The sequence below is a fragment of the Methylobacterium sp. D53M genome, from assembly GCF_053345625.1.
Map to the genome: position 1 here is coordinate 55,358 of NZ_JBKFAL010000003.1, position 55,373 is coordinate 110,730.

General features: G+C 69.5%; 51 protein-coding genes, 1 tRNA gene and 1 pseudogene (1 of these 53 cut by a window edge). 19 read left to right on the top strand and 34 right to left on the bottom strand.

Annotated elements, in window-relative coordinates:
- Positions 1-213 precede the first annotated feature (213 nt).
- The 4 genes from ACLBYG_RS07640 (at position 214) to ACLBYG_RS07655 (ending at position 4,769) form a co-directional block, all read left to right on the top strand.
- On the top strand, positions 214-1,206 hold the full coding sequence (locus ACLBYG_RS07640) for a hypothetical protein (protein WP_447681062.1): 993 nt from the start codon (positions 214-216) through the stop codon (positions 1,204-1,206).
- Positions 1,207-1,437: 231 nt separating this feature from the next.
- The gene (locus ACLBYG_RS07645; RefSeq protein ID WP_447681063.1) at positions 1,438-2,811 is read left to right on the top strand and encodes a dicarboxylate/amino acid:cation symporter; all 1,374 of its coding nucleotides are present in this window, start codon (positions 1,438-1,440) and stop codon (positions 2,809-2,811) included.
- Positions 2,811-3,749: an ROK family protein gene (locus ACLBYG_RS07650; RefSeq protein ID WP_447681064.1), complete on the top strand. Its 939-nt coding sequence runs from the start codon at positions 2,811-2,813 to the stop codon at positions 3,747-3,749. Before ACLBYG_RS07645 ends, ACLBYG_RS07650 begins: the two co-directional genes overlap by 1 nt.
- Positions 3,750-3,872: 123 nt before the next feature.
- Positions 3,873-4,769 carry a bestrophin family protein gene (locus ACLBYG_RS07655; protein WP_091680375.1) on the top strand — a complete coding sequence of 299 codons (897 nt, stop codon included), beginning with the start codon at positions 3,873-3,875 and terminating at the stop codon, positions 4,767-4,769.
- A 3-nt stretch (positions 4,770-4,772) separates the two neighbouring features.
- Here the strand turns inward: ACLBYG_RS07655 and ACLBYG_RS07660 are convergent, their stop codons facing one another.
- Positions 4,773-5,354: a histidine phosphatase family protein gene (locus tag ACLBYG_RS07660; RefSeq protein WP_447681065.1), complete on the bottom strand. Its 582-nt coding sequence runs from the start codon at positions 5,352-5,354 to the stop codon at positions 4,773-4,775.
- Between the two features lie 186 nt (positions 5,355-5,540).
- Between ACLBYG_RS07660 and ACLBYG_RS07665 the strand changes: the two genes are divergently transcribed.
- The 3 genes from ACLBYG_RS07665 (at position 5,541) to metH (ending at position 11,589) form a co-directional block, all read left to right on the top strand.
- Positions 5,541-6,566, top strand: a complete 1,026-nt coding sequence (locus tag ACLBYG_RS07665; RefSeq protein WP_020095369.1) for an ArsR/SmtB family transcription factor — start codon at positions 5,541-5,543, stop codon at positions 6,564-6,566.
- A gap of 56 nt (positions 6,567-6,622) precedes the next feature.
- The gene (gene metF, locus ACLBYG_RS07670) at positions 6,623-7,543 is read left to right on the top strand and encodes a methylenetetrahydrofolate reductase [NAD(P)H] (protein ID WP_447681066.1); all 921 of its coding nucleotides are present in this window, start codon (positions 6,623-6,625) and stop codon (positions 7,541-7,543) included.
- A 293-nt stretch (positions 7,544-7,836) separates the two neighbouring features.
- Positions 7,837-11,589 (top strand): methionine synthase, encoded by a 3,753-nt coding sequence (gene metH, locus ACLBYG_RS07675; protein WP_447681067.1) that lies wholly within the window; start codon positions 7,837-7,839, stop codon positions 11,587-11,589.
- Positions 11,590-11,722: 133 nt separating this feature from the next.
- On the opposite strand, the gene ACLBYG_RS07680 is transcribed toward metH, so the two are convergent.
- The 4 genes from ACLBYG_RS07680 to ACLBYG_RS07695 form a co-directional block, all read right to left on the bottom strand.
- A complete protein-coding gene (locus ACLBYG_RS07680) occupies positions 11,723-12,727 on the bottom strand; it encodes an SMP-30/gluconolactonase/LRE family protein (protein ID WP_447681068.1) in 1,005 nt (334 codons plus the stop codon).
- Positions 12,728-12,778: 51 nt separating this feature from the next.
- On the bottom strand, positions 12,779-14,509 hold the full coding sequence (gene araD / locus ACLBYG_RS07685; protein ID WP_447681069.1) for an L-arabinonate dehydratase: 1,731 nt from the start codon (positions 14,507-14,509) through the stop codon (positions 12,779-12,781).
- Positions 14,510-14,525: 16 nt separating this feature from the next.
- A complete protein-coding gene (locus ACLBYG_RS07690) occupies positions 14,526-15,833 on the bottom strand; it encodes an MFS transporter (protein WP_447681070.1) in 1,308 nt (435 codons plus the stop codon).
- An 81-nt stretch (positions 15,834-15,914) separates the two neighbouring features.
- Entirely contained in the window at positions 15,915-16,634 is a 720-nt protein-coding gene (locus ACLBYG_RS07695; RefSeq protein ID WP_012319094.1) for a ribonuclease activity regulator RraA, read from the bottom strand.
- 192 nt (positions 16,635-16,826) lie between these two features.
- Between ACLBYG_RS07695 and ACLBYG_RS07700 the strand changes: the two genes are divergently transcribed.
- From ACLBYG_RS07700 to ACLBYG_RS07725, 6 genes are all read left to right on the top strand, one after another.
- Complete coding sequence (locus tag ACLBYG_RS07700; protein WP_244540811.1) at positions 16,827-17,525, top strand: GntR family transcriptional regulator; 699 nt, start codon at positions 16,827-16,829, stop codon at positions 17,523-17,525.
- A 129-nt stretch (positions 17,526-17,654) separates the two neighbouring features.
- On the top strand, positions 17,655-19,325 hold the full coding sequence (locus tag ACLBYG_RS07705; protein ID WP_447681071.1) for a thiamine pyrophosphate-binding protein: 1,671 nt from the start codon (positions 17,655-17,657) through the stop codon (positions 19,323-19,325).
- 59 nt (positions 19,326-19,384) lie between these two features.
- Positions 19,385-20,962, top strand: coding sequence for an aldehyde dehydrogenase (NADP(+)) (locus ACLBYG_RS07710; RefSeq protein WP_447681072.1), 1,578 nt, complete (start codon positions 19,385-19,387; stop codon positions 20,960-20,962).
- Positions 20,963-21,044: 82 nt separating this feature from the next.
- Positions 21,045-21,119, top strand: a tRNA-Gln gene (locus ACLBYG_RS07715).
- Between the two features lie 98 nt (positions 21,120-21,217).
- The gene (locus tag ACLBYG_RS07720) at positions 21,218-21,478 is read left to right on the top strand and encodes a hypothetical protein (RefSeq protein WP_447681073.1); all 261 of its coding nucleotides are present in this window, start codon (positions 21,218-21,220) and stop codon (positions 21,476-21,478) included.
- Positions 21,475-21,675, top strand: coding sequence for a hypothetical protein (locus tag ACLBYG_RS07725; RefSeq protein ID WP_447681074.1), 201 nt, complete (start codon positions 21,475-21,477; stop codon positions 21,673-21,675). Before ACLBYG_RS07720 ends, ACLBYG_RS07725 begins: the two co-directional genes overlap by 4 nt.
- 246 nt (positions 21,676-21,921) lie before the next feature.
- Here the strand turns inward: ACLBYG_RS07725 and ACLBYG_RS07730 are convergent, their stop codons facing one another.
- Positions 21,922-23,250: a Y-family DNA polymerase gene (locus ACLBYG_RS07730; protein ID WP_447681075.1), complete on the bottom strand. Its 1,329-nt coding sequence runs from the start codon at positions 23,248-23,250 to the stop codon at positions 21,922-21,924.
- Positions 23,247-23,699, bottom strand: a complete 453-nt coding sequence (locus ACLBYG_RS07735) for a LexA family protein (protein ID WP_447681076.1) — start codon at positions 23,697-23,699, stop codon at positions 23,247-23,249. Before ACLBYG_RS07735 ends, ACLBYG_RS07730 begins: the two co-directional genes overlap by 4 nt.
- 197 nt (positions 23,700-23,896) lie before the next feature.
- On the opposite strand from ACLBYG_RS07735, the gene ACLBYG_RS07740 reads away from it, so the two are divergent.
- Complete coding sequence (locus tag ACLBYG_RS07740) at positions 23,897-24,151, top strand: hypothetical protein (RefSeq protein WP_447681077.1); 255 nt, start codon at positions 23,897-23,899, stop codon at positions 24,149-24,151.
- Between the two features lie 70 nt (positions 24,152-24,221).
- Positions 24,222-24,470, top strand: a complete 249-nt coding sequence (locus ACLBYG_RS07745) for a hypothetical protein (RefSeq protein WP_447681078.1) — start codon at positions 24,222-24,224, stop codon at positions 24,468-24,470.
- 2 nt (positions 24,471-24,472) lie between these two features.
- Here ACLBYG_RS07745 and ACLBYG_RS07750 read toward each other — a convergent pair whose 3' ends face one another.
- Entirely contained in the window at positions 24,473-24,853 is a 381-nt protein-coding gene (locus tag ACLBYG_RS07750; RefSeq protein WP_447681079.1) for a hypothetical protein, read from the bottom strand.
- 141 nt (positions 24,854-24,994) lie between these two features.
- Here ACLBYG_RS07750 and ACLBYG_RS07755 point away from each other — a divergent pair, with 141 nt between their 5' ends.
- Complete coding sequence (locus ACLBYG_RS07755) at positions 24,995-26,029, top strand: beta family protein (protein ID WP_447681080.1); 1,035 nt, start codon at positions 24,995-24,997, stop codon at positions 26,027-26,029.
- A gap of 21 nt (positions 26,030-26,050) precedes the next feature.
- Here the strand turns inward: ACLBYG_RS07755 and ACLBYG_RS07760 are convergent.
- A pseudogene (locus tag ACLBYG_RS07760) lies at positions 26,051-26,587 on the bottom strand (sce7726 family protein); the annotation flags it as partial.
- Positions 26,588-27,023: 436 nt separating this feature from the next.
- Here ACLBYG_RS07760 and ACLBYG_RS07765 point away from each other — a divergent pair.
- Positions 27,024-27,164 carry a hypothetical protein gene (locus ACLBYG_RS07765; RefSeq protein ID WP_447681081.1) on the top strand — a complete coding sequence of 47 codons (141 nt, stop codon included), beginning with the start codon at positions 27,024-27,026 and terminating at the stop codon, positions 27,162-27,164.
- Between the two features lies 1 nt (position 27,165).
- Here ACLBYG_RS07765 and ACLBYG_RS07770 read toward each other — a convergent pair whose 3' ends face one another.
- The 10 genes from ACLBYG_RS07770 to ACLBYG_RS07815 all read right to left on the bottom strand — a co-directional run bounded on the left by ACLBYG_RS07770 (position 27,166) and on the right by ACLBYG_RS07815 (position 36,185).
- On the bottom strand, positions 27,166-28,188 hold the full coding sequence (locus tag ACLBYG_RS07770; protein ID WP_447681082.1) for a P63C domain-containing protein: 1,023 nt from the start codon (positions 28,186-28,188) through the stop codon (positions 27,166-27,168).
- A gap of 187 nt (positions 28,189-28,375) precedes the next feature.
- Positions 28,376-28,732, bottom strand: coding sequence for a hypothetical protein (locus ACLBYG_RS07775; RefSeq protein ID WP_447681083.1), 357 nt, complete (start codon positions 28,730-28,732; stop codon positions 28,376-28,378).
- Between the two features lie 46 nt (positions 28,733-28,778).
- On the bottom strand, positions 28,779-29,192 hold the full coding sequence (locus ACLBYG_RS07780; RefSeq protein WP_447681084.1) for a hypothetical protein: 414 nt from the start codon (positions 29,190-29,192) through the stop codon (positions 28,779-28,781).
- A complete protein-coding gene (locus ACLBYG_RS07785) occupies positions 29,192-29,467 on the bottom strand; it encodes a hypothetical protein (RefSeq protein ID WP_331313642.1) in 276 nt (91 codons plus the stop codon). The genes ACLBYG_RS07780 and ACLBYG_RS07785 overlap by 1 nt, the downstream gene beginning before the upstream one ends.
- Positions 29,467-30,084, bottom strand: a complete 618-nt coding sequence (locus ACLBYG_RS07790; RefSeq protein WP_447681085.1) for a lysozyme — start codon at positions 30,082-30,084, stop codon at positions 29,467-29,469. The genes ACLBYG_RS07785 and ACLBYG_RS07790 overlap by 1 nt, the downstream gene beginning before the upstream one ends.
- A gap of 13 nt (positions 30,085-30,097) precedes the next feature.
- Positions 30,098-30,445 carry a septal ring lytic transglycosylase RlpA family protein gene (locus ACLBYG_RS07795; RefSeq protein WP_447681086.1) on the bottom strand — a complete coding sequence of 116 codons (348 nt, stop codon included), beginning with the start codon at positions 30,443-30,445 and terminating at the stop codon, positions 30,098-30,100.
- A 65-nt stretch (positions 30,446-30,510) separates the two neighbouring features.
- Positions 30,511-33,708, bottom strand: a complete 3,198-nt coding sequence (locus ACLBYG_RS07800; RefSeq protein WP_447681087.1) for a tail fiber domain-containing protein — start codon at positions 33,706-33,708, stop codon at positions 30,511-30,513.
- Positions 33,709-33,726: 18 nt separating this feature from the next.
- Positions 33,727-34,971, bottom strand: coding sequence for a phage tail protein (locus ACLBYG_RS07805; RefSeq protein ID WP_447681088.1), 1,245 nt, complete (start codon positions 34,969-34,971; stop codon positions 33,727-33,729).
- Between the two features lie 15 nt (positions 34,972-34,986).
- Positions 34,987-35,754 carry a hypothetical protein gene (locus ACLBYG_RS07810; RefSeq protein ID WP_447681089.1) on the bottom strand — a complete coding sequence of 256 codons (768 nt, stop codon included), beginning with the start codon at positions 35,752-35,754 and terminating at the stop codon, positions 34,987-34,989.
- Positions 35,755-35,975: 221 nt separating this feature from the next.
- Complete coding sequence (locus ACLBYG_RS07815; RefSeq protein WP_447681090.1) at positions 35,976-36,185, bottom strand: hypothetical protein; 210 nt, start codon at positions 36,183-36,185, stop codon at positions 35,976-35,978.
- Between the two features lie 149 nt (positions 36,186-36,334).
- On the opposite strand from ACLBYG_RS07815, the gene ACLBYG_RS07820 reads away from it, so the two are divergent.
- On the top strand, positions 36,335-36,583 hold the full coding sequence (locus ACLBYG_RS07820) for a hypothetical protein (protein WP_447681091.1): 249 nt from the start codon (positions 36,335-36,337) through the stop codon (positions 36,581-36,583).
- On the opposite strand, the gene ACLBYG_RS07825 is transcribed toward ACLBYG_RS07820, so the two are convergent.
- From ACLBYG_RS07825 to ACLBYG_RS07870, 10 genes are all read right to left on the bottom strand, one after another.
- Complete coding sequence (locus tag ACLBYG_RS07825) at positions 36,566-39,814, bottom strand: hypothetical protein (RefSeq protein WP_447681092.1); 3,249 nt, start codon at positions 39,812-39,814, stop codon at positions 36,566-36,568. The genes ACLBYG_RS07820 and ACLBYG_RS07825 overlap by 18 nt on opposite strands.
- A gap of 3 nt (positions 39,815-39,817) precedes the next feature.
- Positions 39,818-41,563: a hypothetical protein gene (locus tag ACLBYG_RS07830; RefSeq protein ID WP_447681093.1), complete on the bottom strand. Its 1,746-nt coding sequence runs from the start codon at positions 41,561-41,563 to the stop codon at positions 39,818-39,820.
- A gap of 9 nt (positions 41,564-41,572) precedes the next feature.
- Positions 41,573-42,859, bottom strand: a complete 1,287-nt coding sequence (locus ACLBYG_RS07835; RefSeq protein WP_447681094.1) for a hypothetical protein — start codon at positions 42,857-42,859, stop codon at positions 41,573-41,575.
- A 1-nt stretch (position 42,860) separates the two neighbouring features.
- Positions 42,861-43,283: a hypothetical protein gene (locus ACLBYG_RS07840; protein WP_447681095.1), complete on the bottom strand. Its 423-nt coding sequence runs from the start codon at positions 43,281-43,283 to the stop codon at positions 42,861-42,863.
- Entirely contained in the window at positions 43,283-43,588 is a 306-nt protein-coding gene (locus ACLBYG_RS07845; RefSeq protein WP_447681096.1) for a hypothetical protein, read from the bottom strand. Before ACLBYG_RS07845 ends, ACLBYG_RS07840 begins: the two co-directional genes overlap by 1 nt.
- Positions 43,585-45,081: a hypothetical protein gene (locus ACLBYG_RS07850; protein WP_447681097.1), complete on the bottom strand. Its 1,497-nt coding sequence runs from the start codon at positions 45,079-45,081 to the stop codon at positions 43,585-43,587. The genes ACLBYG_RS07845 and ACLBYG_RS07850 overlap by 4 nt, the downstream gene beginning before the upstream one ends.
- Position 45,082: 1 nt before the next feature.
- Positions 45,083-45,736, bottom strand: coding sequence for a phage adaptor protein (locus ACLBYG_RS07855; protein ID WP_447681098.1), 654 nt, complete (start codon positions 45,734-45,736; stop codon positions 45,083-45,085).
- A 7-nt stretch (positions 45,737-45,743) separates the two neighbouring features.
- Entirely contained in the window at positions 45,744-46,382 is a 639-nt protein-coding gene (locus tag ACLBYG_RS07860) for a phage adaptor protein (RefSeq protein WP_447681099.1), read from the bottom strand.
- A gap of 93 nt (positions 46,383-46,475) precedes the next feature.
- Entirely contained in the window at positions 46,476-46,868 is a 393-nt protein-coding gene (locus ACLBYG_RS07865; protein ID WP_447681100.1) for a hypothetical protein, read from the bottom strand.
- 94 nt (positions 46,869-46,962) lie between these two features.
- Positions 46,963-48,060, bottom strand: coding sequence for a N4-gp56 family major capsid protein (locus tag ACLBYG_RS07870; RefSeq protein WP_447681101.1), 1,098 nt, complete (start codon positions 48,058-48,060; stop codon positions 46,963-46,965).
- Positions 48,061-48,901: 841 nt separating this feature from the next.
- On the opposite strand from ACLBYG_RS07870, the gene ACLBYG_RS07875 reads away from it, so the two are divergent.
- Positions 48,902-50,581, top strand: coding sequence for a DUF262 domain-containing protein (locus ACLBYG_RS07875; protein WP_447681102.1), 1,680 nt, complete (start codon positions 48,902-48,904; stop codon positions 50,579-50,581).
- A 12-nt stretch (positions 50,582-50,593) separates the two neighbouring features.
- Here the strand turns inward: ACLBYG_RS07875 and ACLBYG_RS07880 are convergent, their stop codons facing one another.
- The 5 genes in view from ACLBYG_RS07880 to ACLBYG_RS07900 are tightly spaced (at most 60 nt apart) and all read right to left on the bottom strand, a layout consistent with a single transcriptional unit that may run on beyond the window.
- Positions 50,594-51,622 (bottom strand): hypothetical protein, encoded by a 1,029-nt coding sequence (locus ACLBYG_RS07880; RefSeq protein ID WP_447681103.1) that lies wholly within the window; start codon positions 51,620-51,622, stop codon positions 50,594-50,596.
- A gap of 60 nt (positions 51,623-51,682) precedes the next feature.
- Entirely contained in the window at positions 51,683-53,641 is a 1,959-nt protein-coding gene (locus ACLBYG_RS07885; RefSeq protein WP_447681104.1) for a portal protein, read from the bottom strand.
- Positions 53,638-54,960, bottom strand: a complete 1,323-nt coding sequence (locus tag ACLBYG_RS07890; protein WP_447681105.1) for a PBSX family phage terminase large subunit — start codon at positions 54,958-54,960, stop codon at positions 53,638-53,640. Before ACLBYG_RS07890 ends, ACLBYG_RS07885 begins: the two co-directional genes overlap by 4 nt.
- Entirely contained in the window at positions 54,950-55,240 is a 291-nt protein-coding gene (locus ACLBYG_RS07895) for a DUF5681 domain-containing protein (RefSeq protein ID WP_056525076.1), read from the bottom strand. Before ACLBYG_RS07895 ends, ACLBYG_RS07890 begins: the two co-directional genes overlap by 11 nt.
- A protein-coding gene (locus tag ACLBYG_RS07900) for a hypothetical protein (protein ID WP_441009419.1) crosses the window boundary here: on the bottom strand, positions 55,237-55,373 show its 3' portion. Its footprint extends 10 nt past the window's final position; the window shows 137 of its 147 coding nt (coding positions 11-147); its start codon lies beyond the right edge, outside the window; the stop codon is at positions 55,237-55,239. The genes ACLBYG_RS07895 and ACLBYG_RS07900 overlap by 4 nt, the downstream gene beginning before the upstream one ends.

A 55,373-nucleotide genomic window follows, 5' to 3' on the forward strand; every position in this document is an offset into this window, starting at 1 on the left:
CGTCGCGTTTTTGCTTAGCGCTCTATAGTCTCAGGATGTCGCTGTCCGGTGATTGGCGACGGAAGCGGTCAGGCTCTGGCGAATACGGCGTGGCAGTCAGCTTATACGCCGTGCGGGCCGGCTCCACGTGCCCCCTTCCGTGCGGCCCGGCGGCGCTGAGGGCTGTCCGCCGGATCGGCGCGCCGCCGACCAAGCGGGAGGGGTTTTGAGTTCATGAGCACCGTTCGCCGATTTCTGGTCGCACCATCCCTGGTCCGCCTGATCCGCAAGGAGCGGGGTGGCGCCCGCATCACCGAGGGTCACTTCGCGCCCCAGGGCGGCCGGGCCTCCTACGTGCGCGTCGACGGCCAGGTCTGCCAGCTGGTCCTGGTGAACAAGGGGCCGGACGGCGTCCCTGTCGAGGAGCGCACCGACGTCCCGCGCGCCCACGGCGACGCCCTGCTGGACGTGTGCCCCGGCAAGGCCGCCTACGACCGCACCACGCTGAATGCCGGCGGGCGCGAGATCGCCATCGACCGCTACGTCACCCCCGGCAGCCTGGACCTGATCAGCGTCACCTTCGACGATGACGGCGAGGCCGCCGGCTTCCACGCCCCGAGCTGGTTCGGCCGCGAGGTCAGCAGCGAGCCGGCCTTCGAGCGGGCGGCCCTGGCCATCCAGGGCGTGCCGGCGGCCGAGGAGGTGGCGCTGAGCAACGCCGCGCTGGACGCGGTGCTGGACCTGATCGAGCCGCGCTTCGGCTTCGGCCGTTACGGTAGCAGCAGCAGCAGCCGGAGCACCGAGTCCGACGAGGGCGCGATGGGTGCTATGCGCCGGGCCGCTGCTCCGGCGGCGCTGGCCGCCGCCGCGCCGGTCGTCGCCGCACCGCCGCCGGCTCCCGAGCCAGCCGCTGCCGCCGCGCGCCCGCCCGAGCCGGCCCCGGAGCATCACCCCGAGCCCGAGCCGCAGCCGGAGCCCGCGCCGGAAGCGGCCGCGCACGCCGCGCCGGCCGCCGAGACGCCCGCCCCGCAATCCGGCAGCGGCGACGCCCTGCACGGGGATGCCCGCATCGACGACGTCATCGAGAGCCTGTCGCAGGCCCTCGGCGCGGCGATCCACCAGCAGCCCGATCCCGCCGCCGAGAACAAGGACGGGAAGAGCGAGGATCCCGCCTCGATGTTCGAGCGCTGGACCGTCCGCCCCCGCCGGACCCAGCAGCAGACCTGACCCGCGTCGCAACGACGCGAGGCACGGCCGGGCCGCAGCGCAGATCGCGCTGCGGCCCGTCTGTTTTCGCGGTTCCGCGGCTCTCGGGTACGAGAGATCTTCGTCCGGGAATGACAGGTTTTTGTCACGGATGGTTCCGGGCGGATAAGCGTGCAGCCGTTGAGGCGCCGGGTGATAGTCGCTAGCGTGCCGGCAAATCGGGAGGGTGCGCGGTCGTCGCACGGGATGGACATGGCACAGGCAATCCAGGCGACGGCTCCCGCCGCAGCGCCCCGCGAGCCCTGGTACAAGGTGCTCTACATCCAGGTGCTGATCGCCATCGCGCTCGGCGTGCTGCTCGGCTGGTACGACCCGGCCACCGGCAAGTCGATGAAGTGGCTCGGCGACGCCTTCATCGGCCTGATCAAGATGATGATCGCGCCGATCATCTTCTGCACGATCGTCCACGGCATCGCGTCGATCGGCGACCTCAAGAAGGTCGGCCGCGTCGGCCTGAAGGCGCTGGTCTACTTCGAGGTGGTGTCCACCATCGCGCTGCTGATCGGCGTCATCGTCGGCGAGGTGATCCGGCCCGGCGCCGGCTTCAACGCCGACCCGTCGAAGCTCGACGCCAGCAAGGTCGCGACCTACGCCAGCAAGGCGGCCGCCGATTCCACCGTCGCCCACATCCTGGCGATCATCCCGAAGAGCTTCCTCGACCCCTTCGCCACCGGCGACCTGCTGCAGGTGCTGCTGATCTCGATCCTCACCGGCGTCGTGGTGACGAATCTCGGCGAGCGCGCGGCCTCGGTGAACCACGCGATCGACACCGCCGGCCAGATCTTCTTCCGGATCATCGGCATCGTCGTGAAGCTCGCCCCCGTCGGCGCCTTCGGCGCCATGGCGTTCACGATCGGCGAGTACGGCATCCAGAAGGTCTACGACCTCGCGTGGCTGGTCGGTACCTTCTACATCACGGCGATCCTGTTCGTGCTTCTGGTGCTCGGGTCGATCGCCCGGGTGGCGGGCTTCTCGATCCTGCGCTTCCTCGCCTACATCAAGGACGAGCTGCTGATCGTGGTCGGCACGTCGTCCTCCGAGACGGTGCTGCCGCAGCTCATGACCAAGATGCGCCGCCTCGGCGCCTCGGACTCGGTCGTCGGCCTCGTGGTGCCGACCGGCTACTCGTTCAACCTCGACGGCACCAACATCTACATGACGCTGGCGACGCTGTTCCTCGCGCAGGCCGTGGGCGTGGACCTGTCGATCAGCCAGTACGCGACCATCATCCTGGTGGCGATGCTGACCTCGAAGGGCGCCTCGGGCGTCACGGGTGCCGGCTTCATCACCCTGGCGGCGACGCTCTCGGCGATCCCCAACAGCCCGGTGCCGGTCGCCGCCATGACCCTGGTCCTCGGCATCGACAAGTTCATGTCCGAGTGCCGCGCGCTCACCAACCTCGTGGGCAACGGCGTCGCCTGCGTGGTGGTCAGCCGCTGGGAAGGCGAGCTCGACGTCGCCAAGCTCAACGAGGTGATGGCCCACCCGGTCGCCATCGGCACCCACATCGCCGACGAGTCGCCGCAGCCGATGGGCACCGACAGCAAGGTCGCCGCCGCCGAGTGATGGGATCGCCGACGGCGGAGAACGCGGGTCGCCCGCGTCTCGGGATCGATCTCGGCGGCACCAAGATCGCCGGGATCGTGCTCGGCCGGGACGGGTCGAACCTGGCCGAGGCGCGGATGCCCGCCCCGCGGGGCGCCTACCGGGCCACCGTCGAGGCCGTGGCCGACCTCGTCCTGCGTCTCGAGGCCGAGGCCGGCGCGCCCTGCAGCGTCGGCATCGGCATGCCCGGGAGCCTGTCCCCGGCGACGGGCCTCGTGCGCAACGCCAACTCGCACTGGCTCAACGGACACCCGTTCGCGGCCGATCTCGGTGCGCGCCTTGAGCGCCCGCTCCGGATCGAGAACGACGCCAACTGCCTGGCGGTGTCGGAGGCGATCGACGGCGCCGGCGCCGGGGCCCGCGTGGTCTGGGCGGTGATCCTGGGCACCGGTGTCGGGTCCGGCATCGCCCTTGACGGTCGGGTGCTCACGGGCCGCAATGGCATCGCGGGCGAGTGGGGCCACGGCCCCCTGCCGGCGCCCCGCGACGACGAGCGGCCGGGCGCCGCCTGCTATTGCGGCCGCCAGGGCTGCGTCGAGACCTGGCTGTCCGGTCCCGGGCTGGCCGCCGACCACGCGCGGCGGCACGGCGGCGACCTCAGCGCCGAGGCGGTCGTCGCCGAGGCCCGGGCCGGGAGTTCGGCGGCGCGGGAGACGCTCGCCGTCCACCTCGAGCGCCTCGGGCGCGCGGCCGCCCAGGTGGTGAACCTCCTCGACCCGGACGTGATCGTGATCGGCGGCGGCCTGTCCCGCATCCCGGAGCTGATCGCGGGCCTGCCGGCGGCGATCGCCCCCCACGTCTTCTCCGACGCCTTCGACACGCCCGTGCGGGCGAGCCTGCACGGCGACGCGTCGGGCGTGCGCGGCGCGGCGTGGCTGTGGGAGGCGGAGACCGTCTGAGATCCGTCCGCGACCCGTCCGCGGCCCGGCCTTGGTCGATCGAACTGCCGAGCTCACAGAGACGTCGGTTGCGGGGCCGGAGGGCGCAGGGCAGGACGGCAGCACCGCATCGCCGAAGCCCCGATGATCGTCCGCACCCGGCCCAACCTGCTGACCCTGCTGTTCACCCTGCGCGGCTCGATCGTGCCGCGGGTGGCGCCCAAGCTCGCGGGGATCGTCGCGGTCTCGTGCGCGGTGGTGTGGGCGGAATCGCGGTGGCCCGCGCTGTTCCCGGTCAGCGCGGGGGTGACGCCGTTCACCGTGGTCGGCCTCGCCCTCTCGATCTTCCTGAGCTTTCGCAACAACGCCTGCTACGAGCGCTGGTGGGAGGCCCGGAAGCACTGGGGCAACCTGATCGGCGAGGTGCGCAACCTCGCCCGCGCCCTCCCGGCCCTGCTGCCCGAGCGGGAGGCCGCGCTCCAGCTCCGGCGCCTGTCGGCCTTCGCGCACGGCCTCCACGCCCGCCTGCGCGACCTGGACGAGGCCGCCGCCGTCGACCGGACGAGCCCCGGATCGGACCTGTCCGGCCCGAACCCCACCGACTCGGTCCTGGCCGCCATCACCCGCGATCTCGCCGCGCTGACGCGCGCGGGCCGGCTCAGCGACATCCAGTTCGGCCTCCTCGAGGCCCGGATCGAGGCGCTGTCGGGGGTGCACACCGCCTGCGAGCGCCTCGCCAACACGCCGCTGCCCTTCGCCTACACCCTTCTCGTATACCGGACCGCCTGGCTCTACTGCCTGCTCCTGCCGGTGGGCCTCACCGGCGCCCTGGGCTGGGCGACTCCGATCGTGGTGGCGCTCGTGGCCTACACGTTCTTCGGGCTCGACGCCCTCGGGGACGAGCTCGAGGAGCCGTTCGGCACCGAGCCCAACGACCTGCCCCTCGACGCCATGGTCCGCGCCGTGGACCGCATCGTCCACCACGCGCTCGGCGAGCCGATGCCCCAGGCGCTGGCGCCCGACGGGTACTGGCTGCGCTAGCGCCTACCCGTTCCAGGCACGCAGCACGGGCTCGGTGCGGTCGTGCTCGTAGCCGAGCACCGAGACACTCGCGGTGCCGAGGACGAGGAGCGCGCCGCACCGCGGCTCCAGGCCGATCCAGCGCGCGGCCAGCACCCGCAGAAAATGTGCGCTGGAGAAGACGATGAGGTCGGCGTCGCGGGCGCGGGCCCGGGCGATGACCCGATCCGCGCGGGCACCGACATCCGCCGCCGTCTCGCCGCTTGGGCAGCCGTCGCGGAACAGCCGCCAGTCCGGCCGCTCGGCCAGGATCGCCTTCGTGGTCCGGCCCTCGTAGGCGCCGTAATCCCACTCGGCGAGATCCGGGTCGATCGCGCGGCGGTCGCCGAAGCCCGCCAGCGCGCAGGTCGTGGCCGCCCGGCCCGACGGGCTCGACCACACCTCCGCGTAGGCGCGGCGCGCCAGGCGCGGTGCGAGGGCGCGCGCCGCGTCCTCACCCTCCGGCGTCAGGGGGATGTCGCTGCGCCCGGTATGCTGACCGGACCGGCTCCAGGCGGTCTCGCCGTGGCGGACCAGCGTGATCTGCGGGAACGGGCTCTCGGCCATGCGTGCCTCCCCGGGCACGCGGTCCGCGGCCCTGTCATCGATCCAGTCATCGACCCTGCCATCAACGCCGCCGCCGCGCTTCGGTCTCATCGGTTCGGCAATGCCGTCGGGAGCCGTCACGCGCCGTCTTGGACCCGATCAAGATCGTGCTTGCGCCCGCGTGAAAACGGACATAAACATATCTTTATGTCTATCGAACGCAGGCAAGAAGCGGGGTCGATCCCCTTTCCGGAAGCCCTGGGCGTCCTGCGTGCCGCCGCGGAGGAGACGCGCCTGCGCATCCTGGCGCTGCTCGTCGAGGGGGAACTGTCGGTGTCCGACCTCACCGACATCCTGGGTCAATCGCAGCCGCGGATCTCCCGCCACCTGAAGCTCTTGGTGGAGGCCGGGCTGGTCGAGCGGCACCGCGAGGGGGCCTGGGCGTTCTTTCGGCTGTCCGACGCCCGCGCCGGCCTGGCGGACCCGCTCCTGTCCGGTCTCGACCGGACCGCGCCGCCCCTGTCGGAGGACCGCGCGCGCCTCGACGCCGTCCGGGCGCAGCGGGCGGATGCCGCCACGACCTTCTTCGCCCGGCTGGCTCCCAAATGGGACGAGCTGCGCTCCCTGCACGTGCCCGAGGCGATCGTGGAGGCCGCGGTGCTCGACGCCCTGGGCGACCGCCCGATCGGCAGCCTGATCGATCTCGGCACCGGCACCGGCCGGATGCTCGGCCTGCTGGCGCCCCGGGCCGGCCGCGCCACGGGGCTCGATTCGAGCCACGCCATGCTGTCCGTCGCCCGGGCCAACCTGGAGCGCCAGGGCCTCGCGCGGGTGGACCTGCGGCAGGGCGACATCCACGCGCCGCCCTTCGCGCGGGCGAGCTTCGACCTCGTCGTGGTCCATCAGGTGCTGCACTATCTCGACGACCCGGCCCGGGCGCTGCGCGGGGCCGCGCGGCTCGTGGCGCCGGGCGGCCGCCTGCTGGTGGTGGACTTCGCGCCGCACGAGCTGGAATTCCTCCGCACCGGGCAGGCCCATCGGCGCCTCGGCTTCTCCGCCGAGCAGGTCTCCGGCTGGCTCGCCGAGGCCGGGCTCGCGACGGTCGCCACCCGCGATCTGACGCCGCGCGAGTCGGGCCAGCTCACCGTCACCCTCTGGCTGGCCCAGGACGGGCTGGCTCAGGACGGACTGGCCGACACCGACACAGAACAGCCTCAGCGCGCCGTCGCCTGAGACACTGACCTCCGCAGACTTCGTCTGAACCGACCGACATAGAGGACGAGACCCCGATGCGCCGCTCCACCCACCGCGCCAGCCGCGACGGCTACCACCCGATCCGCGTCTCGATCGAGTTCTTCCCCCCGAAGACCGACGAGATGGAGAAGATCCTCTGGAACTCCATCGAGCGCCTCGCGCCACTGCAGCCGAGCTTCGTCTCGGTGACCTACGGCGCCGGCGGCTCCACCCGCGAGCGCACCCACAACACGGTCGCCCGCATGGTCCGCGAGACCGGCCTCAAGCCCGCCGCCCACCTCACCTGCGTGGACGCCTCCCGCGAGGAGATCGACGCGGTGGTCCAGTCCTACTGGGACGCGGGCGTGCGCCACATCGTGGCTTTGCGCGGCGACCCGGCCGAGGGTGTCGGCCACGCCTACCGGCCGCACCCGGAGGGCTACGCCTCGACCGCAGAGCTGGTGAAGGGGATCAAGCGGATCGGCGACTTCAAGGTCTCGGTTTCGGCCTATCCCGAGAAGCACCCCGAGGCGGCCTCCCTCGACGCCGACATCGACGCCCTGAAGGCCAAGGTCGATGCCGGGGCCGACCAGGCGATCACCCAGTTCTTCTTCGAGAACGAGATCTACCTGCGCTACCTGGACAAGGTCCGGGCCGCCGGGATCACGATCCCGATCATCCCGGGCATCCTGCCGGTGCAGAACTTCAAGCAGGCGGCGAACTTCGCCCGCCGCACCGGCGCCTCGGTGCCCTACTGGCTGGCCGCCCGGTTCGAGGGGCTGGAGGACGACGTCGAGACCCGCCGGCTCGTGGCCGGCGCGGTGGCGGCCGAGCAGGTGCTCGACCTCGTGGACGAGGGCGTCAACGACTTCCACTTCTACTCGATGAACCGCTCCGACTTGGTCTACGCGATCTGCCACCTGCTCGGCCTGCGCGCCCAGGCGCCGAAGCTGGCGGCCGCGAAGGCCGCGGCTTAAATTCTCGGGGCCGCGGTCCGTCATCGCGAGCGCAGCGAAGCGACCCAGGGCAGCGCGACCTCCGCGAGCGTGGCGCTGCTGGATTGCTTCGCTTCGCTCGCAAAGACGGCTTGTGTCCGAGACAGCAGCCAGGGCACGCACGAGAGACCGAAGACACCCCCTCCACCTCGTCCTTAGGTGCCGCGCGAGTGGCCCCGAAGGAGGGCTCCAGGGAACACCGAGATATCTGGAGGCCTCCAAGGCCTCCGCTTCGCTCCGGCACCTCAGGACGAGGTGATCTGACAGGACGCACGATGACCGATTTTGCCCCCGTCGACGGCACCGAGATCGCGAAGGCCTTGCGCCACCGCGCCGCGGAGAAGATCCTCGTCCTCGACGGGGCGATGGGCACCGTCATCCAGCGCCTGAAGTTCTCGGAAGAGGACTTTCGCGGCGACCGGTTCAGGGATCACGGGCACGATCAGAAGGGCAACAACGACCTGCTGATCCTGACCCAGCCCGACGCGATCCGGCAGATCCACCTCGACTACTTCCTGGCCGGCGCCGACGTCTGCGAGACCAACACCTTCTCGGGCACCACCATCGCCCAGGCCGATTACGGAATGGAGTCGATCATCCACGAGCTGAATGCTCAAGGAGCGCGGCTCGCCCGCGAGGCGGCCAAGCTCGCCGAGGAGAAGGACGGCCGCCGCCGCTTCGTGGCCGGCGCCATCGGCCCGACGAACCGCACCCTGTCGATCTCGCCCGACGTGAACAACCCGGGCTTCCGGGCGGTCACCTTCGACCAAGTCAAGCAGGCCTACGTGGAGCAGGTCCGCGGCCTGATCGACGGCGGCGCCGAGCTGATCCTGATCGAGACGATCTTCGACACGCTGAACGCCAAGGCGGCGGTCGCGGCGGCGTGGCAGGTCTTCGACGAGACCGGCATCCGGCTGCCGATCCAGATCTCCGGCACGATCACGGATCTCTCGGGCCGCACCCTGTCGGGCCAGACCCCGGCGGCCTTCTGGCACTCCCTGCGCCATTCCGAGCCGCTGACCTTCGGCCTCAACTGCGCCCTCGGCGCGCGCGAGATGCGCGGCCACATCGCCGAGCTGTCGCGGATCTGCGACACGCTGGTCTGCGCCTACCCGAATGCCGGCCTGCCGAACGAGTTCGGCCTCTACGACGAGAGCCCGGAGGCGATGGGCAAGCTGGTCGGCGAGTTCGCCGAATCCGGCCTCGTCAACATGGTCGGCGGCTGCTGCGGCACTACGCCGGACCACATCCGCGCCATCGCGGAGGCCGTCGCCGGCAAGGCACCGCGGCCGATCCCCGAGGTGCCGCGCCTGATGCGTCTGTCGGGCCTCGAGCCCTTCGTGCTCACGCCGGAAATCCCGTTCGTGAACGTGGGCGAGCGCACGAACGTCACCGGCTCGGCCAAGTTCCGCAAGCTCATCACCAACGGCGACTACGCGGCGGCGCTGGACGTCGCGCGCGATCAGGTGGCGGCCGGCGCCCAGGTGATCGACGTCAACATGGACGAGGGCCTGCTCGACTCGCAGAAGGCGATGGTCGAGTTCCTCAATCTCGTCGCCGCCGAACCCGACATCGCCCGGGTGCCCGTGATGGTCGATTCCTCGAAATTCGAGGTGATCGAGGCCGGCCTCAAGTGCATTCAGGGCAAGCCGATCGTGAACTCGATCTCCATGAAGGAGGGCGAGGAGAAGTTCATCGAAGCCGCCAGGGTCTGCCGCTCCTACGGGGCCGCCGTGGTGGTGATGGCCTTCGACGAGCAGGGGCAGGCGGATTCCTACGAACGCAAGGTCGAGATCTGCACCAAGGCCTACCGGATCCTGACCGAGCAGGTCGGCTTCCCGCCCGAGGACATCATCTTCGATCCGAACATCTTCGCGGTCGCCACGGGCATCGAGGAGCACAACCCGTACGGCGTGGCCTTCATCGAGGCGACCCGCACGATCCGCGAGACCCTGCCGCACGCCCATATCTCGGGCGGCGTCTCGAACCTCAGCTTCGCCTTCCGCGGCAACGAGCCGGTGCGCGAGGCCATGCACGCGGTGTTCCTGTTCCACTGCATCAAGGCCGGCATGGACATGGGCATCGTCAATGCCGGCCAGCTCGCCGTCTACGACGAGATCCCGGCGGAGCTGCGCGAGCTGTGCGAGGACGTCGTCCTCAACCGCCGCGAGGATTCCACCGAGCGCCTGCTGGAGGCCGCCGAGCGCTTCAAGACCGGCGCATCGGCCCAGGCCAAGACCGCCGACCTGACTTGGCGCGAGGCTCCGGTCGAGAAGCGGATCGAGCACGCGCTGGTCAACGGCATCACCGAGTACATCGTGGCCGACACCGAGGAGGCGCGGGCCTCAGCCGAGCGCCCGCTCCACGTCATCGAGGGCCCGCTGATGGCCGGCATGAACGTGGTCGGCGACCTGTTCGGCTCCGGCAAGATGTTCCTGCCGCAGGTGGTGAAGTCAGCCCGCGTGATGAAGCAGGCGGTCGCCTATCTCGAGCCGTTCATGGAGGAGGAGAAGCGCGCCAACGGCGGCGACGGCAAGCGCCAGGCCGCCGGCAAGGTGCTGATGGCGACCGTGAAGGGCGACGTCCACGATATCGGCAAGAACATCGTCGGCGTCGTGCTGGCCTGCAACAACTACGAGATCATCGATCTCGGCGTGATGGTGCCGGCCGCCAAGATCCTGGAGACCGCCAAGACCGAGAAAGTCGACATCGTCGGCCTGTCGGGCCTGATCACCCCGTCGCTCGACGAGATGGTCCACGTGGCCGGCGAGATGGAGCGCGAGGGGCTCGACGTGCCGCTGCTGATCGGCGGTGCCACCACGAGCCGCGTCCACACGGCGGTGAAGATCCACCCGGCCTACGCCAAGGGTCAGGCGGTCTACGTCACGGACGCGAGCCGCGCGGTCGGCGTGGTGTCGAGCCTGATCTCGAAGGAGACTCGTGGGCCGACGATCGAGAAGGTCCGGGCCGAGTACGCCAAGGTGGCGGACGCCCACAGGCGCTCGGAGGCCGACAAGCAGCGGCTGCCGCTCGCGAAGGCGCGGACCAACGCCTTCAAGATCGACTGGTCGGGCTACAAGCCGGCCAAGCCGACCTTCACCGGCACGAGGGTCTACGGCTCCTACGAGGTCGCCGACCTCGTGCCCTACATCGACTGGACGCCGTTCCTGCAGACCTACGAGTTCAAGGGCCGCTTCCCGGCGATCCTGGACGATCCCGAGCAGGGCCCGGCCGCCCGCGCCCTCTACGAGGACGCGCAGGCGATGCTGAAGCAGATCGTTGAGGAGCGCTGGTTCAATCCGAAGGCGGTGATCGGCTTCTGGCCGGCCAACAGCGTCGGCGACGACATCGCGCTCTACACAGGCGAGAGCCGGTCGGAGCGGCTCGCCACCTTCCACGGCCTGCGCCAGCAGCTCTCGAAGCGCGACGGGCGGTCGAACACCTGCCTGTCGGACTTCGTGGCCCCGGCCGAGACCGGCATCGCCGATTATGTCGGCGGCTTCGTGGTCACGGCCGGCCTGGAGGAGGTGCGGATCGCCGAGCGGTTCGAGCGGGCCAACGACGATTACCGGGCGATCCTCGTGAAGGCGCTCGCCGACCGCATCGCCGAGGCCTTCGCCGAGCGGATGCACGAGCGGGTGCGCAAGGAGTTCTGGGGCTACGCGTCCGACGAGGCCTACGGGCCCGAGGAGCTGGTGCTGGAGAAGTACGACGGCATCCGCCCGGCCCCGGGCTATCCGGCCCAGCCCGACCACACCGAGAAGACCACCCTGTTCGACCTCCTGAAGGCCGAGAGCCGGATCGGCGTGAAGCTCACCGAGTCCTACGCGATGTGGCCGGGTTCGTCGGTATCGGGGATCTACATCGCCCACCCGGACGCGCACTATTTCGGCGTCGCCAAGGTGGAGCGGGATCAGGTCGAGGATTACGCCGCCCGCAAGGGGATGGATGTCCGCGACGTCGAGCGCTGGCTCGGCCCGATCCTGAACTACGATCCGGCGCGGTACATGCCGCAGGCGGCGGAGTAGGGGCGGGGCACCACCGTCATCGCGAGCGCAGCGAAGCGAGCCAGGGCAGCGCGACATCGGTCGGCGTGCCGCTACCCTGGATTGCTTCGCTCCGCTCGCAAGGACGGCGGGGGTCAGACCTGCCCGTCCAACCTCAGCAGGTCCTGGCGCCCCGCGTATTCACGTACAGTGAATAGACCGAGTGCGACGCCGTCATCAGCAGGAGGTTGCGGTTGATGCCGCCGAAGCACAGGTTGGCGCAGCGCTCCGGCAGGCGGATCCGGCCGATCGGCTTGGCCTGCGGCGAGAGCACCAGCACTCCGTCCTCGGCCTCGCTCATCCCCCAGCCGCACCAGAGGTTGCCGTCGACGTCGACCCTAAACCCGTCCGGCGTGCCGGTGCCGGCATCGTAGAAGACGCGGCCGTTGGCGGTCCTGGTGCCGTTCTCGACCACGTCGTAGACGCGGATCAGGCGGTTCGGCTTCGCCCGCGCCTCGATGAGGTAGAGCTTGGACTCGTCCGGCGAGAAGCAGAGCCCGTTCGGCCCCGCCACGCCCTCGACCGCGACGCTGGCCTGTCCCGTCTTCGGATCGATCCGGTAGACGTTGCCGGGAAGCTCCGGCGCGGCCATCGACTCGTGCGGATTCGGCCCGAAGGCCGGGTCGGTGAACCAGACCGCACCGTCGGAATGGCAGACCACGTCGTTCGGCGAGTTCAGCGGCTTGCCGTCGAACCGGTCCATCAGCGTGGTCAGGCTGCCGTCGTGCTCGGTGCGGGTGACGCTGCGGGTCCTGTGCTGGCAGGTGACCAGCCGGCCCTGCCGGTCGCGGGTGTTGCCGTTGGCGTAGTTCGACGGCTTGCGGAACACCGAGAGCGTGCCGGACGCCTCCTCCCACTTCATGATCCGGTCGTTGACCACATCGCTGAACAGCAGCGATCCCATATCGCCGAACCAGACCGGCCCCTCGGCCCAGCGGAAGCCCGTGGCGACCCGCTCGACCGTCGCCGAGGCGAGCCGGTACTTGGCGAAGGCCGGATCGAGGATCTCGACGGCCGGATCGGGCACCCGCTGCGACGGCTCCCAGCCGGCCCCGGCCGCCCGCGCGGCGCCGAGCAGGGCCGCTCCGGCGAGCAGGCCCCTGCGTGCGATCATCACCATGTTACCTCCCTGTGATGGGGCCCGCCGCCTGTTGCCGGCGGCTCGGGCCGGTCAGTGAATCTCGGGTTCCGGGATCCCCCCGGCGCCCTCCAGAAAGTCGAAGTCGCAGCCCTCGTTGGCCTGCCGCACGTGCTGGGCGAACAGCCGGTTGTAGCCCCGCGGATAGGCCCGGTCCGGCGGCCGGAACGCCTTCACCCGCGCCGCGATCTCGGCGTCGTCGAGGTGCAGGTGGATCTGCCGCCCGGGCACATCCACGGTGATGAGGTCGCCGTCGCGCACGGCCGCGAGCGGACCGCCCGCGGCCGATTCCGGCGCCACGTGCAGGATGCAGGCACCGTAGCTGGTCCCGCTCATCCGCGCGTCCGAGATGCGGACCATGTCGCGCACGCCCTGCCGGAGCAGCACCTTGGGGATCGGCAGCATGCCCCATTCCGGCATGCCGGGGCCGCCGATCGGGCCGGCATTGCGCAGGATCATCACGTGGTCGGGCGTGACGTCGAGGTCGAGGTCGTTCACCGCCGCGCTCATCGCGTCGTAGCTGTCGAAGACCAGCGCGGGACCGGTGTGCTGCAGCAGCCGCGGGTCGGCGGCCGGCGGCTTGATCACGCAGCCGTCCGGGGCGAGGTTGCCGTACAGGATCGCGGTCCCGCCCATGGCCACGATCGGCCGGTCGAGCGGGCGGATCACGTCGTCGTTGAACACCCGCATGCCGGCGAGCCCGTCGCCGATCGTTCCGCCGGTGACCGAGCGGGCGTCGAGGTGGAGGAGGGGGGACAGGCGCGCCATCAGGGCGCGGATGCCGCCCGCGATGTGGAAATCCTCCATGAGCCACTGACCCGAGGGCCGGAGGTTGGCGATGACCGGCACCTTCTGGGCGAACTCGTCGAACTCGGTGAGCTTGACCGGGATACCGGCCCGACCGGCCATGGCCACGAGGTGGATCATCGCGTTGGTGGAGCCGGCGAGCGCGTTGTGGACCACCAGCGCGTTGTCGACCGAGCGGCGGTCGAGGATGTCGGACGGCTTCAGGTCCTCCCAGATCATCTCGACGATCCGCCGGCCGCAGGCGCCGGCCATGCGCGGATGGTCGGCGTCGGCCGCCGGGATCGAGGCCGAACCGGGCAGCGATAAACCCAGGGCCTCGGTGATCGCCGTCATGGTCGAGGCCGTGCCCATGGTCATGCAGGTTCCGGCGGAGCGGGCGATGCCCGCCTCCATGTCGTTCCATTCCTGCGCGGTGATGTTCCCGGCCTCCTTCTCGGCCCAGTACTTCCAGACATCCGAGCCCGAGCCCAGGATCGTCCCGCCGAAATGGCCGCGCATCATCGGTCCCGCCGGCAGGAACACCATTGGCAGGTTCATGGAGATCCCGCCCATCACCGTGCCGGGTGTGGTCTTGTCGCAGCCGCCCATCAGCACCGCGCCGTCCACGGGGTGCTGGCGCAGCAGTTCTTCCACCTCCATGGCCAGGAGGTTGCGGTAGAGCATCGTGGTCGGCTTGACGAAGTTCTCCGACAGCGACAGCGCCGGCAACTCGATCGGGAAGCCGCCCGCCTGCCAGACGCCGCGCTTCACGTGCTCGACGCGCTCGCGGAAATGCTGGTGGCAGGGGTTGATGTCGCTCCAGGTGTTGATGATGCCGACGATCGGCTTGCCGGTGAAATCCGCCCGCTCGTAGCCCATCTGCAGCATGCGCGAGCGGTGGCCGAAGCTGCGCAGGTCGGTGGCGCCGAACCAGCGCTGGCTGCGCAGATCCTCCAGGGTCTTCTTGCGCGCGGTCATCGCTCTGTCTCCGGTCTCACGCGTTCGACCCGGCCGGGCGGCCCGCGACGAGCGTGATCGCCGCGGCGGCGAGCGCGCAAGCCGCCAGGAAATAGAGGCCGGCCTCGTAGGTCCCGGTATAATCCTTCAGCCAGCCCAGGACGTAGGGGCCGACGAAGCCGCCGAGATTGCCGATCGCGTTGATCAGCGCGATCCCCCCGGCGGCCGCGGGCCCGGCCAGGAACTCCCCCGGCATCGCCCAGAAGGCGGGCTTGCTCCCGTAGAGCCCGATCGTGGCCACCGACATCGCCGCGAGCGCCCAGAGGCTGCCGAGCATGGGGCCGGAGACGACGAGGCCGAGGGCGGCGACCAGCGCGGCGATCGCGAAGTGCCAGCGGCGCTCGTCGCGCCGGTCCGACGACCAGCTCCAGGCGATCATGCCCAGGGTCCCGACGCCGTAGGGCACCGCCGTCGCGACCCCCGTCTCCCAGTCGGTGAGGTGCAGGCTCTTCAGGATCGGCGGCAGGAAGAAGGTGATGCCGTAGGTGGCGGTACCGATGCTGAAGTACATCGCGCCCAGCGCGAGCACGCGCCGGTCGGTCAGGACCTGCCCCAGGGTGAAGGGCCCGTGGGCCCGGACCGTGCCGTCCCGCTCCGCCGCGATCGCGGTCCCGAGCCACAATCGCTCCTCGGACGTGAGCCACGCGGCCTGTTCGGGCCGGTCGGTCATCAGCGCCAGGACCGCGAAGGCCAGCAAGATCGAGGGCGCCGCCTCGAGGAGGAACAGCCACTGCCAGCCGTGCAGGCCGAGCGCCCCGTCGAGCTGGAGCAGCGCCCCCGAGATCACCGCCGTGAGGGCGTTCGAGCCCGGGACCGCGAGGAACAGCGCGGCGACCACGCGCGCCCGGTACCGCTTCGGGAACCAGTAAGTGAAGTAGAGGATCACGCCGGGGAAGAAGCCGGCCTCGGCCACGCCCAGCAGGAAGCGCAGGGCGAGGAAGCTCGCCGGGCCGGTGATGAGCGCCATGCTGCCCGCCACCAGCCCCCAGGTGACCATGATCCGGGCGATCCAGAGCCGCGCACCGGCGCGCTCCAGGAGGACGTTGCTCGGCACTTCGAAGATGACGTAGCCGAGGAAGAAGATGCCGGCCGCCCAGCCGTAGACCGTGGCGGAGAACCCGAACTCCCGGCTCAGCCCGAACGCCGCGAAGCCCACGTTGGTCCGGTCCATGTAGGCGAAGAAGTAGATCAGGACGATCAGCGGCAGCAGACGCCGCGACACCTTGGCGACCGTCCGCCGCTCGATCTCCGGCGCCGCATCGCCCCCGCGCAACCCCGCCGCCATGGCGTCCCCCCGAGCCGAATCCGACGCGTCCCGGCCCTTTGCCGATCGCGGGCCGGGCCGGAGCGGGCCGGTGCGGCACGCTCAGCGGCCGGTCCGCGTCCGCCAGGCGGCGAAATCGGCGAGGCTCTGCTCGTCGGTGGCAGGGTAGAGGCCGAGGATTGTGCGGCCCTTGCGTACCTCCTCGGTGACGAAATCCTCGTAGGCGGTCATCTCCACGGCCTCGTCGGCGACCGCGTCAGCGAGGTGGGCCGGGATCACCGCCACCCCGTCGCCGTCGCCGACGATCACGTCGCCGGGAAAGACGGGCGCGTCTCCGCAGCCGATCGGCACGTTGATGTCGATCGCCTGGTGGACCGTGAGGTTCGTCGGTGCCGACGGGCGCGCGTGGTAGCTCGGCATCTCGAGCCGGGCGATCTCGTCGGCATCGCGGAAGCCCCCGTCGGTGACGAGCCCGGCGCAGCCGCGCACCATCAGCCGGGTCGCCAGGATCGAGCCCGCGGAGGCGGCCCGGGCGTCCTTCCGGCTGTCGATCACCATCACGGCGCCGGGCGGGCACTCCTCCACGGCCTTGCGCTGCGGGTGCGCGCGGTCGCGGAACACCGTGATCGGGTTCAGGTCCTCCCGGGCCGGGATGTAGCGCAGGGTGTAGGCCTCGCCGACCATCGTCGGGCCGCCGGCCTTCAGGGGCAGCACGCCCTGGATCATCTGGTTGCGGAAGCCGCGCTTGTAGAGGGCGGTCATCAGCGTGGCCGTGCTGACGGTCTTCAGCTTGGCGCGCGTCTCAGGGGACAACCCGGACATCCGCTTCTCCTCCCCGGGCCTCGGTCTCGGCACCCGCGGACGGTGACAATCACGCGTCGCTTGCGCCGGCCTTGGCTCCCGTCCGCGCTGGGCGCAGACTGATATCCCAGCTCTTGAGTAACACGGGGCGCCGCGCCATTGTCAACCGGCGCGGGTCGCGACCGACCCGAGCGGAGATCGACGGGGAAGCCCTTGGCCGAATTGGACTTTGCGGGCGGCAGCGCCTCGGCGGCGGAGGCGCGCAGGCCGCGCTCGCTCGCCGAGACCGCCTACGACGCCATCGAGCAGATGATCATCAGCCGCCGCCTCGCGCCGGGCGCGATGGTCTCCGAGGGCGAACTCGGCGCGGAGCTGGGCCTCGGCCGGACCCCGGTCCGCGAGGCCCTGGCACGGCTGAAGACGATCGGGTTCGTGGAGGTCCACCCGCGCCGCGGCGTCCTCGTCACCCAGGTCGACATCATCAGGCACCTCGAGCTGCTGGAGGTGCGGCGGCCCCTCGACGAGACCGTGGCCCGCTGCGCCATCGCGCGGGGCACCGAGGACGACATGGCGCGGCTGCTGGATCGCGTCGGCGGGCTGCGCCGCACCGCCGAGGCCCGCGACCGGGAAGCGTATTTCCGGCACAAGCGCGCCCTGCACGAGGGGCTGGTCGGCGCCGCCTACAACCCGACGCTCGCCGGCACCATGGCGGCGCTGCACGCGCAGTCGCGACGGTTCTGGTACACCTACGAGCCGACCGCGAGCTTCCCGGACTGCGCGGCGATCCACGCGGCGATCGTGTCGGGCATCGCGGCGCGCGACGCGGGGGCGGCCCTTGCCGGGATCGGGACGCTGTTCGACTTTCTCGACCGGATGACCCGCCGGGCCCTCGACCGGCGCCCCCTGGTCTGACAGGTTGACCGCCCCGAACCCGCCCCTATCCTGAGACTGGGATATCAGACGCATCTCAGCGGCGGGCGGATCCACGGCCGATCCCGGCGCCATGCCCCGGACGCGGCCCGAGCGCCAGGGAGGAACGGCTTGAGCGGATTGCCCCCACGCACCGGCGCGCAGGTGCTCGTCGACCAGCTCCGCGCGCAGGGCGTCGCGCGCGTGACCTGCGTCCCCGGCGAGAGCTATCTCGCGGTGCTCGACGCCCTGCGCGACAGCGGCATCGACGTGCTGGTCTGCCGGCAGGAGGGCGGCGCGGCGATCATGGCCGAGGCCGCCGGCAAGCTCACGGGCCGCCCTGGCATCTGCTTCGTGACCCGGGGCCCCGGCGCCACCAACGCTTCCGCCGGCGTGCACATCGCCCGCCAGGATTCGACGCCGATGATCCTGTTCGTCGGCCAGATCGCCCGGCGCATGCGCGACCGCGAGGCCTTCCAGGAGGTCGACTACCGCCAGATGTTCGGCGGCGTCGCCAAGTGGGCGGTGGAGATCGACGACGCCGCGCGCATCCCGGAGATCCTCGCCCGGGCCTTCCGGGTCGCGCTGCAGGGCCGCCCGGGCCCCGTCGTGGTCGCCCTGCCGGAGGACATGCTCGACGACGTCGCGGCCGTGCCGGACGCGCCGCGCGTCGTCCCGGCCGCGCCGGCCCCGTCGGGGGACGACGTCGCGCGCCTGCGGGCCATGCTGGCGGAGGCGCGGCGGCCGGTGGTGGTGCTCGGCGGCTCCCGCTGGACGGAAGGCGCCGTCGCCGCCCTGGCCGCCTGGGCCGAGCGCCACGACCTGCCGGTGGCGGTCTCGTTCCGGCGAGCGCAGCTCTTCCCCGCCGACCACCCGAACTTCGCGGGCGAGCTCGGGATCGGGCCGAACCCGGCGCTGCTCGCCCGGATCCGGGAGGCCGACCTGCTGCTGATGGTGGGCGGGCGCCTCTCCGAGATGCCGGCGCAGTCCTACGGCCTGCTCGGCATCCCCGATCCCGGCCTGCCGCTGGTCCACGTCCACGCCGACGCGGCGGAGCTCGGCCGGGTCTACCAGCCGGCGCTGGCGATCGAGGCGGCACCCGAGACCTTCTGCACGGTCCTGCCGGAGTTCGAGGCCACCGGCACCGGCCGCGCCGCCGAGGCCCATGCCGCCTACCGCGCGTGGTCCGAGACGCCGGAGCCGAAGCCCGGCGCGTTCCAGTACGGCGCGGCGATCGCGTGGCTGCGCGAGCGGCTGCCGCCGGACGCGGTGATCTGCAACGGCGCCGGCAACTTCGCCACCTGGGTCCACCGCTATTACCGGTTCCGCGCCTTCGGCACGCAGCTCGCGCCGACCTCCGGCTCCATGGGCTACGGCCTGCCCGCCGCCGTGATGGCGAAGCGCAGCCGCCCGGAGCGGATCGTCGTGGCGCTCGCCGGCGACGGCGACGTGATGATGACCGTGCAGGAATTCGCGACCGCGGTTCAGTACGGGATCGCCGTCGTGGTGGTGGTGCTCGACAACGGCATGTACGGCACGATCCGGATGCACCAGGAGCGCGAGTATCCCGGCCGCGTCTCGGCGACCGAGCTGCGCAACCCCGACTTCGCGGCGCTGGCCCGCGCCTTCGGCGGCCACGGCGAACGGGTGGAGCGCACCGAGGAGTTCGCCCCCGCCTTCGAGCGCGGCATCGCCTCCGGGCTGCCGGCCATGATCCACTGCCTCGTCGATCCCGAGGCGCTCACCCCGACCATGACCCTCGCGGCCATCCGCGAGAAGGCCCTGGCGGCGCAGCGGGGCTGACCGCCCGCGCGCGCCGTCCCGGTGCGGCCCGCCCGCACCCCCACCGAGAGGAGCAGCTCATGACCCTGCGCGGCGAGAACCTGATCGGCGCCGAGGCGCGGCGCGGCACCGAGGCGGCCTTCCGGGCCGTCGAGGCGGCCACCGGACAGGCCCTGGAGCCGGATTTCCCGGGCGCGAGCCGGAGCGACCTCGACCGGGCCTGCGCGCTCGCCGAGGCCGCCTTCGACACCTTCCGCGAGACCGACCCGGAGGCGCGGGCCGGCTTCCTGGAAGCGATCGCCGCGAACATCCTGGAGATCGGGGACGACCTCGTCACTCGCTGCATGGCCGAGACGGGGCTGCCCCGGCCGCGGATCGAGGGCGAGCGCGCCCGGACGGTCGGCCAGCTGCGCCTGTTCGCCGGCGTCGTCCGCGAGGGCAGCTACGTCGAGGCGCGGATCGACCCGGCCCTTCCGGACCGCAAGCCGCTGCCCCGTCCGGACCTGCGCCTGCGCCGGATCGCCGTCGGCCCGGTGGCGGTGTTCGGCGCCTCGAACTTCCCGCTGGCCTTCTCGGTGGCGGGCGGCGACACCGCCTCGGCCCTGGCGGCGGGCTGCCCGGTGGTGGTCAAGGCGCATCCCGCCCATCCCGGCACCTCGGAGCTCGTCGGCCGCGCCGTCCAGAAGGCGGTTGCGTCCTGCGGCCTGCCGGAGGGGACCTTCTCGCTGCTGTTCGATGCCGGCCAGTCGATCGGGCAGGGGCTGGTGGCCGATCCCCGGATCGCGGCCGTCGGCTTCACGGGCTCGCGCCGGGGCGGCACCGCCCTGATGGCGATCGCGGCCGGGCGCCCGTCGCCGATCCCGGTCTACGCCGAGATGAGCAGCATCAACCCGGTGCTGCTGTTCCCCGGCGCGCTCGCCGCGCGGGGCGCCGCGATCGGCAAGGCCTTCGCGGCCTCGCTGACGCTCGGCGCCGGGCAGTTCTGCACCAATCCCGGCCTGATCCTGGCGCTGCCGGGTCCGGGTCTCGACGCCTTCCTCGAGGCGGCCGGCGCGGCCCTGCGCGAGAGCCCGGCCGCGACCATGCTGACGCCCGGCATCCAGCGCGCGTACCGCGAGGCCGTGGCGCGGGTGGCCGGCCACGCCGCCGTCACCCGCATCGCCGAGGGCGCGGAGGGCGGGGCGACCCAGGGCCGGGCGACCCTGTTCGCCGCGGACTCGGACGTGTTCCTGGCGGATCCCGAGCTGCAGGAGGAGATGTTCGGCGCCTCGGGGCTCGTGGTGCGCTGCGCGGACTTCGCCGCGATGCGGGCGGTTCTGGAGCGTCTGGAAGGCCAGCTCACGGCCTCGCTGCACCTCGCGCCGGAGGATCACGCCGCCGTCCGGGACCTGCTGCCGCTCTTGGAGCGCCGCGTCGGCCGGATCCTGGTGGACGGGTTCGGGACCGGCGTCGAGGTGGCGCATGCCATGGTGCATGGCGGGCCCTACCCGGCGACCTCGGACGGGCGCACGACCTCGGTGGGCAGCCTCGCGATCGACCGGTTCCTGCGGCCGGTGAGCTACCAGGACGTCCCCGACGCCCTGCTGCCGGCGGCGCTCCAGGCCGCCAACCCGCTGGGCCTGCCCCGCCGGATCGACGGCACACCCGAGCGCCGCTGAGCCGCTTCGGGCAGGGGCCGGACGGCCGCGATCCGCCGCTTGCCAGGGGCGGGCGCGGCGTCTAGACAGCCTCCGCTCACCTTGGGGCGTCGCCAAGTGGTAAGGCAGCGGTTTTTGGTACCGCCATTCCCAGGTTCGAATCCTGGCGCCCCAGCCAAATTTCCCAACCAAAACAGCACCTTCGGCACCGGGACATAACGGACACACCGGAACAGAAGGTGTATTTCCGCTGCACAAAAGCCGGCACAGTCCCGAATGGCTAAGGAACTCCCGACCGTCTCGGAACTGCGGAAGGCCGCTGAGGTCACCGATCAGGAGATAGACGCAGCGGTCGACGCGGTGCTCGCAGATCTGGCGACCGAAGCCTACCCGCTCGCGAAGGGCTGGACCCTCGACCTTATCGAGACGATCCGCACTAACACTCGAGCGAACGAGGCGCTGACCACCGACAAGGCGGCCTGGAAGCGCAACATGGTCCGGACCGCGATCCTGCTGGCCCACCCGGTGAAGGGATGAACGACAACACCAATCCGGACAGGGAAGCGATCGCAGAACGCCTCTTTGAGCATTTGAGCGGATTCACGCGGGGAATCGGGATGAGCGGCGAAGACGCGCGTGAGATCATCGTCTGGGTCATTGCGTCGGATCCATCGGCCGGGGACGCTGACCTGCTGGCGAAGGCGCGCGCCTGGATGCTGATCGCGCTCGCGTAGCGAGATGCCGAAAGCCCCATCGCCTCGAGGCGCCCGGCCTCGTCACGACATTCGCCGTCGCGTCTTGGCGGCGCTGACGTCCGAGCCATCGACCGCCACCGAACTCGCCGAGCGCGCCGGAATCCCCGGCCGGGAGCGCGCCATGCGCGCCGCCGGCGCACTGGTGCGCCTGGAGGCTGACGGCCTTGCGGTCAGCGAGTTGCGCCGGAACGTCACCCGGTGGCGGACAGCCGGCGATATATCCCCTCAGGCGTAGGCGACCGGCAGCTCACTCACCTGTGTCGTGTAGCGCGGCGTGCGCATCTCGAACTTCGTGTTCCAATCGCGCCGGCTCACAGGCCCCGCCCGCGCCGGCACCACGGCGCCGCGGCCCCAGCGCGCGTTGCACGCATCCATCGCCGCCATCAACGGGCCGGATCGCTCGCGGTCCAGCGCGCCGATCAGCGCCCGCGGGCTGTGCGACAGCGGCACGAGGTCGTTCGTGACGATCCCGGCCTTGCTGTACCGCCACGGCCGCCCGCCCGGCTCGCGCCATGTCCGCGCCACCCCGTGCCGTGCCGCCTTGATCAGCGCCAGCGTGTCCGAGCTGTGCTCCGGCAGCTGCACGGTGGTCGAGACCGAGCGCATCGGCTCGCCCCGGTCATGCTCGCTCGTGTGGTAGAAGATCGTGACGTGGTTGGTGCCCAGCCCCTCGCGCCGCAGCTTCTCCCCAAGCCGCGTCGCGTGCGCGGCGACCGCTTCCTCCAGCACAGCCCGCTCGGTGATCCGGCTCGAGAACGAGCGCGTGACCGCGCAGCCCTTCCGCCGCGCCGGCACCATCTCCAGCGGCAGGCAGGCCGCGCCGCGCAGCTCGTAGATGATCCGCTCGCCGACCACGGTCAGGCCCTTGCGCACCGGCCGCGGGTCGAGGTCGCGCAGGTCCGCCACGCTCTCCACGCCCATCGCCTGGAGCTTGGCGAGCGAGGCCCGGCCGATGCCCCAGACCTCGGCGACATCGATCCGGCACAGCCAGTGCGCGTAGGCCGCCGGGTCCGTCAGGTCGCACACGCCGTCCAGCGCCGGCACGGTCTTGGCGATGTGGTTGGCGAGTTTGGCCAGCGTCTTGGTCGGGCCGATACCGACGCAAGTCGGAATCCCGGTCCAGGCTCGCACCGTCGCGCGCAGGTCCCGCGCGAGCTCGACCCGCAAGGCCGGCGCCACGTCCGACAGGTTCAGGAAGCTTTCGTCGATGGAGTAAATCTCCACCTGCGGGCTGAACTGCCGGTAGACCGCGTTGGTGCGGCCGCTCATGTCGCCGTAGAGGGTGTAGTTCGACGAGAACACCCGCACCCCCTGGACCCGACACATCTCGCGGATCTTGAAGTACGGGTCGCCCATCTTGATGCCGAGCGCCTTGGCTTCGCTGGTGCGGGCGATGGCGCAGCCGTCGTTGTTCGAGAGCACGATTACCGGCACGGCGGCGAGTTTCGGGTCGAACACGCGCTCGCAGGAGCAGTAGAAGCTGTTGCCGTCGATCAGCGCCACGGCGCGGCCGCCGCCGATCCGGTCGCGCAGCCGGGCCTCCGGCGTGCTCACGACAGCTGCCCGCGGGCGACGTGCCAGCGGATCGAGAAGCGCACCACGCCCCAGATCGCCCCCTCGCCGAACTCGTCGACCGCAAACGCCGGAAGGTCCGGGTTGCAGAAGGCGAGGCGGGCGACGTTGCCGTCGATCACGAGGCGCTTGCAGCTCATCTGGCCGTCGATCGCCGCGACGACGATACTGCCGTGGCCCGCCTTGAGGCTGCGATCGACGCAGGCGAGGTCGCGGTCGTAGATGCCGGCCCCCTCCATGGACGAGCCACTGATCCGCCACAGGAAGGTGGCGGGTGGGTTCGGCACGAGCCAGCGGGGCAACTCGAGCGCGCCCTCGAGGAAGTCGTCGGCCGGTGACGGGAAGCCGGCGCACAGGGCTTGCCCAATCAGTGGGACGCGGACGGCTTCAGGGCTGTGGATCAGCAGTTCGTCGATCCGGTTGAGGTGCACCCGGGGCTCCGCCGTGTTAGAACGAATACGGAACAAAGCTGATGCGCGGGCCGGGTTCAATCTGCGCGCGGAATGTTTCTTTCCGGCCGGTGGACGAATGTGAACTCGGGTCGAAAAGGTCAGTCGTGGCGGAATGTTAAGCGCCTCGCGCGGTCGGCGGTGAGCGTTTGGCGGGTCGGAGCGGGCGGGAGACGACGATGGCGATGAAGACGGCGTTCGTGGTGCAGCCCTTCGAGCTGCACCGGAAGCGGCTGCGGCCCGCCCGGCAGGAGCCTGCGCAGACCGAGAGCGGCGCGCTCAAGAAGGCAGAGAACCTCGCGAAGCGGATGCCGGGCGAGGCGGCACTGAAGGTGGTGGCCGACGACGAGACCGGCGAGCTGGAGGGCGTCACGATCCTCGGCCAGTGGGGCGAGATCCCCGACGACTTCGCGGATAGTCTGCAGGGCGGGTAGAACGAGCGATTGGCTCCGATCCCGAGCTCAGGAGAGAGGAACCGTCAGCCTGCATCCAGCTTGGCTCGGCATGCCTGGAAAAACGCCCGCCAAGAAGAAATCGGTCAAGGCGAAGGTCGCCGAGAAGGCGCCCCGCAGGGTCGGCCTACCAACGCAGCTCGCGGCGATCCAGACGCGGTATCGCGGCGCGCTGCTCGACGCAGCCGAGCTGCCATACGCAGAGCAGGGCGATCGCATCCGGTCCGCATTAGCGACGCTGCTCGCGGAGAAGGCTGCGCTGGGTGTGAAGGACGGCGAGGAACTCGCCGAAGTAGAATAGCCCTACCGCCCCACTCCCCGCGCCGCGAACTCCCAGACCGGCGGCCCCCAGGTCTGCCCGGGCTTCGTCCGGTAACCGGAGAAGCGGTCGAACACGATCCGGTCGGACTCGACGCCCACGACCTTGCTGTCGTTGACCATCAGCGCGCCGGCATACTCGACGCGCAGGAATCCGTGCTCCGGGTGGACGCCGAACAGCTGCTCCGCGGTCCAGCCGAGCCGGTGCGCTTCGGCGCCGTGCTGGTCGAGGAAAGCCAGCGCGTTCGCGCGCATCGCCGCCCATCGCGTCGGGGTCAGGTATCGGCACGGCGAGGCGTGCTCGGATAGGCGCTCGATCTGGTCGCGCCAGGAGGCGACGGTGGGCGGGAGGTCGATGATGCTCATCACGGAGGCGATAGGATGCCACCGTTCAGTATGCCTTAACTGGTATAGCGCCGCGACGACGCTGCATACGGGCTACCACGAATCTCGTGTGTCACCCTAAGGTTGCGCTATCCTGCATTTCGAATCAGGAGGAAGCGTTCTGTGGGCGTCACGACTCATCTCGGCCAAACGGGTAGAAACTATCAGTACGTCCCAAGCCTTAGGGCTAAATCGGGAGAGGTCGAAGCTCTCAGGAATTTGGATCCGGGTGTAAAGCCCAGGATCTTCCCCCTATTCCAGATCATGTCGAGCACGTCGGCGACGTTCGCAACCGACTTAGCCGCGGCGTGGCCGGGGCTGCCTGTTGCCTTGGACGGGGCTGCCCGATCCGCGGCGGATGGATCGTCCCAAGCCTTCGCCACGCTCCTACAATCCATCGGGCTCGCGGGCGTGCCTGTCCTGCCCGTGCTCGACGTTGGGGCCACCGGTCCGTACCACACCGGCGTCGGAGCCGTGCTGAATCGGTACGCGCCCGGCCTCGTGCTGAGGAGCAGTCTCGCGAACCTGCCGAACGCGGCTGCGTGGCTCACGCAGCAAGGCGGTTCGATCGCGGACACCGACCTTTTGATCGACGCGAACCATGTGTCGGATTTCGATCCGCCGCTCATTGCTCAGGTCGCGATCACGGCCCTTCAACCACTTATCGCGCAACCGGCCGGATGGCGTTCGATGACCCTGGTGTCTTCATCCGCGCCACAGGATGTCGGCGGCCTTGTACCGGGGCCGAACCTCGTCCCACGTCGATGCTGGCAGCTCTGGCAAGCGGTCGCGCCGGTAATCCCGAACCTTCACTTCGGCGACCACGGCATCTCGCACCGTAGTTTGTTCGAGCCGCCGCCTGCCGCGATGGCGCGCGCTACGGTCTCTCCACGTTACGCGCTACCAGCCGAATGGATCATCCGAAGGGGCGTCGCAACCAATGGGCCGAACGGACAGCCCATGACCGCCCAGTATCACGGGCACGCCCAGGGCTTCGCTGGACACCCGGGGTTCGGACAGGTCCCAGGGTGTTGGGCCGACGCTCGCATCCAGCAGATCGCCGCAATGGCCGGTGTCGGCAGGTCGGGCAACCGCGAGACCTGGGTGGGGCTGGGCTTCAATCGGCACGCATCGGTCACCTGCCACCACCTGCCCTAGCCAACCCGGGCGGGCCTTGAGACTGGCCCGCACTTCGTCGCGCAGTACGCATAGGGGGAGCTCGCGGGCCAGCCGATGGGCCAGCGTGTCGACCGGCTTGCTACGGAAGCCCTTGATGAGGGCGTGACGTTCCAGCACCTCGACAGCCTCGGCCCGCCACAGCAACCGAGCGATCTGCACCGGATCTGGCGTCGGGTTGCGAAGGGCGTCGCGAGACGGGGCTAGATCAACCGGCGCGCCAGCGCGTCCGCAGGCCAACGACACCCCCCACCAATCGGGGATGATGCCGGACGCCTTGGCGGCATGCTTCTCGGCGACCACCAGCGTCACGCGGTCGAACACCTGATTGTAGAGGGCGGCCTGCGCCGGAAGACGCTCCAGCGTATCGCGCTCGCTCTTCAGCTCGAAGCCGTGCAGCTCGCCGTTGATGACCGCGATGTCGACGCGCACGGATCCGGACCAGATGCCCATCTCTTGAACGACGCGCGTATCCGCGTCGCCGGCATGCAGCCGGTCCAGATAGGCCATGACGGCGCATCTTACGTCGCGATCATGCACGACTGCCGGTCCCCTCCCAAGATGGCGACGCTCTGCGGCTGTCGACCACAGAGCCGATGTGGCAGGGTATGCCTCTCGGCTTCAAGCATTTCCAGGGGGTCGACTGCCGCATAGGGCTGCATTCATTGCAGCGCCGAACCCGGACCACGCTTCCGGCTAAGATCGTGCGAGTTTGCGGTCCGCTGGGTTTCGCCGGTCGGCCCGCAGAATGGCATCTGGTTCTGGAGTTGCACCGGCTGTCAGCGCGGGTACGAGGGCGAAGGCGTGAGACCGCTGAACGGCATGGCCGACACCAAAGACGAGGCCATCGAGGCACTCGCCGCTGCGTGGGCCAGGGCGAAGGCGTGGAGCGCCCGAACCGGGCTGCCATTGGTGCAGGGCAGATCATGACCGACGAGCACAAGAGCTGCCTGCACCCGCTGTCCGACCTACGCTCATGGCACCTCTGGCAGACTGGCAGGCGATCGGCGACGTGCACGCTATGCAGGCCCACGAGGATGCCATCGCCTACCTCGACCTGCTGATCACGACGAAGAAGCAGCATGCAGTCGAGGATGAGGCGAGGCGTTCCCCTTAAATCAAAGCCCCCCTTCGTCGGCCTCCTCGAAATCTAGTTGACCACTTTGATCGTAGCGAGGATGCCTTCGATCCAGTTTCTTTTTAAAATCGTCATAGTTGTCGCTTAGCGACATGATGGTAGTCACGGACGCCAAGTGCTCACGGAGTTTTGGGTGGCCAAATTCTGGAGTTAGCTTTTGAGTCAAAGTCCCTTTTCTCCTGCCTGATGGCAACTTGGGGGTCGATTTTTTCAACTCTTCCAAGACACCGGGCGCAAGACGCTTGTAGATCACATCGTTCGTTAAATGTCCGAAATACTGCGGACGCTTTACTGTTGCGTGCGGATATTGCAGCCCACGGAGCCGGAACAATTCTTCGTAAAACTCGTCAGGAAATGTCTTAATCCAGGGTTGAAGCTCTTTCGCTATGAATGCCTCCAAAATACGAGCAAGAGCATCGCTTGCCCGCTCTCGCTGATAGCCGGTCGCCTCATCAACAAGAGCTACAATGCCGAGCCGCGCGAATGAGCGGATAAGCATGTCAGCGAATTGCGCATATCTGATTTCTTGCTCTGTCTGCAGCGCCTTCGCATCTCTAGCGCGGAGCAAAACTTCGCAAAGTTCTTGAAGCACCGTCGCCTCAAAGCCAGAACTCGGGGCGTTGCCACGAGGTGAAGCGCCAGTAAACAATATCGGATTCGATAACGCTTCAGACAGTTCTTTCGAAAGGAACGGTTTAATTATCCTATGTTCGCCGATCCGCTGAGCGCCTTGGCCACGCCCCTTCATGCCGATCGCCGCGGTCATCCCACGACCCGAGATAACCCTACGTCCATCATCTAGAATGAAGCAAGCAAGTTCTACATCTCCAATATTGATAACGCCCCTATGCGTCGCCGCCGGATACGTCTCACCATCATCAGGTTTTGCTCCCCATCTAGCATCCGCCGCCTTTTTAGCGGACGCCTTGCGCTCCTCCGGGGAGAGCATCTGAGCGCGCGCTTTGCCGCCGCGAGCCCGCCCCTCAACCTCATTCCGCTCCATGCACGCATCTCCTTGCTCAATGCGTGCATGATGCGCCTTTTAGCGAGCAATGCAAGCATATTAAACTGGCATGCGTGCTGAATCGATTCATGGCGCTCTGAAAAGGCACCCGGCTGCCGAAACGACAATGGGCGCCCCCGCCGAAGCCAGGGCGCCCAACGCGTTGACGGATGTTAACGGCTTCCGGTCAGTCGGGCGGCCGCCGCATGAAGGCCTTCAGCATCTCGTCGCGGGTCTCCTTCATCTCGCCCCGCACCGAGCTGACCATGTCGTCGATGCGCCGCTCCAGGCGGGTGATGACGTCGCCGGTCACGTAGGTCCGCGCCACCTCGATCTTGAAGGCGTTCAGCTTATCCTCGAGCGACCGGATCTCGATCTTGGCCGCTGCCATGTCGATGGTGAGCGGCGAGACCGCCTCCTTCGTGCCGGTGCGCAGCTTCCCGACGACCCAGTCGACGCCCTTGCCGACCGAGAACAGGAACAGCGCGAGCGCGATGAGCTGCGCCCAGGTGATCGGCCCGGGCGACAGGAAGGACGTGTCCATGGCGGCGGTCTTTCGCGGCCCTGCCCCTCTCCGGGGCGGGAGAGGGTTACCGGGTGAAGGTCTTCTTGACGCCGAGCAGACCGATCAGGCCGACGCCGGCCCAGATGATCGTCTTCTGGATCTCCAGGTACTCCCCCGGCATCGCGGCGATCTTCCAGGAGCCGACCGTGTGACCGTCCCAGGGGAAGCAATCGAAGGTGACGGCACCGAAGTGGATGATCGCGATCGCGAACGCGACGGGCATCATCCAGGCAGTCAGCAGGGAAGCCCGATCGGCGTTGCGCGCGGCCGCAACCTGCTGCTGGGCCACGATCCAGGCCTGGAACATCTGCGCGTTGGTCGAGACGTCGGCGCCGACATCGACCTGGTGCTTGGCGAGATCCGTGTCGGCCCGCTTGTTGGCGAAGTCGAGGATCTTGCCGAGCAGGCCCGGTACGAGGGTGAGGAGGGCGGCGAGCATCAGCGCGGCCCTCCCGGCGCGTCCCGGTCCGGGGCGCGCATGGGCGGCGTGGTCGTGTAGGCCCGCATCACAAGGCCCATCAGGAAGCACCCGGCCACGATCGCCTTCGCGGTCCCCTCCGGCGCGCCCATGTCGATGAGCAGCTGCCGGAAGTCGACGGCGTGCAGCGCGTCGAGCAGCGCCAGCAGGAATGCGGGCGTGAAGAAGATGAAGGTGCGCCAGCCGCTGAGGCGGCGCCATAGCATGCGGGCGCGGTGGAAGCGGGAGCGGGGCATCAGACGGTCTTTCGTCCGAGGAAGAGGTCGACGAGGCGGTTGAAGAGGGTGGGGCGCGCGGCCGTCGGCTTCGCTCCCGTCATCGGCGCGAGCGGATCGGGCGCGGTCGCCGGCGCCGGCAGGGTGCCGGCCATCGCCTTCACGGGCGCGCGGTCGCCGCGGCGGGCGTAGACCTTGGCACCGTCGTACGAGGCGAGGGCGGCCTGGTCGTGCTCGCCCTGCCGGCGCGAGATGATTGCCGCGGGCTTGTTCCACATCAGGAACGCCTCGACGGCCCCGGCCAGGTCGCCGGCATTGGCGCGGCGGACCACGGTGGAGTGCGCGAAGCCGACCGGCCCGATGTTGTAGGCGAGGCTCACGCAGGCATCGAAGAACGGCTGCGGGACCGGCTTCGCGAGGGCGGCGCGGACCGGGGCCGCGTACTTCTCCAGCGCGGCGGCGAAGAGCGCGTCGGACTGGAGCGGCGTGATCGTGAGGCCAGGCACGACCTTGATCAGCCCGGAGGCGGTCGTGATACCGGTGCCGATCGTCCAGACGCCGACGGAATCCTTGTAGGCAGTCAGGCGTGTGCCTTCGCGCCTCTCGAGGGCGGCGCGTCCGATGGGCGAGACGTCCATGATGGTCTCCGGGTCAGCCGAGGATGGCGAGGTGGACGCGGCCGACGCCCGACAGGCCGATGGCCCGGGCCGCGCCGCGCGAGAGGTCGATCGCCCGGCCGGCGACGAACGGGCCGCGGTCCGTGATCCGGACGACGACCGAGCGGCCGGTCGCGGCGCAGGTCACCCGCACCCGGGTCCCGAACCGCAGCGTCTTGTGCGCGGCGGTGAGCGCGTCTTGGTCGAACCGGGAGCCATCGGCGGCGAGCCGGCCGTGGAAGCCCGGACCGTACCAAGAGGCGACTTCGGCCTGGGCGCGCGGGACCGATCCTGCGAGCGCTAGGCACGCGAGGGCGGCCCGCGCCGTGTGACGCAGGGGCATGATGGCTCCGGGCATGAAAAAGCCGCCCGGAGGCGGCGCGGACGGACAGGTCGGGCAGGGTGGCGTCAGGCGGCGAGGCGCGCAGCCAGGACGAGGTTCTGCCACTCGTCGTACCGGACCGAGAGCGTGCTGGTCTGCCGGCCGTCGGCGTCGAGCACGGGGCGCTCCTCGATCTCGACGCGCCGGCCGCCATCGGCCTCCGGATCGTCGACCCCCACCGGCACCATGACGGTGTCGGGGGTCCGGCACAGCACCGACCAGGCGAAGGCGTCCTCGCCCTCGGCCTCGAACGCCGCGGCGATGTCCTGGGCGATCACCCCGACGTGCCAGCGCGCCTTGTCGGCGCCCTTCTCCTCGATCGACTGCTTCAGCTTGTACCGGCGCATCGGCACGGCGCGGACCGCGCGCAGTACGCTGTCCGGGATGGGCTCGATCTCGTCCTTCAGCTTCGCGTCCGAGTTCACCGTGACGGCGTTCTGAAGGTAGAGGTTGCGCCACTGGAGCGACGCGCTCTTGCCGAGGTCGCGGGCGTTGGTGACGCCCGGCGCGATGCCGGTGGCGTCGACCGCGACCTGCTGGGCGCCAGCCGTCGTCAGGTAAAGGGTCGTCACGGCCTGGAGTTGCAGGAAGGCCCCGCTCGAGGCGGCGATCGTGCGCGAGCCGCCGTCGAGGCTGACGTCGCCCGACAGGCTGCTGGCGCCCACCACCGTCAGCCCGGAGTTGAGCGTCGCCGTTCCGGTCACGGCCAGGCCGCCGTTGAACGTGCCCTTGCCGGTGCTGGTCAGGGTGCCGCCGACCGTCATCAGGCCGGACAGGGCGAGGTCGTTGTTCAGCGTCGCCTTGCCGGTCACGGTCAGGGTCGAGCCGAAGCTCGCCGCGCCGGTAGCACTGAGGGTGCCGCCGACCGTGCCGTTGCCGGTGACGCTGAGCGACCCGAGCGAGCCCGCGCCGGCAGTGGTCACCGCGCCGAACGTGCCCGTGCCGGTCACCGCGAGGTCGTTCCCGAAGGTGCCCTTGCCGGTGACGTTGAGCGTGGCCCCGAACGAGCCGCCAGCCGCGACCGTGAGCCCGGTGGCGTCCACCGTCACCCGCTGGACGCCGCCCGTGGTCAGGTACACCGTGGTCGGCGCCTGGATCTGCAGGAAGACGCCGGCCGTCGCCGAGATGGTCCGCGACCCGCCGCCGAGGTTGAGATCCCCGCCCGCGGTCAGGCCGCCGCCGAAGGTGCCGGCCGCGGCCACGGACAGGCCGGTGCTGTCGACCGTGACGCGCTGCGTGCCGCCGGTCGACAGGTAGACGGTGTTCGGGCCCTGGAGCTGGAGGAAGCTGCCGGACGTCGCCATGATCGTCCGGGAGCCGCCCGCGAGGGCGACGTCGCCGGCGATCGCCGCCCCGTAGCCGGCGACCGGCGCCATGCCGAGACCGACGCGGCCCGCGGTGTCCGCCTGCACGCCGAGCACGCCGCCGGCGGTGAGGCCGACCGCGCCGCCGCTGCCGGGGACGAGGAACAGGCCGGAGTTCTGCGCGGACCCGAAGGTGTAGCTCGGGGCAGCGACCGAGCCGCTGTCGTCGGCGTACATCCGGCGGATGCCGCCGAACAGGCCGGTGTGCGTGTCCCAGACGAAGGAGGCCGGGGGCAGCGTCTCACCGTCCGAGGTCGAGTAGGCCGGGGCGCGGTTGCCGCCGGTCCCCCAGTTGCCGATCCAGCCGCCGAGGATGTGCCCGGCGAAGAACGTGTTCTCGCACGGGAAGAAGCCGTCCTGGCTCGCGATGCCGCGCACGCCGCCCGAGCCCGCATCGGCGCCGTTGCCGCCGGCATAGGTGAACATCATCGGCAGGAGGTTGTTGTCGATCCGGTCGATGACGACCGCGGCGCAGCCGGCCGCGCCGGGGATCTCCGACTTGATGCGCAGGTTGTTGCGGCTGAAGCCCTGGTAGAAGTAGCCGGGCGCGTTCTTGGCGACGACCGCCTCGTAGGCGCGCAGCACCACGCCCTCGGCCGTGCGGGTCGCCGGCAGGGTCGTGGTGATCCGGCCCGTGCACTCCATGAAGCCCTGGGTCAGGCCGTTGAAAGTCGGGCCGTTGATCGTGCGCAGGACCGCGCCGTTGACGGTGTAGCGCTGGACCTCGAACTCGAGGTTCGACCGGAACGCGTGGACCACGTCGACGCCGGTCGCGGCGATGCCGTTGCAGTTCACCGACAGGCGCACGTCCACGCCGGTGATCGGGCCGTTGAGCTTGAACACCTGTCCGGTGCCCCAGGAGCCGACCGCGACGAACTCGGTGCCGCCCGGGCCGCCGACCTCGCCGCCGCCGGGCGTCGAGCAGCCGCCGGCCGGCAGGACCGAGAAGCCCGCCACGGTCGAGACGCTGGTGTCCGTGCCGTTGCCCAGCTCCCAGGCCGGGGCGTTCACGTTGGCCGGATCGGGCGCGAGCGCGATCTTGCCTGTGGGCAGGTACAGGGTCCGGCCGGTGGTGAGGAACGCCTTCGCGACGTTGAGGCCGACGCGGTTCGCCGTGGCCTGCATGACGGTGAGCACGTTCGGCACGACGCCGAACCAGCCCGCCTGCATGGCCGGCTTGCCGAGGTCGAGCTGGAACCACGTGCCGGCGGCGTCCTGGATCGCCATCGGCCCGGCCGAGGTGCCGCGGATGTAGGTCGCGCCGACGCCGAAATCGCCCGCGACCGCGAAGCCGGACACCCGGAACGAGGTGATCGGGATGATGCGGGTCGGGATATCCGCGCGGGCGATGCCGAGCGAGACCACGGGCGCGATCGCCGAGGTGAGCGGCTGCGACGCGCCGCCCGGCAGCGTGATCCGGAGCTTGGTCGCGTTGCCGCCGATTACCCAGCCGGTGGCGAGCCACGCGTCGGTGGTCTCGTCGTAGACCACCGAGACGGAGGTGCCGGCCACGAGATCGCCCGGGTCGAACTCCTTCCCGGCGATGTCCCGCCAGGGCTTCGGCCCGGAACCGTCGACGTTGAGGCTGGCCGCGCCGGTGTTGGTGCGGTCGAGACGCAGCAGCAGGGACATGCCCGGCCGCAGCTCGGACACGCCGGAGGAGGTCGCCGCGACATAGGCGTTGGCCGTGCCGGTCGTGACGATGCCGCCGCCCTGGTCGTCCGCGTAGGCGCGCATCGCCGCCATGACCAAGCGGATGAAGCTCGGGTAATCGCGCGCCGAGGCGCCGTCGATGGCCTGGATGAGGCGATCGGACAGCGCGTTACGGGCCGCGGACAGCGACCAGTTCCAGACACCCATGACGGTGTTCTCCGAAGGTTAGGTCTTGATGGCCCAGATCACGACGGCCCCCGGGGGCACGTTCGGATGCGGGGCGCCGGAACCGGCCGCGTCGATCACCAGCGTGTGGACGTGGTTCGGGGTCGGATCGATCGTGTGGGTGTGGTCACCGTCGACCGGGATCTCGTGCGCGTGCGAACCGCCCGGATCGGTCGAGAAGGCGTGCGTGTGGTTGCCGCCCTGGCCGGTCGTGAAGGTGTGCTGGTGCGGCCCGCTCTGCGTCGTCTGGCCGTTGCCCTGCGAGCCCAGGTTGATGCCGGTGACCACCTGGGCGTTGTTCGGCGTCTGGGTGCTGACGAGGCCGTAGCCGTACTGCACGACGTGGGCGTGATCGCCGCTCGTGTCGGTCGTGCCGCCGTGGGTGTGGGTGCCGCTGAGCCCGGTCGTGCCAGAATGCGCGTGATCGCCGCCGACCTTCGTGCCGCCGTGGTCGTGCGAGCCGGCCTTCTGGATCTCCGGCTCGAAGAACCCGGCCGGCGACATGGTCGAGGTGTGGATGTGGCTCGGCATCTGCGGGGCCAGCATCACCACCTGGTCGGCGCCGCCCATGTTGCCGAGCGAGCCGTCGAGGCCGCCGGCCGCGGTGAGCCGGCCGGTGCCGCGGTTGGCGCCGAATAGGGTGCGCCCGCGGGCGTCGGGCAGGTTGAAGGTCGTGAAGCCGTCGCCGTTGCCCCATCCCGTGCTGATCGTGGCGAACAGGGCGGCGTAGGCGGTGCGCGAGACTGCGCGACCGTCGCAGATCTCCCAGCCCGAGGGCACGTTCGGGCCGGCGAAGGCCTTGACCGCGCCGGCCTGCTCGGTGGTCGGCGACAGGGTGCGGTAGACCTGCGCGACCGGGTCGTAGACCACCGACCACACGACGTTCTGGCCGATGTCACCGGGCCCGAACTGCGTCCCGTCCCAGCGTAGCCACGGCTTCGGCGTGTTGTTGTCGGCCGCGAGCGTGCACGGGTTGAGGTTGGTCGTGGTCGTGCGGAACTTCAGCGTGTGCGCCCGGCCCGCGGCCTTCGCCGAGACGCCCTGCTGGGTGATGACGGTGTAGGCGTCAGATCCGAAGGCTTGGTTCACTCCCGAGTTGTCGACCATCCACAGCGCGACGGACGCCATGAGCGCGCGCATCGCGTCGTTGATCGTCTTGGCCGGCTGCCCTTCGTTGAACAGGATCGGGGGATCCGAGACGTCGTTGCCCGAGGGCGCGACGTCCCAGTTGATGGCGCCGGGCATAGAGCCGTCCTCGGGTTAGCGGGTCTTGGCGCCGGGCAGCAGCGCGAAGAACCGCTGCGCGTCGAAGCCGGGCGCCTGCCGGCGGTGCGGCGGCAGCGGCGCCGGCGCGGGGGCCGGAGCTGCGGCAGCCTGCGCGACCGGCGAGGCGGCTGGTGCGTCGGCGGCGGTGAGCGTCCGGAGCAGCGAGGCGACTTGGAGGGTGCGGTCGGCTTCAGGCGCCTGCATCGCGGCGCCGCCGGCGGGCGTGACCGAGCCTGCGGTGCCGGCAGCGACCGGTCCGGCGAGGCCGAACGCGCCCTGGCCCACGCCGCCGCCCGGCATCTGCATGGTCGGCGCGGCCCCGCCGACCTTCCCGTTGGCCCAGTCGAGGAGCTGTCCCGCCGTCATCGGCCGCACGAAGGGGTTCGCCGAGACCTGCCCGGGCTGGAGGACCTGCACGACCGGAGTGGAGGGATCCGCCGAGAGCACCGCGCGGGCGCCGCCCGGCCCGGCGAAGTGCGAGAGGTAGCGGGTGCCGTCGGTATCCGGCAGCCCGGCGGCGCGGAGCTTGGCGCCGTTCTCGTCCCCGTAGTGCTGGATCATCTCCTTCGAGATGTCCGGGTCGTTGCGCAGGGCGAGGATCTGGTCCTGCGGCAGGCCGGCGAGGTCGGGCCGGTACTTGGCGACCTGATCCAGCCACGTCGAGTCGATGAACTGGCCGAGGCCGGTCGCCGAGGAGCGCGGGTTCTTGGCCGTCGCGTTGCCGCCGGACTCGGCCGTCACGACCTGGTCGGTGTAGGCCATGCGATGCTCCGGAAACGCAAAAGGCCCGCGCGATGGCGGGCCTTGCTGGGTCCGGCGCGCAGCGCTGCGGACGGTGGCTGTTTCGGGCACTTCGCCCGTCGGGTCAAGGGGTGGGCCGGGCGCTTGCTCAAGCAGCCCGGCCCGGTCATCTTCGCAAGTGCGAAGCTACTGGAAAATTAGAAGGCGTGACTGAGGCCCGACACGAATGTGAGTCCGCGTAATCACTTCAACAGAAGACATGTTTCCATCAATATTGGTCCATTTGGCTGCGCAATTGCGCCATGTGCCACATCTTCAATACGGTATGTGTGGCCATTCCACGTAAAAAACTGTCCCGGCACGAACGATCCGTAAGGCTGATTTATTTCGGGCAGATTTGCGATCAGTGCCTTGTTGGCGCTCGCGATAAGCTGCAGGCGGAAGAATAACATTTTCGCCTCCATCGCTTGTGAATATTGATATCAAATTTTCCAATTCAGTCGAATATCACTGAATGTGGCGTCGCCCAAGCCCAATCGGTGGGCACCTACATCGACGCCGGCAAGCTGCTGTTTGTCCGGCATCGTGGTACACGTTGCCGATGCCCCGCTGGCTCCGCATCGTCCTCGCGCTCGTCCTGTTCGTCGGTATCATGCTCGCCGTGCGGGCGGTGCTGACCGTCGGGCTACATGCGACGATTCCGGGGTTCACCGCGTGGATGGACGAGACCGTGGGCCACACGGCACACGGCGTCCTCCTGATTGGTTTCCTCGTCCTGTGCGGAGCCGTTGGCTTTTGGCCCCGAGACAGGGCCGGTCGGATGAAGCGGCTTCTACCGCGCCGGCGCTGACTGCCGGAGCTGACCGGATCCGCCATTCGCGAGCGTCAGGAGCCGGTGCGTGAACAGCTCTGCGTTCTTGCTGCCCGGAGCCGACTTCGCCAGCGCCCGCAGATCCGGTACCGCCTGCGGATCGGTGAAGATGCGGGCGATGGCGGCGTTGTTCAGATCCCGGGCTCTATCGCCGAGGACGTTGGCAGCCGCCCTGCGGACGCCGACCAACCCGCCAGCCGCCGCGCCGAGCGGTCCAGCGGCCGTACCGCCTGCCACCGCGCCGGTCACGGCATCCGAGATCGCCGCCGCGACCGGGGTCCCGCTCTTGAGGCGCTCCTGGATCGCCGCGTTGAATGCCGTGTCGCTGCCCTTGTTCGGGCGGTAGCCGGTCGCCTCCAGGGTGGTGAGCAGTTTGTCGAGCGCTGCCCACCGCGTCTCACCCTCCGGCAGGGCGCGCATCACGGCTTCGAGGTTGTGCCGCTGCTGGGCGTTGCCCCGGATCGCGGACGCGAAGCCCGCGCCGCCGTACTGCGAGGCGAGGCCCTTGGTCTGCTGCGTCGCTTCGTTGAACACGGCCTCCAGGTAGGTCCGTGACAGCTCGCGCGCCTGCTGCGGGCGGTTGGCCGCCAGCGCCTGCATGGCGGAGGCCACCTCGGCGTGGCTTCCGGGCGCCGGGTTCGGGTTGAACAGCGTCCGCACGGCGTTGCCGACATCGGGTGACCGCGCGAGCTGGCCGAGCGGCGAAGCCTCGACCCGCGCGAGGCCTTCGCGAGCCAGCACGATGCTCGAGAGACGGTCGCGAGCACCCGGGAGCTGATCCAGGACGTCGGCATGCTTGCGCATCGCGGTGCGCATCGCCTCGGCAGAGAGATTGCCCTCGGCGCCGGCCGCACGGTCCAGGATCTGGGTCGTCACATACCGCTCCAGAGCCTCGCGCGAGAGGGGCGCAGGCTGGTCGAGCAGCTCGCGGGCGGCGGTCGCGCCCGTGAAGGTACCGGGCACCTGTTCGGCCGGCATCCGGAACGGGCCGTCACCGGCCGGCGTCTCGAACCGGTCCGTGGCGCGCCCGAGCGGCGCGTTCGGGCGGGTGTAGGGCTCGAGGGGCACGGAATGGCGAGCGAACACCTCGTCGGCCGCCGCCACCTCCGGCACGTCCTTGAGTCCTCGGTCGATCCCCTGGCGCGCGATCGTCAGGTCGCGGGCCTTGGTGCCGTCTCCGATCTCGATGGCGGACCGCACGTCCTGGTCGAGCCGCTCGCGGGCGCGGAGATTGCCCGCCACGGTCATGTCGACCTGCCCGTCCGGGCTCGCCCCCTCGAACAGGTTGCGGCGCGCGGCCTGGAGGCCGGAGCGCACATCGCCCTTCGCCGTCGGCAACAGGCCGTCGATCGCGGCGATACCAGGCTGCGGGTTCACCTGCCCGAACCGCACATCCGGGATCTGCTCTTTGATCGTCGTCGACTTCACGAGGGGCGCGGGCGGCTCGCGCATCGCACCGACGACCGCTTCGTAGGCGTCGAGCGGATCGGCGTGCTGCCCACGGACCAGCGAACCGACCACCCGGTCTCGGACATCCGGGTGAAGCTTGCTCGCGTCGATGCCGACCTTGCCCAGGTCCTCGCGGAGGCGGCTGTTCGCGAGCGACACCGCCTGGCTGTAATCGTCGGCGAGTTGGCCGGCCGTCGGCGCGCCGCCGGCGCCACGGGTCGTGCCGAGCGGGTACGAGGGGAAGCCGCGCTGCTCGTTCTGGAGCTTGCGCAGGAGCTCGGACGAGATGTCCCGCGCCATGCCGCCATCGGCGTCGGGCCGGAAGTACCCCTCCTCGATCAGCCGCTCGCGCCAGAAGTCGTCGATGCCCTTGCCGGTCGGGCGGGCGACGTTGCCCTGCCCGGGGATGTTGAACCGGTGCAGGTCGGTCGCGGCGGCCTCGTCATCGAGCCGGATGCCACCATTGCGGGCGATGAAGCGCGCGAGGCTCTCGGGTCCCGCGGCGGCGGCCTCGGCCTCCGGACGCACCAAGGCCTCCAGCGGGCGCGGTGCCGCATCGGTGAACTGCGGGCGCGAGTAGGCCTGCGGCGTCACGATGGGATCGCCGAGCCGCTCGACGGTGATCATCCGCTCGATGCCGGCGCGCTCCGGAGCGTTGCGCGCGGTCTCGTACAGCGGGTCGCTCGCCGACTTCCGGGCCGCCTCAAGGCCACCGCGGATTCCGGAGAGCTCGCCCTGGATCGTCTGGCCGGCCTGCTCGGGCGTGACCCGGGGGCCGGTCGCCGCGCGCGCAGCCGAGAACGCCATGCCTTCCGGTGTCTGGGCCATCCCAGCGCGGGCCGCGTCCTGGATCTGGGGACCGAGCGTCGAAGGGGCCTCCGGCATCGGGGCGAGGCGCTCGAAGGCCTCGCGGCCCACGTTGTCGATCGCGGCCGGGCGAGCCGCGTAGAACTCGTTCATGACGCGGCCGCCATCGCCGCCGGAATTGGCGACCACCCGGGCGAGCTGCGACGCGCGCACGGCACGACCACCGGTCGCGGCGTTCAGCGCCTCGTCGAGCGACAGCGGCACGCTACCGCCAGGGAGATCCCGCGCCTGCCGGATCAGATGCTGCGCGGCCTCCAAGTCCTTCTCGTCGAGACCTTCCAGCGCCTCGCGCACGACACCCTGGCCACGACCGCCACCGGTGACGGCAGAGACGACCTTGCCGGCGAGGCGGCCAGCCGCAGGGCCAGCCGCGCCGAGACCCGCACCGAGACCTGCCCCGAACTCCATGGCGCCGAAATCGCCATCTGATCGGACCGCAGCATCGGCGCCACCCAGCGCCGCTCCGGAGAAGCCGGATGCCAGCATCCGCGCGGGAAGCGCCGCTCCAGACGCGCCGAACGCAGCTGGAGCGGCAGCGACCAGAGGAGCCGTCCCGAGCACGCCGCCTAGGATCTCACCGGCACCGCTGGCATAGGGGTGCTCGGAAGCGGTTCGCTGCCCGAAGTCCTCGACCGCCTTCAGCTCGTCGCTGTACCGGCTGTCGTTCTTCAGCGCCCGGATGCCCGCCGCCACACGGTTCAGACCGCCGAGCAGGTACTGTCCGACGACGGGAACGCCGTCGACCAGACCGCGGCCGATCGCGGCAGTGGCATCGCCGGGCAGGCCTGCCGCCGGGGCGTCGTCCTCGACGAGCGTGCCTGAGAACCGCGGACCGGCCGGGGCCGGCGCCGCCTCGTCCTCGACGAGCGTGCCGCTGAAGCGGGGTCCGGCCATGGATCAGTTCTTCCGGTAGCGGCGGCCGTCGGCGGGATCGACGTACATCGCCCCCTTCGGCAGGGCATCGAAATCGGCCTGAGAGCGCGGCGCGGCGATGCCACCGGGTCCGTTCGCGCCGGTGGCGCCATCGGACCGCTGCGTCGCCGATGCCTGCGCTGCTGGGAACAGCGGGTTGGCCGCAGCGTACTCCTCGAGCTTCTGGTCGAAGCCGGAGTCGAGACGGCCTCCGTTCGCCGCGGCGTAGTCCCGACCGAGCTTCGCCACCGCCTGCTGGCGCTGCGCCAGCGAGCGGGCGATGGCGATCAGTTCGAGGTTGCCGGCCTGGCTCTGGGCCAGGGTCGGCGCGGTGCGGCCGATATAGTCGCGGTCGGTGTTCGAGATGCCGGGCCCGAGCGAGCCGCCCAGGCCGTCGAGCACGACCTTGTTGGAGAGCGCGTCGAACACCTCGGTGGGCTTGGTGTAGTTCGCGTCCTTCACGCCCATGGCGACGAGGAACTGGTTCGCCCGCTTCACCGTCTCCGCGCCCGTGCCGGAGTAGAAGTTCGGGCTGCGGGCCGCCTGCTCCATCAGCGCGAGGCTGTTCAGCGTGTTGCCCGCGTTCCGGCCCTTCGTGGCGAGGTCGACCTGATAGTCGCCGTACGCCTTGCCCACGGTCGCGTCCTGCGCCTTCTCGGCGCCCATGTTGATCGTGGTCCCGGTCGCGTTGATGGGGCTGATCTTGCCGTTGGCGTCCTTTTGGTAGGAGCCGGCGGGCAGGCCGAGCGCCACCCGGTCGGCATCCGAAACCGGGGTGACGGTCTTGTCGTCCTTCGCCTGCAGCGCGACCGTCTCCTGGCCGGTCCGCTCATTGCGATTCCAGCGGTTGCCGTCCGCGTCGGTGTACTGCTTGTACAGCTCTGCCGGCGGCAGGACGCCCTTGAACAGCTCGTTCATGAAGGTGGAGTTGCCGCCCAGCGTGAGCGCCTGGTCGGGGCTGATGCCGGGGATCTTGCTCGCGACGTACTGCGCATTCCCGGAGAGCTGGCGCTGCTCCTGCGCGTCCTTCCGGACCTTAAGGCCGAACTCGGCCCGGGCGAGGTCGGAGGCCGCGCGCTTCCCTTCGTTGTCCTGGTAGGCCTTCAGCCCGGCTGCCGCGCCACGACCGAACCCGGGCGTCGACATCAGGCCGATCCCCAGCGAGGTCAGCAGGTCGCCGCCTCCATTCGCGTTGAGGTTCCGCAGCCCGGAGCCGATCCTGTCGAGGAGCGACGGCTCCGCGGAGGGCATGGCTGCCGTCGGGGCCGCCGCGGCAGGAGCAGCCGTCGACCCAGTCGTCGCCGGGGCAGCGGGCGCGGGCAGACTGCCAAAAGTCAGCGGGCGCGCGGGCGCGGCGGCGGCTGGCGCCTCATCATCACCACGCGGCGCGGGCGGCGCGCCGACCGGCACGGTGGGCGCGCGCGAACCGACGAGGCTGGGCAGCGGCGACCGCGCGGGCTCCGCAGCCACGGGCGCCGACATCTGCGGGGGCAGGGCGCCGAACATGCGCAGCGGCGCGGGGGTGGGCGCCTCGGGCTCGGCGGCCGGCGCCGCGGCGGCGACCTGGGGCTGCTTGGTCGGCGCGGTCGGGGGCACGAAGCCGGTGAAGCCCGGCGGGACCGCCGCCGGCACGTCATCGGCCGAGACGTCGACCTGCGGCCGCGCCTGCTGCATCAGGCGGGCGATATCGACGGGCGAGAGCGCGCCGAACGGCATGAGACCTGCGGACACGGCGCGCTCCTACTTGCCCATGAACTTCGAGGCAGTGCCGGCGATGGCCAGACCGCCGCCGAGCAGCTGCTGGATAACGCCCGGCTGCGGGATCTTCTGGACCGACGTGCCGCTCGAGGAGCCGCCCAGGCCGGCGATGGGGTTCACGAGGCCGGAGTAGAGCCCGAGTTGCTTCCAGGGGCTCGCCTGCTGCTCGTCGAAGACCTGCTGCGCCGTGTCGTACTGCCCCTGCCGGTCGGCATCGAGCGCCGCACCGACGCCGGCCAGGGTCAGGCCGGGCCGCTGCAGGTTGTCGATGTTCGTCCCGACCATGCCGAGGCCCTGGAGCGCTGCGGCGCGATCCGACTGCGCCGCCGACAGCTTCATGCCGGACTTCTGGAGCTCGTTCTGGATGTTCTGGCCATCGACGCCGGCCAGGGCCGTCGCGCCGCCGAGCGCGGTCGTGTTGGTCGAGTTGTAGAGGCCGGCGCCGGACAGCGCGATGTTGGCGTTGGCCTGCTCGGCGTTGTTGATCGACCCGTAGAGCCCCTGCTGGAGGCTGGTCCGGGCGTTGCGCGAGCTGTCGATCGCCGTGGCCGCCTGCGCCTGCCGGGTGCGCTCGTTGTCGTAGTCCGTGTAGCGCGCCTGGGTGGCGATCCCGCCGAGGGTATCGGCGATGGTCGCCGCGTACCGGCCCGATCCGCTGCGGCCCGCCGCGCCCATCTTCTGCGCGATCGTCGATGCGGCTTCGCCCTGGCTCCGGCCGATCACGGCGTCGAGGTACGGGTTCGCCCCGCCCAGGAACTTGCCGTCGGCGGCATCCTGGAGGGACTTCTCCGTCTGCGTCTGTCCGGACAGGCCATCGAGCAGGCCGGTGTAGCCCGAAGTCGAGAGGTTGTAGTCCCCGTTCGTGAGCTTGCGCGCGGTCGAGTAGGCGAGATTATTGGGGTCCGCCATCTGGTCGGCGAGCGACGAGATGCGCGACGTGTCGATCTTGCCGATGCTGTCGAGCCCGGCGAGCGCGGCCTGGATGCCCGAGGTGGTGCCGCCGTTCGACAGCAGGCCGGTCAGGTAGCTGTCGCCGGCCTTGGCCGCGCCCTGGCCTGCGTTGGCACTGCCGGCGATGGTGTCCAGCGCGGCGAGCGAGGTGTCGCCCAGGCCGGCGTAGCGCGGCCCGGTGTAGACCTGCGAGCCTACGCCCGAGTTGTAGGCGTTCGTCGCGCCCGCGAGCACGCCCTGGAGCGCGGGCTGTGCCGGCGCCCACGGGTCGTTGTTCTGCTGCTGGACCGTGGTCTGGGTCTTGGTGCCGCCGCCCATGTCAGGCCCCGATGCGCTTCACGAAGTGGGTGCCGAGGTCGCAGGCCGCGGCGGTGTAGTCCGGCAGCACGCGGGACCAGCCGCGGCGGCCGACGAACTCGACGGTAGAGCAGCCGAGCCGGGCGGCGCCGCGCTCGACGGCGGCGATCACCGCGCCCCAGGGACCGGCCGCCCTGCCGCCGAGCGACAGGACCCAGCAGGATAGGCGGCCGCCGCGGTGCTGGCGGACCTGCGTCACGCCCGCCGCCACGAAGCGGTCACCGTCGAAGATCCCGACGAGCTGGGCCTCGCCTGCCGCGCAGGAGGCGAGCAGACCGGGCACGGTCAGGTCGCAGCGGGGCAGGGCACAGGCAGCGGCCAGACATACTTCGACGCGCTCGGCGAGGTCGGGCGCGAGCGGCATCGACAGGGGCTGGAGGCGCATCAGGCCCGGCGCATCTCGTAGCGGAAGGTCCGGTCCGTCGCCGCGTCGAGGTTGTGCCCGACGGTGAAGCTGCGGCGGTCGGCCGAGATCAGCCACACCGTCGCCTTCGAGGCGGATTCCGTGATCGGCACCCAGCGGGGCAGGGCGCCCGCACCGCCGTTCTCGCAGGGCACCGTAGTGCGCGAGACGCCGTTCGCGAGGGTGAAGGTGGAGGACGCGATCGCGTTGGTGGCGCCGCGCGCCAGCTCGCCGATCGCCCGGGCGAACAGCGACAGGTCCTTCTCGTTCTGGCCAGGGACGTTCATCGTGCGCCCTCCGCGGTCGCGTCCGGCTCGATCGCCGAGACGTAGGACCAGGTCGTGCCCGCCGGGATGCGCACGCGGGCGCGGTGGTAGCGGCCTGATGCCCGGGACGGGGCGATCCGCTCCACCGTCGGCGCCGTCTCCGGCAGCCAACGCGGCGGCGCCGAGGCGGCGAGGCTCTCTCGCACGCCGATGGCCACCCGCCAGTCGTCCGCATCGGTGTCGACGCGGGCCCCGCGCAGGAAGGCCCGGTTCGGCCGCGCCAGCATCGCGTCGGGCGTCTGCACCGTCGCCTCGAGGGCGGGGCCGTCGAGGAGGGCGAGCCGGTTGTCGGTGGTCATCACCGCCAGCAGCGTCGCGCCGCCCTGATAGATCGGATCGTCGAGCGAGGGCTGGCCCGGATCGTCGACCGAGCCCTCGATGCTGTCGACCGAGACATCGGGCATGGCCGCGGACAGGCCGAAGCGGAACGGCACGTTGAGGAACGACCAGCGGTCGAGAAGCCAGTCGTACAGCAGCGCCTCGCCCAGCAGCGACGGGTCGGACGCGTCGGTGCCGGCGAGCCGGTAGGCGAACAGGATCCGCTCGCCGGTCGGGTCGCGGAACGCCACCGTCATGCCGACGCGCTCCGGGTCGACCCGGCCGAAGAAGAATCGGTTCACCCGCTCCGCGCCGATCGGCGTGGATGCGCCGCCCCCGATCACCAGGGCGTAGAAGCCGTCCCGGTCGAGGAAGAAGATGCGCGGCCCGACCTTGGCGATGCACCAGGGCGCCACCGCGCCGCGGTTCTCCTCCAAGACCGAGCAGTCGAAGATGTTGCCGGAGTCCGGGCTTAGCGTCATGCGCCGGATCGCCCGCTCCTGGAAGATCACCCCATACTCACCGCCCGCGAAGCCGGTCACGGCGCCGCCGTCGGGTAGCTGCTGCTCGTCGGCCTCGTGTCCGTCGAGGCCGAGGCCCCACTGCTCGATGTCGCCCGAGTCCGACCAGCGCACCGTCTGCGGCGTGTCGGGCAGGCCGGCGAGCACGAGGAAGTCGCCGACGACACCCATGTGCCGGGCCCGGGGCGGATTGCCGCCGAGGTCCGCGAACGGCTGCGACCCAGCCTGGAGCACGTCGATCGTCGCCTTCTGCACCGGGGTCCCGGCCGAGCAGGCGAGCAACAGGGTGCCGTAGACCACGAACGACCAGTAGTCCCCCGGGGGCACGCTGTAGGGTGTGGTCGGGTTCGTCACCTCGTGCCACGCCTGATCCGTCATCTTGTAGACGAACAGGCCCTTCGACGTGCCGGCGACGTAGATCGGGAAGTTGTAGGTCGGCGAGAACACCGCGATGGCGCCGCGGCACTCCGCCGGCAGCGCGAGCGACAGCGGCACGGGCGCGAGCACCGGCCCGTAGCCGTCCGAGCGCGGCACGACGTTCGTGGCGACCGCCGAGACCGAGGCGTCGACCGAGGCCGTGTCGGGCGCGTACGGCGCCAGCTTGATCGGGTTCATGCTACTCGGGCCGCGCCACGGCCTGGGCGGAGGCCTGCAGCTCGGCCGGGCGGCCGGTGCGCTTGGCAACCTTCGCGGTGTCGGCCTTGATCCCGAGCGCGTTCAGCACTGAGAGCATCAGGCCGGTATGCGCCTGCACGGCCGCCGGATCCTTCTGGAACAGGTAGGCCTCCGCCAGGACGGCGTAGAGGTAGGCGTCCGGCGCCTTGGCGAGCAGCCAGTTCGAGGGCGCGGCGTCGGTCAGCGGCGGGATCGCGGCATAGTAGGCCAGCGTCACGGCGCCGGGCTTCTCCGGCACCATGCGCACCTTGCCGGCGCGGATCGTGAAGTACTGCGGGTCGCCGCCCGGCCGGTGCCGGAAGCGCGCCTCCGGGCTGTCGGCCTCCGCGAAGGTCGGGCGCGCCGTGCGGCCGGAGCCGGCCCAGGACACCGCCAGCCACTCGATGAAGTCGGCCGGCAGCGGCATCACGGCGACCGGCGCCGCGGCGGTGCCGAGGCTCACCTCCGCCTCCATCTCGCGCGCGCGCAGGATCGCGTTGAAGTGGCTCTCGGCCAGCGCGATGAAGCCCGGCACCGCGTCCGCGAGGTCGGGGCGGGCGATGTAGTCCAGGACGGCGGCCTGAAGGCTCGCCAGATCGGTGATCGGTGCGGCCACGACTGCCTCAGAGATAGTAGGCCTGCACCTGGCCGGTGGAGGCGATGACGTTGGAGCGGCCGCGCAGCGCGCTCAGCTCCTCGGCGACGATCTCGGCCTGATCCCTGGCCATCGCCGGGCTGCGCAGGACGTTGCGGGCGAGGTGCCGTTTCGCCCAGGCCGCGATCAGGCTGGAGGCCTCGTCGGTCCAGGCGTTGGCGTCGTCGAGCGCCGGGGCCGGCAACCGGACATGCGCCATGAGGCGCACCGTCCAGGCATCCGACGGCATCGGCCACAGGCGGACGGACCGATCGAAATACGAGTAGGCGCACGGCCGCGACTGGCTGGTCGGCTGGTCGCCCTTCTCGATCCAGGCCTCGTCGACGCGCTGGAGGACGGTCGGGCACTCCCCGTCGAGCATCACGGCGCTGTCGATCGCCATCAGGTCGGGGATGCCGCTGGCGTCGCCGGCCGCGTAGACGTCCGCGCCCGCCATGGTCTGGAAGGTCACGAAGCCTTCGTTGAAGAAGAACCGATCCGGCTGGTAGAACCGGATCGCCCGGTCAACGGCGGTCGCGATCTGCGGGCCGAGGTCCGCGCGCTCGATGTCGTCCGCGATCTCCGCGTACAGATCGGCGAGCGTCGGCCGCCCGTCCTGTGTCGGCATCGGGCACCGTCTCCGTCTTCGAGGGCGACGGCGGGGCGCTGGGCTCCGCCGCCAGGACCGCCGCGCCGAGGTGCAGCAGCATCCACGCCGACATCAGGCGTCGTTGTCCGGCGCGTAGTGCAGGACGAGGGTGGCCACGCCCGCGGCCGGGCCGCCCGCGATGGTGCCGTAGACCGGGGTATCGGCGGCGAGGCGGCCCTTGAGGGTCGCGGTGTCGACGCGCTTCACGCCCGCCGCGGTGACGGCGGTGTCGGCCGCGGCGGCGAGGTCGTTGCCGCCGGCGGAGGTGCCGAGCGTGAGGGAGGCGCCGGCCGTGAAGGCGGTCTCCACCAGCACGAGTAGCGAGGTGATGAGCGCGCCGGCCGGCAGCGAGGCCGGCATGACGAACGCGCCGTTGGCGAAGGAGACGGTCTTGCGGATGGTGTGCGAGACCTGCTCGCGCAGCTCGCGCGCGGGCGGCTGCACCGGGGTGACGTTGGTGGGCACGGTGGCCTCCGGGTTCGGGACAGGCAGGGAGAGGCGGCGGACCGGAGCGCGAGGCCCCGGCCCGGGTCAGCCGTCAGGCTGGAGCGTCGGCCGATCAGGCGTCGACGGGCTTGGCGTAGGTCGGGATCACGATCGTGCCGAAGTCGTCGCCGTTGAAGGTCGTCTTCTTCAAGCCCCAGATCGCCCAGGCCGAGACCTCGAGGTTGCGCTTGTGGTCGAGCAGCTCCTCGTTCCAGCGGTACCGGGTGTCGCCACCGGCCTTGCCGTAGGCGATGGTCGCCGCCTGGGCGCCGAGCAGCACCGCGCGCCGGGTGAGCGGCACCGCGGACATGCCGTCGGGCGAGACGCCCGCCGTGACGTCCTGCGCCTCGCGGAGCACGACGCCGTTGTACTCGCCGAGCGCGCCCGAGAAGATCGGGCTCTTGCTCGACTCCATGCCGGCCATCGCGGCCTTCTGGATGTCGAGCCACTGGCCGGCGCCGGTGTTGGTGCGCAGCGACGTGACCTGCTCGGAGGCGAGGTAGAGCACGTAGAGCTTGCGCCCGCCGACCACGACCGGTCGGATCATGACCTTGCGGTTCTTGCCGCCGGTCTTGGCCAGCTCGACCGCCTTGTCGATCAGGTCGAGGGTGAAGCCGTCCGCGTTGGTCAGGGCGGCGTCGTCGGTCCGGCCGTTCGGGCGGAAGATGCGGCCCGCCGTCGCCGCCGTGACGACGTTGTTGGCGGTGAACTTCTTGGCGCCGTTGAGCTGGTTGGCCGGGGTGAAGCCGCAGACGTGGTTGAAGAAGCAGACCGTGCGGCGGGTCTGGAACCAGTCGGCGATGCCGGCGCGGGCGGTCTCGCGCAGGTTGAACGGCACGCGCTGCTGGTCGATCGTGTTCTCCGACTTCACGCCGACGACCTCGCCGAGCTCGTCGATGGTGACCTTGTCGGAGTTGACGCCGATCTGCTCGCCGTTGCCCTCGGCCACGTCGGACGAGGAGAAGCCCGGGCCGCGGAGCTGCATGCGCAGGCCGAAGGTGACCTGGTCGCCGTTCCCCTTCTTGGTCTCGGTCTTCTCCTGGATCACGGCATCGTCGCCGGTGCCGACCAGGGGATCGATGTCGATGGACTTGTTGGCCTCGGCCGCGAGCTTCTTGCTCCACAGCTTGACGGCCATCGGGTCGTTCTGCCCGAACGCGGTGTAGGACATGGTGGTGCCTCTGAAGGCTGGATTCCGTGGGGGAGGGTTCGTGCGCGCCGTGCGTCGGCACGCGGACGGAAGCCGGGCCCCAGAATGACCGTTGGGGACGGGGTCGGACGGGCGCCGTGCGTAGCGCGGACGAAGGCACTGACGCGGCCGGGCGGATCCTATGCGGGGATCAGACGAACGACCGGACACGCGCGAACATCCCGCCTTGCAGCAGGGTGGGGCACGGGACCGGACGGAAAGTGGGGAGGCGCAGAGACGGAGCAGGGCCCGCACGTCTCGCGACGGATAGTCCTTTGAGCGGGTTCGCCCGTCGGGTCAAGCCTGAATACGAACGGATCGACAGTTGGTTCTATGGCTAAGCCAGGACCGGTATTCACCACGACGGAACGGGCGCGTCCGCGTCACAATAAATATCTCATTAATAACGCTAGAACAGAGATTGTGTGCTTTCTGTATTTGCCAAAAAAACACTTGGGATTGCCCCGCGCAGCCACAAGACATATTTTTATTACGATATTAATTGAATATTCGATGAATAATACGGAAGGCAGGTCACGGATTTTGTTTGTCATCAGTCAGCTTCGGACCTAAATTTTTGCATAAATACAGTCTAACATAGAATTATTGTCAAATAGCGCGGAACTTTCGCGTGCCAGATAGAAAACAAAAGAATATAACGGAAAATCAAACGTATCAAAACATTCCCGGAACGACGTTACTTATTTTGAGCCGGACGATTGCCGCAAAGCGTCTTCCCCCCTTCCTCAGATTTGGGTACCTTGCTGCACACCCCTGCCGAAGCTGTGCCTTCAACCACACTCCAAAACAATTCTGAGGTACCATGAAAAGGATCTCTGGCGCTGAGTACCCGCTCTCTAAGATTTTTAGCTCAGAATTTGATTTCGTCATACCATCTTATCAGAGGCCTTATGCCTGGACAAACGACCAGACATCAGAATTGCTAGACGATCTTCTGTCCTTTGCCGATATAGATGGCGAAGAAGGTTATTTTTTGGGCAGCATTGTACTTATCAAGACCGAGGGCATCGCCAATTCCGAAGTCATTGACGGGCAACAGCGCCTGACAACTCTCACGATACTCCTTGCGGCTGCCGCCTGCGCACACGGCGGGGAAAACAAAGAAGACACAAAGCCTTACATAATCGAACCTGGAAAAAAGATGGAAGGGATACCCTCTAAGCCGCGGTTGTCATTACGCGAGCGAGACCAAAAATTTTTCGCAAAATACATTCAAGGATTTGCGATCAGTAGACTTTCAGAGCTTGATCCGAAATCACTCGAAAACGAGTCACAATTGAATATCCAAGCGAACGCGAATTATCTGTTAACCGAGTTGGAAAGACGGTTGCCGAGCGCTGCCGAAGTTACCAGCTTTGTTAATTTTTTGCTCACACGATGTTTCATCGTTGCTGTCTCCACTCCCTCTCAAGCTTCTGCATTTCGCGTCTTCTCCGTAATGAACAGCCGTGGCTTAGATTTGCAGCCGACGGATATCATCAAGGCTGACGTTATTGGAAAGATTAAATCTGAGACCGACCGCAGCACTTACAACGCAAAATGGGAAGATATGGAAGTTGAGCTAACTCGAAGCGGCTTCAACGAACTTTTCAGCCATATAAGAATGATATATGTCAAAGAAAAAGCAAAGGGCACGATTTTAGAAGATTTTAAACGGATAGTTCTTCCAAAAAACGCCGATCCAAAAAAATTCATCGATGAAATTGTTCAGCCTTTTGCCGAAGCGCTTATGGACATAAAAAACTCGAATTTTGCTTCTTCGAAACATGCCGAGGAAATAAATTACAGCCTGAAATGGCTCAACAGAATTGATAACGCCGATTGGGTTCCTCCGGCCATGCTATTCATGACCAAAGCTAGACACAAGCCTGCCGTCTTGGTCCACTTTTTTCCTATGTTGGAACGTTTAGCAGCATTTATGCATGCCGCTCGATACAATGTCAATGATCGAATTGTTGTGTATGGAAAACTGATATCAGAAATTGAGTCATCTATCGCCATTGAGGCTTTAGGAAGCCTCCATTTTGACAGAGCGCTTATCCGCGACTTTCGGGCTGCTTTGAATGGCAATGTATATCAGCTCACGCCGCGACGCCGGAATTTTATTATACTTAGGCTGGACTCTTTTGTATCAGATGGGGCTGCGTCTTATGACCCCAAGGTGCTGACAATTGAGCATGTTTTGCCGCAAAACGTAGATGAAGATAGTCAGTGGCTTGAGTGGTGGCCTGATGAGGATCAGCGTAACCAATGGGTTCATCGGCTTGCTAATTTGGTCCCGTTAAACAAAAAACGGAATTCGGCAGCAAGCAATTTCGATTTTAAGAAAAAGTGCAATGCATATTTTAAGGGAACAAGCAACGTCAGTTCTTATGCTCTGACCTCACAAGTCATTGGCATGGATGATTGGGGGCCTAAAGAACTTAGGGCGAGACAAAAGGAACTCGTGGATATAATGATGTTGGGATGGGGTTTGGCTTGAGTCGCCAGACGATCAGCCGCCCATCAAGGCGCGGATGCGTGCCGGGTTTGTGGAGAGCAGCTTCTCGAAGTCCGCCTCGGACATGCTGGACAGCGTCTCCAGCGTGATCTCGCCGGCCGGCTGACCGCCGGCGGCCGAGAGCGAGCGGCCCGGGCCGGCCTGTCCGGCGGCGGCGCGCGCAGCCTTCTCGGCGGCGGTCTCCTGCGGGGCGGCGGCCGGAACGGGCTCCGGCGCCTTCGGGGCGAACCCGCGCGTCTTGGCGAGCGCGGCGATCAGGGCGGCCGGCGACTGGCCGCGCTGGCGGGCGGTCTGGGCGAGGTTGAACTCCTCGTCGCGCACCGCCTCGATGGCGTCCTTCTGGGACATGCCGACGAGCTGCAGCTCGGCGACCCGGCCAGCGAACAGGTGCTCGTAGGCGTCCGCAACCGACGCATCGGCCTGGATCGCGGAGCGGAGGTCCTGCTGGTAGAACCCGATCACCTCGTTCCGCTCGTCGTTGGCGCGGCGGGTCTCTTCGGCCTGCTTCTGGCTCTCGGTGAGCTGGGTCTGGCCGGAGCGCAGCGCCTCGATCTCACCCTTCAGGTGCTCGATGTAGCCGAAGATGTCCTCGGCCGGGTCCGGCACCTTCGCCGGCTCGGGCGCGGCCGCTGGCTGGGCCGGGGCGGCGGGGCGCTGCATCGCCTCAGACAGGATGCGCAGGCGCTCGTCGCCGCGGGCGAACCGCTCGCGCAGCTCGTCGCGCTCCTTCTCGACCGCCTTCCGACGCTCGCGCTCCTCGTGCAGGGCGCCGTGCGGGACGAATTTGCCCTTCTCGTCGCGCGGCTGCGCCTCGGGGGCGCCCTCGGGCTTGGCGCCTTCCTCAACGGCCTCGGGCTCGGCCCCGGGCGGCTCGGCAGCGGTCGAGAAGGGCTCGGCGGCCGGCGGCGTTAGGCCATCGGAGGCGGGCGTCTCATCGCCGCGCTCGTAGGCCGCGAAGGCAGCCTGCTCCTCGGGCGTGAAGGCGTCGTCGCCGCCGCCGATGGCGAGGTCGGTATCGGTCATGTGGTCCTCGTGACGTGAAGGGGACTAAAGCCGGCGTGCGCCGCCGGGGGGCGTAACGGGTCAGGCGGCGGATTCCGCGGCCTGGGCTGCGGCTTCGGGCGCGGTGAGCAGCTGGGCGAGCTGCATGGCCGCCGAGGCGTGATCCTGATGGGTGAGCGCCTGCTCGCGCCCGGCCTTGGCGTTCTTCAGGTTCGCGCCGGCGGCCATGTCCTGGATCCGGGCGACCGCCGTCTGCACGGCGAGGGCCTTCTGCTGCTCCTGCTCCGGCGTGTCGGCCGTCTGGGCGAGCAGGTCGCGCATCTTGGCCACGAACGAGGCTGGGAACGGCGAGTAGGGCAGGATCTCGAGCAGGACCTGCGGCGTGATCATGTCCTTGATGATCGGCAGGACGCTGGTGAAGGTCTGCCACACGATCTGCTGCTGGTTCGGCGAGGCCGGGGCGTCGTCGATCACCACGTCGAAGTCGCCCATCGTCCGGTCGCGGATGAGCGGCACGACCTTGGCGCCCTCATCGCCCACGATCCGGATTAGGCGGCCGTCCGAGAGGTACGTCTGGATGAAGAACAGGCGCACCCGGCCGATGTGCTTCCGGGCCCGGCGCAGGGAGTCGAACAGCGTCGCCAGGATCGTCATGGCGGCCTGCTTGCGCTGGTACTCCAGCACACCGGCCTGGTCGTTTTGCTTCTGGCCGAGCAGCTCCAGGTTCACGCCCGACGTGTCGCGGATGGAGCCGATCGCGAACTCCATGAGCTGCCAGTGGCCGGACGGCAGGACCGGGAGCGGCTTCTCCTTCATGCGCGCCGACATCAGGGCGCCGTCGGACACCCACGACACCGCGCCGGGCTTGGCGATGCTGGCCTCGAAGGCGCGCTGGTCCGGCACCGCGCCCTTTTCCATGATCCAGCCGCCCTTGGACTGGCGGTTGAGCATGTCGAGGGTCTGGGACAGCCATTTGTTGGCGAAGCGTTGCGGGTCGCGCATCGGCCGCACGATGCCGAACCACGTGCCCTTGTTGTGGTCGCGGTCGCCGGTCAGGCAGGCGTAGGAGAACTGGTCGCCGGCCGGGGCCGGGCCCTCCTCCAGCACCACGGCGCCGAGGAAGGCGCGGCGGTAGACCCGCTTCATCCGGTGGAACACCTTCACCGGCATGCCCAGCATCTCGGCGCGGCGGGACAGAACGGCGGCCGCCTTCGGCTCCATCTCCTGCGGCTCGCCGGTCGTGGGCTCGATCACCACCGCGACGCGGGCGCGCTCCCACCACTGGCACTCGACAATCGTCACGCGAGAGGACGAGGCGTCGGCATCCTCGCCCGGGCGGTCAATGCGACGCTCGCCCGGCTGGATCTCCCGGTGCTCGCCGTCGCCGTCGCGGTCCTCGGCCCAAGCGGCGTCGAGGAGCGCGGGGTCGACGTCGGGGAACAGCGCCTCGGCCTCGGCCCGGTCCATCGTCTTCGCGCGGAACAGGCGGCGGGCGTCGGCGAGGTTCCGCTTCCGCGCGGCCGCGTCCCAGATCATCTCCAGGGAGTTGACCCGGTCCTCGACATAGGCGCCGTCCGGGTTGGTCTCATAGTCGAGACGCATCTCGACCCAGCCCATGCCGCAGATCGCGCAGTCGACGAACGCGTCGGATTCCTCGTCCTCCGCCTCGGCCTCGTCCGCGAGGTAGCGCGAGGCCTCGGTGAGCAGCTCGTTCTTGGCCGCGTCGCCGATCTCGCGGGGCAGGTACTGGATGTCCTGCCGGCTGTTCACCTCGGAGCCGGCCACCGCCTTGATGACGGGCAGGATCCGGTTGAACGTCACCGGCGGGCGGCCCTGCTGGCGCAGCACGGCCTCGTCCTCGGTGCTCCACTGGCGCCCGGCCACGAAGTCGAAGTCCTCGCGCGCATCCTCGCGCCACTTCGCGGAGGCCTCCCGGTCGGTGCGGTACCAGCCGCGCAGGCGGCGCAGCAGCGCCTCGCGGTCGAGCCCAGCCTGATCCACCGCCTCGCCGTCGAGGGCGGGCGCGTCCGTGTCCGTCATGCCGCCCAACCTGATCCTGATATTGATTCCTCCGCCTCGCGGCGGCGTCGGCGCGCGTAGACGTCGTTCGGACCATCCACCGGCGGATCGTCCTCACGAGGCTCGGCGATGCCGATGGCGAAGTACCGGAAGGCGTCGGCCGCGTGGCTCGCCCAGTCGTGCAGGGGGGCCTTCGAGAAGGCCTGTGTGTTCGGGTCGACGTCGAACCGGTAGTTCCGGAGCGCCTGGAGCCCGTCGGCGCAGGCCTCCTCGTCGAACCAGCACCGGGCGAAGATCTTGCGGGCCGCGTCGATGCCGGCGGCGACCGTGAGGCGGGGCGTGATCCGCACCCGGTGCCCGGCCGCCCACATCTGCTGCTCGATCGTGCGCTCGGAGGCGAGCAGCTCGTTCCGGGCGTCATGCGGGAGCCAGTGCTCGCCGTAGACGTAGCCCTTCCCGCCCTGTTCCACCGGCAGCGCCCGCTCCTTTAGCACCTCGAGGTAGTGGCCGAGCGCGTGGCCGCGGCTCTCGTAGAAGTCGATCAGCCGGAACTCGAAGCCGACGATCTGGGCGAACCAGATGCTGGTCTTGTCGGCCCGGCCCAGGTCCCAGAAGGTGTGAACCGGCTTCGTCGGGTCGTACGGGACCTTGGTGAACCGCTTGGCGGTCGTCGCCGCCAGGATCTCGTTCGCGTAGATCGCGCCGTCGAGCACCGCCTTGCAGTTGCCGCCCCAGACCGTCTCGTAGGCGACCGGGTCGCGCTCCTTCAGGTCCAACGCCTCCTGCCGGAGCACGTCGGGGAACCACGGATTGTCCTCCCAGCCGATCTTCACGACGCGCGCGCCGGTCGGCGGCTTCTTCACGAAGCGCTGGTAGGTCTCGTCCTCCTCCAGCTCCGTGTTGAAGCTGATCCAGATCTCCGAACCCGCCTTGCGGATGGTCGGGATCAGCACGTCCCAGGACGTCTTCGAGACCGTGCGGGCCTCCTCGACCCAGCAGATGTCGACTCCCTCGGTCGACTTCACCGAGGCGACGTTGTGCCGGAGACCCTTGAAGATGAACTCGGTCCCGTTCCGGCCGAGGATCCGCTTCTCCTGGACCTCGTACAGGCCATCGAGCCCGAGGAGGTCGATCTGCTGCGCGAACAGCGCGTGCGCCGATTCCGCAATGCTGTTCTGGAACTCGCGGGCGCAGAGCACCCGGAGCGGCCGCTGCGCGCCCATGATGAGGAGGGCCCGGCCGAAGCCCCACGACTTCGCCCCGCCGCGGCCGCCATAGGCGACCTTGTAGCGGGCCGGCTCGAACAGGAAGGCGAGCTTCTCCGGGAACTCAACCTGCATCGGGCGGCTGCCCGGGCCGGATGAAGGTGACCGTCATGCCGGTCGGGATCGCGCCGCCCTCACCGTCACCGTCGATGGGCTGGGTCGGCTTCCCGTAGCCGCGATCCAGAATGGCGTTGGCCGCCGCGACCCGGGCCGCCTCGCTCTCGCCCGCGGTCGCGATCTCGACGAGGACCTGCAGCGCAGTCTCGGTATGCGCGCGGGCGAGGTCGCGCACCTTGGCCGACGCTTTCGGACGGCCGCCAGGATTGCCGGACTGGCCGGGCTGGAACTGGCTCATGAACCTGTTTCGTGCCTGATCTCAGGTCCGCCGCCGCAAGTCGCGGCCTGCGCGGGGCGGTCGAACACCCACACCCAGGCCCAGCCGGCGACGAGCACCAAGAGGATGCCGGCGGCATGCCGAAAGCCGACGA

Bases quoted from the DNA above. Each gene is read 5' to 3' on its own strand.
- ACLBYG_RS07695 (WP_012319094.1), bottom strand. From the start codon at position 16,634: ATGTCCGGGTTGTCCCCTGAGACGCGCGCCAAGCTGAAGACCGTCAGC.
- ACLBYG_RS07640 (WP_447681062.1), top strand. From the start codon at position 214: ATGAGCACCGTTCGCCGATTTCTGGTCGCACCATCCCTGGTCCGCCTG.
- ACLBYG_RS07720 (WP_447681073.1), top strand. From the start codon at position 21,218: ATGGCTAAGGAACTCCCGACCGTCTCGGAACTGCGGAAGGCCGCTGAG.
- ACLBYG_RS07890 (WP_447681105.1), bottom strand. From the start codon at position 54,960: ATGCAGGTTGAGTTCCCGGAGAAGCTCGCCTTCCTGTTCGAGCCGGCC.
- ACLBYG_RS07875 (WP_447681102.1), top strand. From the start codon at position 48,902: ATGAAAAGGATCTCTGGCGCTGAGTACCCGCTCTCTAAGATTTTTAGC.
- ACLBYG_RS07885 (WP_447681104.1), bottom strand. From the start codon at position 53,641: ATGACGGACACGGACGCGCCCGCCCTCGACGGCGAGGCGGTGGATCAG.
- ACLBYG_RS07770 (WP_447681082.1), bottom strand. From the start codon at position 28,188: ATGGAGCGGAATGAGGTTGAGGGGCGGGCTCGCGGCGGCAAAGCGCGC.
- metH (WP_447681067.1), top strand. From the start codon at position 7,837: ATGACCGATTTTGCCCCCGTCGACGGCACCGAGATCGCGAAGGCCTTG.
- araD (WP_447681069.1), bottom strand. From the start codon at position 14,509: ATGACCGCGCGCAAGAAGACCCTGGAGGATCTGCGCAGCCAGCGCTGG.
- ACLBYG_RS07860 (WP_447681099.1), bottom strand. From the start codon at position 46,382: ATGCCGACACAGGACGGGCGGCCGACGCTCGCCGATCTGTACGCGGAG.
- ACLBYG_RS07655 (WP_091680375.1), top strand. From the start codon at position 3,873: ATGATCGTCCGCACCCGGCCCAACCTGCTGACCCTGCTGTTCACCCTG.
- ACLBYG_RS07750 (WP_447681079.1), bottom strand. From the start codon at position 24,853: ATGAGCATCATCGACCTCCCGCCCACCGTCGCCTCCTGGCGCGACCAG.
- ACLBYG_RS07840 (WP_447681095.1), bottom strand. From the start codon at position 43,283: ATGCGCCTCCAGCCCCTGTCGATGCCGCTCGCGCCCGACCTCGCCGAG.
- ACLBYG_RS07775 (WP_447681083.1), bottom strand. From the start codon at position 28,732: ATGGACACGTCCTTCCTGTCGCCCGGGCCGATCACCTGGGCGCAGCTC.
- ACLBYG_RS07710 (WP_447681072.1), top strand. From the start codon at position 19,385: ATGACCCTGCGCGGCGAGAACCTGATCGGCGCCGAGGCGCGGCGCGGC.
- ACLBYG_RS07880 (WP_447681103.1), bottom strand. From the start codon at position 51,622: ATGACCGATACCGACCTCGCCATCGGCGGCGGCGACGACGCCTTCACG.
- ACLBYG_RS07650 (WP_447681064.1), top strand. From the start codon at position 2,811: ATGGGATCGCCGACGGCGGAGAACGCGGGTCGCCCGCGTCTCGGGATC.
- ACLBYG_RS07825 (WP_447681092.1), bottom strand. From the start codon at position 39,814: ATGGCCGGACCCCGCTTCAGCGGCACGCTCGTCGAGGACGAGGCGGCG.
- metF (WP_447681066.1), top strand. From the start codon at position 6,623: ATGCGCCGCTCCACCCACCGCGCCAGCCGCGACGGCTACCACCCGATC.
- ACLBYG_RS07845 (WP_447681096.1), bottom strand. From the start codon at position 43,588: ATGAACGTCCCTGGCCAGAACGAGAAGGACCTGTCGCTGTTCGCCCGG.
- ACLBYG_RS07785 (WP_331313642.1), bottom strand. From the start codon at position 29,467: ATGCCCCGCTCCCGCTTCCACCGCGCCCGCATGCTATGGCGCCGCCTC.
- ACLBYG_RS07850 (WP_447681097.1), bottom strand. From the start codon at position 45,081: ATGAACCCGATCAAGCTGGCGCCGTACGCGCCCGACACGGCCTCGGTC.
- ACLBYG_RS07805 (WP_447681088.1), bottom strand. From the start codon at position 34,971: ATGCCCGGCGCCATCAACTGGGACGTCGCGCCCTCGGGCAACGACGTC.
- ACLBYG_RS07665 (WP_020095369.1), top strand. From the start codon at position 5,541: ATGTCTATCGAACGCAGGCAAGAAGCGGGGTCGATCCCCTTTCCGGAA.
- ACLBYG_RS07680 (WP_447681068.1), bottom strand. From the start codon at position 12,727: ATGGTGATGATCGCACGCAGGGGCCTGCTCGCCGGAGCGGCCCTGCTC.
- ACLBYG_RS07870 (WP_447681101.1), bottom strand. From the start codon at position 48,060: ATGTCCTACACCGCGTTCGGGCAGAACGACCCGATGGCCGTCAAGCTG.
- ACLBYG_RS07810 (WP_447681089.1), bottom strand. From the start codon at position 35,754: ATGGCCTACACCGACCAGGTCGTGACGGCCGAGTCCGGCGGCAACGCG.
- ACLBYG_RS07725 (WP_447681074.1), top strand. From the start codon at position 21,475: ATGAACGACAACACCAATCCGGACAGGGAAGCGATCGCAGAACGCCTC.
- ACLBYG_RS07790 (WP_447681085.1), bottom strand. From the start codon at position 30,084: ATGGACGTCTCGCCCATCGGACGCGCCGCCCTCGAGAGGCGCGAAGGC.
- ACLBYG_RS07795 (WP_447681086.1), bottom strand. From the start codon at position 30,445: ATGCCCCTGCGTCACACGGCGCGGGCCGCCCTCGCGTGCCTAGCGCTC.
- ACLBYG_RS07660 (WP_447681065.1), bottom strand. From the start codon at position 5,354: ATGGCCGAGAGCCCGTTCCCGCAGATCACGCTGGTCCGCCACGGCGAG.
- ACLBYG_RS07815 (WP_447681090.1), bottom strand. From the start codon at position 36,185: ATGTTATTCTTCCGCCTGCAGCTTATCGCGAGCGCCAACAAGGCACTG.
- ACLBYG_RS07780 (WP_447681084.1), bottom strand. From the start codon at position 29,192: ATGCTCGCCGCCCTCCTCACCCTCGTACCGGGCCTGCTCGGCAAGATC.
- ACLBYG_RS07835 (WP_447681094.1), bottom strand. From the start codon at position 42,859: ATGGGCGGCGGCACCAAGACCCAGACCACGGTCCAGCAGCAGAACAAC.
- ACLBYG_RS07765 (WP_447681081.1), top strand. From the start codon at position 27,024: ATGGCACCTCTGGCAGACTGGCAGGCGATCGGCGACGTGCACGCTATG.
- ACLBYG_RS07645 (WP_447681063.1), top strand. From the start codon at position 1,438: ATGGCACAGGCAATCCAGGCGACGGCTCCCGCCGCAGCGCCCCGCGAG.
- ACLBYG_RS07895 (WP_056525076.1), bottom strand. From the start codon at position 55,240: ATGAGCCAGTTCCAGCCCGGCCAGTCCGGCAATCCTGGCGGCCGTCCG.
- ACLBYG_RS07745 (WP_447681078.1), top strand. From the start codon at position 24,222: ATGCCTGGAAAAACGCCCGCCAAGAAGAAATCGGTCAAGGCGAAGGTC.
- ACLBYG_RS07740 (WP_447681077.1), top strand. From the start codon at position 23,897: ATGGCGATGAAGACGGCGTTCGTGGTGCAGCCCTTCGAGCTGCACCGG.
- ACLBYG_RS07800 (WP_447681087.1), bottom strand. From the start codon at position 33,708: ATGGGTGTCTGGAACTGGTCGCTGTCCGCGGCCCGTAACGCGCTGTCC.
- ACLBYG_RS07690 (WP_447681070.1), bottom strand. From the start codon at position 15,833: ATGGCGGCGGGGTTGCGCGGGGGCGATGCGGCGCCGGAGATCGAGCGG.
- ACLBYG_RS07820 (WP_447681091.1), top strand. From the start codon at position 36,335: ATGCCCCGCTGGCTCCGCATCGTCCTCGCGCTCGTCCTGTTCGTCGGT.